The organism is Streptomyces sp. NPDC037301, from assembly GCF_055602785.1.
This window is the reverse complement of record NZ_JBVJWD010000023.1, coordinates 57186-113720: the sequence shown is the minus strand read 5'-3', so window position 1 is coordinate 113720 and position 56535 is coordinate 57186. Positions and strand designations below refer to the sequence as shown.

48 protein-coding genes, 1 tRNA gene and 10 pseudogenes (1 of these 59 cut by a window edge) are annotated in these 56535 nt (G+C 67.8%); 45 read left to right on the top strand and 14 right to left on the bottom strand.

The window, feature by feature from the left end; translation table 11 throughout:
* On the bottom strand, positions 1-87 hold the 5' portion of the coding sequence (locus ACZ7IB_RS30680; RefSeq protein ID WP_470917029.1) for a hypothetical protein. Its footprint begins 72 nt before the window's first position; 87 of the gene's 159 nt are visible here — the first part of the coding sequence; its start codon is at positions 85-87; the stop codon falls past the left edge of the window.
* Between the two features lie 198 nt (positions 88-285).
* Between ACZ7IB_RS30680 and ACZ7IB_RS30675 the strand changes: the two genes are divergently transcribed.
* From ACZ7IB_RS30675 to ACZ7IB_RS30665, 3 genes and pseudogenes are all read left to right on the top strand, one after another.
* Positions 286-1770, top strand: a complete 1485-nt coding sequence (locus ACZ7IB_RS30675; RefSeq protein WP_470917028.1) for a peptidoglycan D,D-transpeptidase FtsI family protein — start codon at positions 286-288, stop codon at positions 1768-1770.
* Positions 1771-3314: 1544 nt separating this feature from the next.
* Positions 3315-4148, top strand: a pseudogene (locus ACZ7IB_RS30670) (aldo/keto reductase); the annotation flags it as partial.
* 37 nt (positions 4149-4185) lie between these two features.
* Positions 4186-4611 (top strand): SRPBCC family protein, encoded by a 426-nt coding sequence (locus ACZ7IB_RS30665; RefSeq protein ID WP_470917027.1) that lies wholly within the window; start codon positions 4186-4188, stop codon positions 4609-4611.
* 130 nt (positions 4612-4741) lie between these two features.
* Here ACZ7IB_RS30665 and ACZ7IB_RS30660 read toward each other — a convergent pair whose 3' ends face one another.
* The gene (locus ACZ7IB_RS30660; protein WP_470917054.1) at positions 4742-5569 is read right to left on the bottom strand and encodes an EamA family transporter; all 828 of its coding nucleotides are present in this window, start codon (positions 5567-5569) and stop codon (positions 4742-4744) included.
* 149 nt (positions 5570-5718) lie between these two features.
* On the opposite strand from ACZ7IB_RS30660, the gene ACZ7IB_RS30655 reads away from it, so the two are divergent.
* A complete protein-coding gene (locus ACZ7IB_RS30655) occupies positions 5719-6588 on the top strand; it encodes a LysR family transcriptional regulator (RefSeq protein ID WP_470917026.1) in 870 nt (289 codons plus the stop codon).
* 57 nt (positions 6589-6645) lie between these two features.
* Here ACZ7IB_RS30655 and ACZ7IB_RS30650 read toward each other — a convergent pair whose 3' ends face one another.
* On the bottom strand, positions 6646-6945 hold the full coding sequence (locus tag ACZ7IB_RS30650) for an oxidoreductase C-terminal domain-containing protein (RefSeq protein WP_470917053.1): 300 nt from the start codon (positions 6943-6945) through the stop codon (positions 6646-6648).
* A 283-nt stretch (positions 6946-7228) separates the two neighbouring features.
* Here ACZ7IB_RS30650 and ACZ7IB_RS30645 point away from each other — a divergent pair.
* Positions 7229-8645, top strand: a pseudogene (locus ACZ7IB_RS30645) (amino acid permease).
* 785 nt (positions 8646-9430) lie between these two features.
* Positions 9431-11071, top strand: a complete 1641-nt coding sequence (gene qcrB, locus ACZ7IB_RS30640) for a cytochrome bc1 complex cytochrome b subunit (protein ID WP_470917025.1) — start codon at positions 9431-9433, stop codon at positions 11069-11071.
* Positions 11072-11080: 9 nt separating this feature from the next.
* Here the strand turns inward: qcrB and ACZ7IB_RS30635 are convergent, their stop codons facing one another.
* A complete protein-coding gene (locus ACZ7IB_RS30635) occupies positions 11081-11470 on the bottom strand; it encodes a cytochrome c oxidase subunit 4 (protein WP_470917024.1) in 390 nt (129 codons plus the stop codon).
* A complete protein-coding gene (gene ctaD / locus ACZ7IB_RS30630; RefSeq protein WP_470917052.1) occupies positions 11467-13110 on the bottom strand; it encodes an aa3-type cytochrome oxidase subunit I in 1644 nt (547 codons plus the stop codon). Before ctaD ends, ACZ7IB_RS30635 begins: the two co-directional genes overlap by 4 nt.
* A gap of 213 nt (positions 13111-13323) precedes the next feature.
* Between ctaD and ACZ7IB_RS30625 the strand changes: the two genes are divergently transcribed.
* The 5 genes and pseudogenes from ACZ7IB_RS30625 to ACZ7IB_RS30605 all read left to right on the top strand — a co-directional run bounded on the left by ACZ7IB_RS30625 (position 13324) and on the right by ACZ7IB_RS30605 (position 15232).
* Positions 13324-13515: a hypothetical protein gene (locus tag ACZ7IB_RS30625; protein ID WP_470917023.1), complete on the top strand. Its 192-nt coding sequence runs from the start codon at positions 13324-13326 to the stop codon at positions 13513-13515.
* Positions 13516-13527: 12 nt separating this feature from the next.
* Positions 13528-13692: pseudogene (locus ACZ7IB_RS30620) on the top strand (hypothetical protein); the annotation flags it as partial.
* Entirely contained in the window at positions 13684-13839 is a 156-nt protein-coding gene (locus ACZ7IB_RS30615) for a M4 family metallopeptidase (RefSeq protein WP_470917051.1), read from the top strand. The pseudogene ACZ7IB_RS30620 and the gene ACZ7IB_RS30615, both read left to right, overlap by 9 nt.
* A gap of 150 nt (positions 13840-13989) precedes the next feature.
* On the top strand, positions 13990-14667 hold the full coding sequence (locus tag ACZ7IB_RS30610) for a M4 family metallopeptidase (RefSeq protein ID WP_470917022.1): 678 nt from the start codon (positions 13990-13992) through the stop codon (positions 14665-14667).
* Positions 14624-15232: a DDE-type integrase/transposase/recombinase gene (locus tag ACZ7IB_RS30605; RefSeq protein ID WP_470917021.1), complete on the top strand. Its 609-nt coding sequence runs from the start codon at positions 14624-14626 to the stop codon at positions 15230-15232. Before ACZ7IB_RS30610 ends, ACZ7IB_RS30605 begins: the two co-directional genes overlap by 44 nt.
* Before the next feature lie 411 nt (positions 15233-15643).
* On the opposite strand, the gene ACZ7IB_RS30600 is transcribed toward ACZ7IB_RS30605, so the two are convergent.
* A complete protein-coding gene (locus ACZ7IB_RS30600; RefSeq protein WP_470917020.1) occupies positions 15644-15829 on the bottom strand; it encodes a DUF6381 family protein in 186 nt (61 codons plus the stop codon).
* 863 nt (positions 15830-16692) lie between these two features.
* Here ACZ7IB_RS30600 and ACZ7IB_RS30595 point away from each other — a divergent pair.
* From ACZ7IB_RS30595 to ACZ7IB_RS30580, 4 genes and pseudogenes are all read left to right on the top strand, one after another.
* Positions 16693-16845, top strand: a pseudogene (locus ACZ7IB_RS30595) (transcriptional regulator); the annotation flags it as partial.
* Between the two features lie 420 nt (positions 16846-17265).
* Positions 17266-18024 (top strand): GntR family transcriptional regulator, encoded by a 759-nt coding sequence (locus ACZ7IB_RS30590; protein ID WP_470917019.1) that lies wholly within the window; start codon positions 17266-17268, stop codon positions 18022-18024.
* A 50-nt stretch (positions 18025-18074) separates the two neighbouring features.
* Positions 18075-19334 (top strand): MFS transporter, encoded by a 1260-nt coding sequence (locus ACZ7IB_RS30585; protein ID WP_470917018.1) that lies wholly within the window; start codon positions 18075-18077, stop codon positions 19332-19334.
* Between the two features lie 49 nt (positions 19335-19383).
* Positions 19384-19560: pseudogene (locus ACZ7IB_RS30580) on the top strand (transposase); the annotation flags it as partial.
* Here the strand turns inward: ACZ7IB_RS30580 and ACZ7IB_RS30575 are convergent.
* Positions 19559-19742: pseudogene (locus ACZ7IB_RS30575) on the bottom strand (IS701 family transposase); the annotation flags it as partial. The pseudogenes ACZ7IB_RS30580 and ACZ7IB_RS30575 overlap by 2 nt on opposite strands.
* Positions 19743-19893: 151 nt before the next feature.
* Here ACZ7IB_RS30575 and ACZ7IB_RS30570 point away from each other — a divergent pair.
* Positions 19894-20286 (top strand): helix-turn-helix domain-containing protein, encoded by a 393-nt coding sequence (locus ACZ7IB_RS30570; protein ID WP_189280449.1) that lies wholly within the window; start codon positions 19894-19896, stop codon positions 20284-20286.
* A gap of 81 nt (positions 20287-20367) precedes the next feature.
* On the top strand, positions 20368-20778 hold the full coding sequence (locus ACZ7IB_RS30565; RefSeq protein ID WP_470917017.1) for a VOC family protein: 411 nt from the start codon (positions 20368-20370) through the stop codon (positions 20776-20778).
* Positions 20779-20786: 8 nt separating this feature from the next.
* On the opposite strand, the gene ACZ7IB_RS30560 is transcribed toward ACZ7IB_RS30565, so the two are convergent.
* Entirely contained in the window at positions 20787-20969 is a 183-nt protein-coding gene (locus ACZ7IB_RS30560; protein ID WP_470917016.1) for a hypothetical protein, read from the bottom strand.
* Between ACZ7IB_RS30560 and ACZ7IB_RS30555 the strand changes: the two genes are divergently transcribed.
* From ACZ7IB_RS30555 to ACZ7IB_RS30545, 3 genes are all read left to right on the top strand, one after another.
* The gene (locus ACZ7IB_RS30555) at positions 20913-21425 is read left to right on the top strand and encodes a TetR/AcrR family transcriptional regulator (RefSeq protein ID WP_470917050.1); all 513 of its coding nucleotides are present in this window, start codon (positions 20913-20915) and stop codon (positions 21423-21425) included. The genes ACZ7IB_RS30560 and ACZ7IB_RS30555 overlap by 57 nt on opposite strands.
* Positions 21426-21651: 226 nt before the next feature.
* Entirely contained in the window at positions 21652-21840 is a 189-nt protein-coding gene (locus tag ACZ7IB_RS30550; RefSeq protein WP_470917015.1) for a DUF1349 domain-containing protein, read from the top strand.
* A gap of 323 nt (positions 21841-22163) precedes the next feature.
* Positions 22164-22367, top strand: a complete 204-nt coding sequence (locus tag ACZ7IB_RS30545) for a cold-shock protein (protein ID WP_015613078.1) — start codon at positions 22164-22166, stop codon at positions 22365-22367.
* Positions 22368-22427: 60 nt separating this feature from the next.
* Here ACZ7IB_RS30545 and ACZ7IB_RS30540 read toward each other — a convergent pair.
* A pseudogene (locus ACZ7IB_RS30540) lies at positions 22428-24100 on the bottom strand (IS1182 family transposase).
* A 374-nt stretch (positions 24101-24474) separates the two neighbouring features.
* Between ACZ7IB_RS30540 and ACZ7IB_RS30535 the strand changes: the two are divergent.
* The 3 genes from ACZ7IB_RS30535 (at position 24475) to ACZ7IB_RS30525 (ending at position 29564) form a co-directional block, all read left to right on the top strand.
* Positions 24475-24547, top strand: a tRNA-Ala gene (locus tag ACZ7IB_RS30535).
* A 355-nt stretch (positions 24548-24902) separates the two neighbouring features.
* Entirely contained in the window at positions 24903-28268 is a 3366-nt protein-coding gene (locus ACZ7IB_RS30530) for an outer membrane protein assembly factor BamB family protein (protein ID WP_470917014.1), read from the top strand.
* A gap of 15 nt (positions 28269-28283) precedes the next feature.
* Entirely contained in the window at positions 28284-29564 is a 1281-nt protein-coding gene (locus ACZ7IB_RS30525) for a hypothetical protein (RefSeq protein ID WP_470917013.1), read from the top strand.
* 362 nt (positions 29565-29926) lie between these two features.
* Here the strand turns inward: ACZ7IB_RS30525 and ACZ7IB_RS30520 are convergent, their stop codons facing one another.
* Positions 29927-30163 carry an alpha-L-fucosidase gene (locus tag ACZ7IB_RS30520; protein ID WP_470917012.1) on the bottom strand — a complete coding sequence of 79 codons (237 nt, stop codon included), beginning with the start codon at positions 30161-30163 and terminating at the stop codon, positions 29927-29929.
* A 5-nt stretch (positions 30164-30168) separates the two neighbouring features.
* Between ACZ7IB_RS30520 and ACZ7IB_RS30515 the strand changes: the two are divergent.
* Positions 30169-30327: pseudogene (locus ACZ7IB_RS30515) on the top strand (sugar ABC transporter substrate-binding protein); the annotation flags it as partial.
* Positions 30328-30340: 13 nt separating this feature from the next.
* Here the strand turns inward: ACZ7IB_RS30515 and ACZ7IB_RS30510 are convergent.
* Positions 30341-33193, bottom strand: coding sequence for a glycosyl hydrolase family 95 catalytic domain-containing protein (locus ACZ7IB_RS30510; RefSeq protein WP_470917011.1), 2853 nt, complete (start codon positions 33191-33193; stop codon positions 30341-30343).
* 397 nt (positions 33194-33590) lie between these two features.
* On the opposite strand from ACZ7IB_RS30510, the gene ACZ7IB_RS30505 reads away from it, so the two are divergent.
* The 18 genes and pseudogenes from ACZ7IB_RS30505 to ACZ7IB_RS30420 all read left to right on the top strand — a co-directional run bounded on the left by ACZ7IB_RS30505 (position 33591) and on the right by ACZ7IB_RS30420 (position 51546).
* Entirely contained in the window at positions 33591-34685 is a 1095-nt protein-coding gene (locus ACZ7IB_RS30505; RefSeq protein WP_470917049.1) for a substrate-binding domain-containing protein, read from the top strand.
* A gap of 38 nt (positions 34686-34723) precedes the next feature.
* Complete coding sequence (locus ACZ7IB_RS30500) at positions 34724-35812, top strand: mandelate racemase/muconate lactonizing enzyme family protein (protein WP_470917010.1); 1089 nt, start codon at positions 34724-34726, stop codon at positions 35810-35812.
* Positions 35813-35820: 8 nt separating this feature from the next.
* Positions 35821-36879 (top strand): ABC transporter permease, encoded by a 1059-nt coding sequence (locus tag ACZ7IB_RS30495; RefSeq protein ID WP_470917009.1) that lies wholly within the window; start codon positions 35821-35823, stop codon positions 36877-36879.
* Complete coding sequence (locus tag ACZ7IB_RS30490; protein WP_470917008.1) at positions 36876-37973, top strand: ABC transporter permease; 1098 nt, start codon at positions 36876-36878, stop codon at positions 37971-37973. Before ACZ7IB_RS30495 ends, ACZ7IB_RS30490 begins: the two co-directional genes overlap by 4 nt.
* Positions 37970-39514: a sugar ABC transporter ATP-binding protein gene (locus tag ACZ7IB_RS30485; protein ID WP_470917007.1), complete on the top strand. Its 1545-nt coding sequence runs from the start codon at positions 37970-37972 to the stop codon at positions 39512-39514. The genes ACZ7IB_RS30490 and ACZ7IB_RS30485 overlap by 4 nt, the downstream gene beginning before the upstream one ends.
* On the top strand, positions 39511-39834 hold the full coding sequence (locus ACZ7IB_RS30480; protein WP_470917006.1) for an L-rhamnose mutarotase: 324 nt from the start codon (positions 39511-39513) through the stop codon (positions 39832-39834). Before ACZ7IB_RS30485 ends, ACZ7IB_RS30480 begins: the two co-directional genes overlap by 4 nt.
* A 52-nt stretch (positions 39835-39886) precedes the next feature.
* Positions 39887-40210, top strand: a complete 324-nt coding sequence (locus ACZ7IB_RS30475; protein ID WP_470917005.1) for a hypothetical protein — start codon at positions 39887-39889, stop codon at positions 40208-40210.
* Positions 40207-40356: pseudogene (locus ACZ7IB_RS30470) on the top strand (short-chain dehydrogenase); the annotation flags it as partial. The gene ACZ7IB_RS30475 and the pseudogene ACZ7IB_RS30470, both read left to right, overlap by 4 nt.
* 32 nt (positions 40357-40388) lie before the next feature.
* Positions 40389-41435 (top strand): aldo/keto reductase, encoded by a 1047-nt coding sequence (locus tag ACZ7IB_RS30465; protein WP_470917004.1) that lies wholly within the window; start codon positions 40389-40391, stop codon positions 41433-41435.
* Complete coding sequence (locus ACZ7IB_RS30460; RefSeq protein ID WP_470917003.1) at positions 41432-42292, top strand: amidohydrolase family protein; 861 nt, start codon at positions 41432-41434, stop codon at positions 42290-42292. Before ACZ7IB_RS30465 ends, ACZ7IB_RS30460 begins: the two co-directional genes overlap by 4 nt.
* Positions 42293-42359: 67 nt before the next feature.
* The gene (locus ACZ7IB_RS30455; RefSeq protein WP_470917002.1) at positions 42360-42674 is read left to right on the top strand and encodes a fumarylacetoacetate hydrolase family protein; all 315 of its coding nucleotides are present in this window, start codon (positions 42360-42362) and stop codon (positions 42672-42674) included.
* 141 nt (positions 42675-42815) lie between these two features.
* Positions 42816-43535, top strand: coding sequence for a GntR family transcriptional regulator (locus ACZ7IB_RS30450; RefSeq protein ID WP_470917001.1), 720 nt, complete (start codon positions 42816-42818; stop codon positions 43533-43535).
* A gap of 187 nt (positions 43536-43722) precedes the next feature.
* Entirely contained in the window at positions 43723-46242 is a 2520-nt protein-coding gene (locus ACZ7IB_RS30445; RefSeq protein WP_470917000.1) for a sensor histidine kinase, read from the top strand.
* A 250-nt stretch (positions 46243-46492) separates the two neighbouring features.
* Positions 46493-46582 carry a K(+)-transporting ATPase subunit F gene (gene kdpF, locus ACZ7IB_RS30440; RefSeq protein WP_093898595.1) on the top strand — a complete coding sequence of 30 codons (90 nt, stop codon included), beginning with the start codon at positions 46493-46495 and terminating at the stop codon, positions 46580-46582.
* 12 nt (positions 46583-46594) lie between these two features.
* Positions 46595-48259, top strand: coding sequence for a potassium-transporting ATPase subunit KdpA (gene kdpA / locus ACZ7IB_RS30435; protein WP_470916999.1), 1665 nt, complete (start codon positions 46595-46597; stop codon positions 48257-48259).
* Entirely contained in the window at positions 48259-50388 is a 2130-nt protein-coding gene (gene kdpB, locus ACZ7IB_RS30430; RefSeq protein ID WP_470916998.1) for a potassium-transporting ATPase subunit KdpB, read from the top strand. The genes kdpA and kdpB overlap by 1 nt, the downstream gene beginning before the upstream one ends.
* 35 nt (positions 50389-50423) lie before the next feature.
* Positions 50424-51053 (top strand): potassium-transporting ATPase subunit KdpC, encoded by a 630-nt coding sequence (gene kdpC, locus ACZ7IB_RS30425; protein WP_470916997.1) that lies wholly within the window; start codon positions 50424-50426, stop codon positions 51051-51053.
* A 67-nt stretch (positions 51054-51120) separates the two neighbouring features.
* The gene (locus ACZ7IB_RS30420; RefSeq protein WP_470916996.1) at positions 51121-51546 is read left to right on the top strand and encodes a DUF3592 domain-containing protein; all 426 of its coding nucleotides are present in this window, start codon (positions 51121-51123) and stop codon (positions 51544-51546) included.
* 45 nt (positions 51547-51591) lie between these two features.
* Here ACZ7IB_RS30420 and ACZ7IB_RS30415 read toward each other — a convergent pair whose 3' ends face one another.
* Positions 51592-52341 carry a DUF4118 domain-containing protein gene (locus ACZ7IB_RS30415; RefSeq protein ID WP_470916995.1) on the bottom strand — a complete coding sequence of 250 codons (750 nt, stop codon included), beginning with the start codon at positions 52339-52341 and terminating at the stop codon, positions 51592-51594.
* Here ACZ7IB_RS30415 and ACZ7IB_RS30410 point away from each other — a divergent pair.
* The 3 genes and pseudogenes from ACZ7IB_RS30410 to lysA form a co-directional block, all read left to right on the top strand.
* Positions 52319-52640 (top strand): annotated as a pseudogene (locus ACZ7IB_RS30410) (SPFH domain-containing protein); the annotation flags it as partial. The gene ACZ7IB_RS30415 and the pseudogene ACZ7IB_RS30410 sit on opposite strands and share 23 nt — an antisense overlap.
* Before the next feature lie 176 nt (positions 52641-52816).
* The gene (locus ACZ7IB_RS30405) at positions 52817-53257 is read left to right on the top strand and encodes an SAV_915 family protein (protein ID WP_470917048.1); all 441 of its coding nucleotides are present in this window, start codon (positions 52817-52819) and stop codon (positions 53255-53257) included.
* A 65-nt stretch (positions 53258-53322) separates the two neighbouring features.
* Entirely contained in the window at positions 53323-54654 is a 1332-nt protein-coding gene (lysA, locus tag ACZ7IB_RS30400; protein WP_470917047.1) for a diaminopimelate decarboxylase, read from the top strand.
* On the opposite strand, the gene ACZ7IB_RS30395 is transcribed toward lysA, so the two are convergent.
* Together ACZ7IB_RS30395 and ACZ7IB_RS30390 are read right to left on the bottom strand one after the other, a co-directional pair.
* Entirely contained in the window at positions 54629-55189 is a 561-nt protein-coding gene (locus tag ACZ7IB_RS30395) for a hypothetical protein (protein ID WP_470916994.1), read from the bottom strand. The two genes, lysA and ACZ7IB_RS30395, sit on opposite strands and share 26 nt — an antisense overlap.
* Before the next feature lie 182 nt (positions 55190-55371).
* The gene (locus ACZ7IB_RS30390; RefSeq protein WP_470916993.1) at positions 55372-56124 is read right to left on the bottom strand and encodes a DUF4118 domain-containing protein; all 753 of its coding nucleotides are present in this window, start codon (positions 56122-56124) and stop codon (positions 55372-55374) included.
* Between the last annotated feature and the right edge of the window lie 411 nt (positions 56125-56535).

Here is a 56535-nt window from a genome sequence, read left to right as displayed (position 1 = left end):
GAAACGGTAGATGCGGCTGTCCTCTGCGATGACCTGCCCGAACGCCTGTCGGAGCCGTCTGGGAAGACCGGCCCTCGACCCGGTCACGGTCACTTCTCGCTCATCGGTATGGACGCCCTCGGCCGGCCAGAATCACTGTCACCTCGACGAACAGGGTTTCCGCCCGGAGAACTCCCAGTAGTTCGGTCCACGGGCAGGAGCAGCGAAGGCGCCTTGGTGCAACCATGCGGTCCGCAGGTGCATCTCCATTGTTGAAGATCGAATGGTTCGAGAAGCGGGAGAACGATGAACAGGCCGTTGCGGCACATAGCCGTCTTCTGTGGACTGCTGGTACTGGCTTTGCTGCTCCGGGCGAACTGGCTCCAGTATTTCCAGAGCGATGCTCTTGCCACTGATGAGCACAATCGCCGGGTGAAGATCGCTCAGTTCGCCACCCCGCGTGGCGACATCATCGTGGGTGGTGACCCGATCACCGGTTCGAAGGCGGTCTCCGGCACGGACTTCAAGTACCAGCGGACCTTCAAACAGGGCGCGATGTACGCTCCGGTAACCGGGTACGCCTCGCAGGCACAGGGCATGTCCCTGCTGGAGAAGACGTACGACAGCGTGCTCAGCGGCCAGGACGACCGGTTCGCCTTCCGGCACGCCAAAGACATTCTCACCGGCGAGCAGCGCCGCGGCGGCGAAGTGATCACCACGATCGACCCGAAGGCGCAGAAGGCGGGCTACAAGGGGCTGACCGACCTCGGTGCCCGCGGCGCGGTCGTCGCCCTTGACCCGCGCACCGGAAAGGTACTCGCGCTGGTCTCCACCCCTTCCTATGACCCGGCCGTCTTCGCCGGGAATTCGTTCAAGGAGGGCGACAGGTTCCAGGACCTCGTCGACGACAAGAGCAAGCCCCTGGCCAACCGCCCGCTGCGTGAGACCTTCCCGCCCGGCTCGACGTTCAAGATCCTCACGGCGGCCGCCGCTCTGGAGAACGGTGTGGTCACCGACGTCGACGCGGCGTCCGATGCCGTTTCCCCGTACCCTCTGCCACTCTCCTCGAACAAGATCAGCAGTGAAGCCGGCGACGCGGTCTGCAACAAGGCGTCCATGAAGACCGCCATGCAGTACTCCTGCAACAACGTCTTCCTCGCCGCGGCCTCCAGGGTCGGCGCGGACAAAATGCGCGAAACAGCGGAGAAATTCGGCTTCAACGCCGACGTCTACTCCGACGAGTTCGGCGACATGCTCGCCACCAAAAGCCTCTACCCGAGCCAACTGGACAAGCCGGGGACCGCGCTGACGGGCATGGGCCAGGGCAGCCTCACCAGCACCCCGATGCAGATGGCCATGGTGACCGCTGCTCTCGCCAACGACGGCAAGCTGATGCAGCCGTACATCGTCGAAGAGCTGCGCGGCCCCGACCTGTCGACCCTGGAGAAGCACGAACCGAAACTCAAGAGCCAGGCCGTCTCTGAGGAGACGGCGAAGAAGGTCCAGGAAATGATGGAGTTCACCGCCAAGGAGGGCAGCGCCCAACGGGCCCTGATCGACGGCGTCACGGTCGGTGGCAAGACCGGCACGGCGCAGCGCGGTGTGAATGTGAATGACGAGGTGCCGTACGGCTGGTTCGTCTCGTACGGCAAGAAGGCCGACGGCGCGTCGGTGGCGGTTGCGGTCTTCATCGACCCGACGGACATGGACATCTCCCGCTCGGACGTCTCGGGCGGACGGCTGGGCGGACCGATCGCGAAGCGCGTGATGCAAGCAGCGCTGGGAAGCTGAGGGATCAGCTCATTTGATGAGTCTGCGGCCTGATCCGCAGGACAGAACCAGGGCTTTGTCAGGTGTATGCCCGGGTTGTGATTCCGGTGGTTCGCTGCGGGTATGAGGGCGTATGAACTAGCCTCATGGATGGTCGGCGGAAGCCGACGCGGCCGATGGCCGAACGGCCTGAGACTGATCATCAGCGATGGCAGCAGTTCATGACCACCGCCGTTGTCGGGCGGAACGGCTGGGGCAAGTCCACGCTCCTCGGCGTGATGGCTGGTGTGGGCGGTGATGCGGCACCAATACGGGCCTCACGTACATCGATGCCCGTGAATGCGACCCTGAAGACCGGCCGGTTCATCAGCGCCGCCCCATCGCTTCGCTGTCACCGACGCAGGATCCGTGGAGGCCCGGATCAGGTCCGCCACCGGCTGATGTGAAAGCTGAACCCACCCACGCATGTCCGCGCCGTGGGCACACGGGGCCGGAACGGATCAACCCGGGCAAGCTATACCCGGCCAAGTCCGGGACCGGGGTGCGCGAGACCTCACGGTCATCCTTCGCGCACCCCCAGGGGGCGGGCTGGACCGGCAGACCGCCCACATGCTCATCGGTCGTCCCTTGCATACCCGGGGCATGCCACGCCAGCCGTCTCGTCCGGGCATGTGCGTCCCGGCCCGGACCACGCGCTTCGTGACCTGGTGGCGCGCTACTCCCGGGGTGCGGGCTCGCCCTCTGGGCGCGGGCAACGGGTGCGCAGGATGCAGGCGCAGCACACCGTCCCTGCCGGGGATCTCGTGGATGACGTCGGCCGCTGCCAAGAGCGTGATCACGTCGTCGTTGGTTTGGAGTGGAGGCAGTCCGTAATGGGTGGCATATCGGGCTGTGTCGGCCATCTGCCGGCGCACTTCGGCCTGCTCGTCCTCGTCCCAAGTCGAGGGGTTCTCCCAACAGGAGAGGCTCAGATCCTGTCCGGGCTTGACGAGCTGCGTACAACCCGCGTCATGTCCTTCCTGGCGAGCGGGGTCTCTTCCGTTACCAGGCCGTGTGTGTCACGGGAGCAGCGATCCCATGACCTTGAAGCTTACGAGGCCAGAGTGCGTGGCGGCCCGTGCTTTGTGTGCGAGTTTCGTGGCGGGTGCCCCTGGTTCTGCGCATGTCACGGTGTATGAGGAAGACCACCGATTCTCCTCAACCGTTCTTGTGCCTCACAACTCCCACGGCCATGCGTGAGGCACGGCTATGAGGGCACCTGTGACACACGTGACTCGGTCCCTGTAGCAATCCAGATATCCCGAACGGAGGTCCTGAAGGAGGAGACATCATGACGCCCACCGTCGGACCGGAGTGCAGCATCTCGGGCGGCGTTGGTACAGCTTGTACGGCGACACCTACGTCGATGACACCAAGGCCCTTGCTTCCCTCCGCTCACGTGGCACCTCGCTCCGCGAGGACTGTTTCGCGGAACGAGGCCACCACGGGCCGAAGATCGACCCGGTGCCAGGCCACCCACAGATGCACCGACCCCCCGTACCAGGGAAGTTCACGCACCACGATGCCTTCGCGACGTACTGTCACAGCACCCGCGCGACGAGTTCGTCCTCAGCACGAAGGTAGGCCGCGTCATCCTCGACGAGATCGAGGACCCTGCTGCCCGGGACCTCGGCGAGAAGGGCGGACTCTTCGAGCACGGCCGTCCGAACAAGATGGTCAACGACTACACCGCCGAAGCCACCCTGCGCTCCATCGAGGACAGCCTCAAGCGCCTCAGGACCGACCGCCTCGACATCGTGTGGGTGCACGATGTTGCGCAGGACTTCTACGGAGACGAGTGGCGGGCCGCCTACGAGTCGGCCCGCACGGGCGCCTTCCGCGTCCTGCAGACGCTGCGCGAGGAGGGCGTCATCAAGGCCTGGGGCCTGGGCGTCAACCGCGTAGAACCGTTGGAACTCACCCTCGATCTCGACGAGCCGAAGCCCGACGCCTTCCTCCTCGCCGGCCGCTACACGTTCCTCGACCACGACCGGGCCCTGCAGCGCCTGCTGCCGGACGCCGCAGCCCAGGATGTGGACATCGTCGTCGGCGGTCCGTACAGCTCGGGAATCCTCGCCGGAGGAACACACTTCGAGTACCAGAAGGCGCCCGCGGCCGTCATCGACAAGGTGGAGCGGATCAAGGCACTCGCCGAGCGGCACGGGATCGGCGTCAAGGCCGCCGCACTGCAGTTCTCCCTTGCCCACCCGGCGACGGTTGCTGCGGTCCCCGGTGCCACGAAGCCCAGCCGCATCGCGGAAGACCTCGCCGCTCTCGACGAGACTGTCCCGGCCGCCTTCTGGACGGCGCTGCGCGAGGAGAAGCTGATCGCCGACTCCGCGCCCGTACCCGCCGCCTAAACCTTTCCTCCCTGACTCAGATCCCCAGGAGAATCCCGTGGCCACAACCACCGCATCCATCGACATTCCCGTATCGCCCGACCGCATCTGGCAGCTCATCGGCGGCTTCGACTCGCTTCCCGACTGGCTGCCCTACATCCCCACCAGCGAACTCAGCGAGGGCGGACGTGTCCGCGTCCTCGCCAACGAGGACGGCGGCGTCATCGTCGAGCGTCTCGAATCCTTCGACGACAAGGCCCGCACCTACAGCTACTCAATCCTCCGGGCCCCCTTCCCTGTCATCGATTACCTCTCCACCCTTACCGTGCACGACGTGCCCGGACAGGACACGGCCCGCGTGGAGTGGTCCGGCACATTCATTCCAAACGCCATCAGCGACGACGAGGTCATCGCCCTGTTCCACGGCATCTACACCGAGGGCCTCGCCGCACTGCAGCAGACACTCACCGTCGAAGCCGACTGACACGCGGCCGAGACCCAGTTGCCCACGGACGCCGGAGCCCGTCGAAGCCACGGCCGGTCATCGGATGGTGTGCCCTTGAGGGCGGCGTTGAACGAGGCGGGCTCCGGGTGGGTGTGATCGGTGAGTACCTTTATGGGGCCGTCTTCTCCTTGAGGTGCTGAGCGACTGTGCCCACGGCGAGGGCGTTGGCGGTTACGATCACGGCGATGGCCAGCCACGACGCCATCCCGATGTGCTGGCCCAGCACGAGCAGGCCGACCAGGGCGGCGAACACCGGGTTGACGCTCATGAAGATCCCGAAAAAGTGGGCCGGGATCCGGCGCAGCGCGAGCAGGTCAGCCAGGAACGGCACGGCGGAGGACAGCACTCCGGCGGCCAGCGCACACAGCAGAGCGGGGGCCGTGGGGCGGTGGAGCCACAGGACCGCGATGCCTACGGGCAGGTAGAGCAGGCCGGAGACGGCCGCGGCCGCGGCCGAGCCCTGCAGACCTGGCAGACGCTCGCCCACGGTGCGGTTGAGCAGGATGTAACAGCCCCAGCAGACGGCGGCGAGAAGGGCCAGAGCTATGCCGAGGTAGTCGGTGCTCGGTCGGGGGCGCGTGAGGACCACCACGGCCGCGGCGACGGCGAGGGCGCAGACCAGATTGGTACGGCGGCGGGAACTGACCAGGGCCACGGTGAGCGGGCCGAGGAACTCCAGGGTGACCGCGAGACCGAGACCGATCCGGTCGATCGCCATGTACAGCGTGAGGTTCATGGCGGCGAACACCGCCGCCAGGCCCAGCACAGGCCGCCATTGCGCGGTGGTGAATGACCGCAGCTTCGGCCGGCCCGCGCCCAGCAGCACTGCGGCGGCCACCCACTGGCGCACCGCCACAACGCCTACCGGTCCGAGGACCGGGAAGGCTAGGGCTGCCACCGACGCTCCGACCTGATTGGACAGACCGCTGCCCAGCATCAGGGCGATCCCGGACAGCCGGGGCGGGGCCGTCGGCGGTGCGGCCCCGGCAGTTATTTCCGTACGAGCATCGGTTGTCATGACACGACCATCTGCCACGACGATGCATACGCAAAATGCATTGGATGCACCATCTATACACTTGGCGCATGGATGGTCGTTCGGAGCTTGAGCTGCGGCACCTGCGCTGCCTGGTCACCATCGTCGACACAGGCGGCTTCACCGACGCAGCGATCGAGCTCGGTGTCTCCCAGGCCGCGGTCTCCCGCACCCTGATCGCGTTGGAGCGAATCCTCGGCGTACGGCTGCTGCACCGCACCAGCCGTACCGTCACCCCCACCACCGCCGGCGTACAGGTACTCGCCGGCGCCCGCCACCTGCTCGCCGACGCCGATGAACTGGTGCGCCTGGCCACCACTGGCCACACCCGCCTGCGCGTCGGCCACGCATGGTCGGCAATGGGCCGCCACACCACCGAGTTCCAGCGGCGCTGGCACGACCGCCGCCCCGATGTCGAACTGCACCTGATCCGCCACAACACCCCCACCGGTGGCCTGGCCGAGGGCCTGTGCGACCTGGCCGTCGTCCGCACCGCCATCGACACCCGCCGTTGTGCCCACGCCCTTGTCGGCCAGGAGCGTCGCTGTGTGGCCCTGGCCTCAGACGACCCATGGGCCAAGCGTCGCAGTGTCCGGCTGGAGGAAATCCGCGAGCGCACCCTCGTCGTCGACCGCCGCACCGGCACAACCACCCTGGACCTGTGGCCCGAAGGTTTCCGCCCCGCCGTGGAGTACACCCAGGACATCGACGACTGGCTGGCCGCCATCGCCACCGGCCGCTGCGTCGGCGTCACTCCACAGGCCACCGCCACCCAGTACCGCCGTGACGGCATTGCCTACCGGCCCCTGCGTGACGCCGACCCCGTTCCGGTCCACCTCATCTGGCGCCGGCACGACCCCCACCCTGCTACTCACGCCGCCGTCGCCCTGCTCTCCGACCTCTACCGTGAAGACGCCTGACACCGATCTCTCGACACGGAGTCTCGAAACGGTTCTGCCGGCGCGGCACGTCCCAAGTCACCGCCGGAGGCCCGAGAGCCGACTGCCGGCCGTCCCCAGGGGCTGGAACGCTGCAGGCGCCTTGCTCAGGGAACGCAGGCCGGTGGCAGGTGACGCCAGCGCCTCGGCGGCTACGGGAATACGGCGCTCGATCAGCGTGCGCGCCGATCGCAGCTCCCTGGGGCGGTTCATTCCGGCGGCGGTCACGAGCACATCCCTACCGTGTCCAGAAGCCGAGGAAGCCGCTGTCCGATTCCTCGTCTCGCCGGACGAACTCGTCGTCGGCGCAGGGCCTTCCGGGCCCGTCGGGAGGGTGATCGCCAGCCACAGTGGGCGTTGGAGCCTTTGAGCCCATGGAGAAGGATGCGCGGTCGCGCGGGCTCAGTTCCGTCCGATTTCCGGTCGCGGCCAGTACCTCGGTGAACATTCACCCGTGATTTGTTGTGCGGTGTCCGATAACCGAGCATGGAAGCTTCCCCCGACGGTTCCCGCAGCAGGCGTGCGCCCGCACGCTGGGCCGCCGCTGCACGGACAGGGGGCCGTGGCACTGCCTCGCGGGGCAGGCGACGGTACCCAGCACGATGAAAGGCGCACGATCCCCATGCACGACACCGGAACCGTCTCACAATCGGCTCCGGCTCCGGACCCGACCCAAGGCCCCGACTCCGCCCGGACGGGACACCTTCCGTCCCCGGAGCGGGAAGGGGGCAGCCGGCACTCCCGGCGCTTCGGGCTTCCGGTCGCCACCGCACTGGTCATGGGCAACATCATCGGCGGCGGCATCTTCCTGCTCCCCGCGTCCGTCGCCCCGTACGGCACCATCAGCCTCGTCGCCTTCGGCGTGCTCACCGTCGGCGCCATCGCGCTCGCGCTCGTCTTCGGGCGTCTCGCGCAGCGCGACCCGCGCACCGGCGGGCCGTACGTCTACGTGCGCGAGGCCTTCGGCGATTTCGCGGGTTTCCTGGCCGCCTGGTCGTACTGGATCACCTCCTGGGTGAGCAACGCGGCGCTCGCCGTCACCGCCGTGGGCTACCTGGACGTGCTGCTGCCCCTGCACGACTCGCCGTGGCTGATGATGACCGCCGCACTCGTCGTGCAGTGGCTGCCGGCTCTCGCCAATCTCGCGGGGACCCGTTACGTCGGCGCGGTGCAGCTCGTCTCCACCGTGCTGAAGTTCGTGCCTTTGCTGCTGGTCGCGATCGGCGGGCTGTTCTTCTTCGACCCGGACAACCTCGGTCCTTTCCAGGCCACGGAAGGTGGCGCTCTCGGCGCGGTCTCCGCGTCCGCCGCGATCCTGCTCTTCAGCTATCTCGGCGTCGAGTCGGCGGCGGTCAGTGCGGGCGAGGTGCGCAATCCGCGGCGCAACGTCGGACGGGCGACCGTCCTCGGCACTCTCGGTGCGGCGCTGGTGTACCTGCTGGGTACCCTCGCCGTCTTCGGTACGGTCGCGCACGACAAGCTGCTCACCTCGAGCGCCCCCTTCACCGACGCCGTCAACGCCATGTTCGGCGGCACATGGGGCGGCGCGGCGGTCGCCTGCGCGGCGCTGGTGTCGATCGTGGGCGCGCTCAACGGCTGGACGCTGCTCAGCCGCCCAGACCGGGTACGCCGCCGCCCGTGACGGGCTGTTCCCGGCGCGCTTCGCGGTGAAGCGGCGGGGTGTGCCCACCTTCGGTGTGATCGTCACGGTCGTCCTCGCCTCGTTGCTGACTGTCTACAACTACATGGCCGGGACGGCCCAGGTGTTCGAGATCCTGGTGCTGGTGACGACCTTCACCGCGACCGTCCCTTACCTCCTGGCGACGGCGGCCCAGCTGCACTTCCTCGTCTCGGGACAGCGCGACCGGGTTCGCCCGGCTCGCCTCGCCCGTGACGCCGTGCTCGCGCTGGCCGCCTTCGGCTTCTCCATGTGGCTCCTGGCGGGCTCCGGCTACGCAGCCGTCTATCAGGGCGTGCTGTTTCTCTTCGTGGGTGTCCTGGTCTACGCATGGATGTCGGCCCGCAAGGCGCGCGCCTGACGCCTCGGCGAGGGACTGGTCAGCCGACCGGCCAGGTGTGGACGGGCGCGTTCAACGGACACGGGGCAGGGGGACAGCCGTCCCCCTGCCCTGCGTGTCCCAGGCCGGCTGACGGAGGCCACGCCGACGGCTCGGGCCAGGCCGCCGGCTTGCTTGCGTATGGCGCGCGGTTCGCTGCGCCGCAGGTCCGCGGCGACGAAGCGGGCCGATGGCGGATACGCGGCGTCGATCTCGTGGGCCGTCTTCGTCACGTGTGGGGCGGCCGTGCCGTCGCCGCGCCGCCGGACCGCGGCCCGGCGCCCGGTACGGGCGATCAGAGTCGGACGGACTGCGGGTCACTGCACGCCGGTGGCGCACACCTCGCATCCCACTCGCGGAAGACCGGCGGTGGGGCGGCCACGGGCTCCGGGGTTCTGAGAGTTCCCGTCGTGGAAGGTCTGACGCGGACCGGATGCGCGCGGAGACGGCCGGCTGAGGAGGAAGTCGTCGATGCTCAGAGTTCCGTCAACTGCCCATGGAGATCCCCGGTTGGGCGAACGGAGTCATGCAGTCGAGGGCGACGGGGCGACGCGCATCACCCCTTGCGGCGGCGGGGCCCCGCACATCGCTCGCGGGTGGGCCCGACATACCAGCCCGGTCCCACTCTGCACGTCAGGACCAAGTCGGCCGATCAGGTGCCGATCCCGCGATTCTGCGTAGTCCCTTCGAGTAATGCGTTACCCATAAAGGGCGAACCGTAACAATAGGGGATGGGGGGTGGAGGAAGATCGACGGGAGAGTGGTGCATGCCCCTGCGGAGGCGTAAGGCGCAGCTGAAGGCCCGGGCCGGGCAGGCGACGGTCAGTGGATACGGTGCGGTGGATGCGCGCCTGCCCATCAGCGAGCTGGCCAGGCAGTTGCTGCGCAAGGCCTTTCCCGATCACTGGTCTTTTCTCCTCGGCGAGATCGCCCTCTACTCCTTCGTGGTCCTGCTCCTCACCGGCGTGTACCTCACCCTGTTCTTCGACCCGAGCATGATGGAGAGCGTCTACACCGGTTCCTATGCGCCCCTTCAGGGCGTGAGGATGACGCAGGCCTACACCACCACCCTCGACATCAGCTTCGCCGTTCGTGGGGGCCTGCTGATCCGTCAGATCCACCACTGGGCGGCACTGGTATTCGTCGCCGCGATCGCCGTCCATATGCTGCGGATCTTCTTCACCGGCGCCTTCCGTAAACCGCGGGAGGCCAACTGGATCGTCGGCGTGACACTGTTCGTACTCGCGCTCCTCGAAGGATTCGCGGGCTACTCGCTGCCCGACGACCTGCTGTCCGGTACGGGCCTGAGGACGGCGGCCACCATCGTGGGGTCGATCCCTGTCGTGGGAACGTACTTGGAGCTGTTCGTCTTCGGCGGACAGTTCCCGGGCAATGATGTGATCCCCCGTCTGTATCCCGTGCATGTCCTGCTTGTGCCCGGCCTGATCGTGGCGCTGATCACCGCTCATCTCATCCTGGTGGTCTACCTCAAACACACCCACTGGGCGGGTCAGGGGAAGACCAATGAGAACGCCGTCGGCTCACCGGCGTTCCCTCACTTCACCGCGAAGACCGCAGGTTTCTTCCTCATGGTGTTCGGCGTACTGACCTTGCTGGGCGCGCTCGCCCAGATCAACCCCGTATGGAACTACGGCCCCTACCGCGCCAGCCAGGTTTCCGGTAACGCACAGCCGGACTGGTATGTCGGGTTCCTGGAGGGCGCGCTCCGGCTGATGCCGCCATGGGAGACCGACATTGCGGGCCACACCATCATGTGGAATGTGTTCATTCCGGCGATCGTGCTGCCAGGCGTGGTCTTCACAGTGCTGTTCCTCTATCCCTTCTTCGAGAAATGGGTGACGGGCGACCGCAGGGAACACCATCTGTGCGACCGGCCGCGCAACCGGCCGACCCGTACGGGGCTCGGCGTGGCGGCTATCGTCTTCTACGCCGTTCTCCTGGTCGCCGGCGGCAACGACGTCGTCGCCCTCTCGTTCAGGGTTTCGGTCGAGGCCATGACCTGGATCCTCAGAACCGCGCTGATCGCCGCCCCGCTCCTGGCCTTCGCGCTGACCAAGCGCCTCTGCCTCGCCCTTCAGATGCGGGACCGCCGCCGGCTGACCGAGGGTGAGGAGACCGGCCAGGTGACCCAGTCGCTGAACGGCGACCTCTCGGAGAGCCACCGCGGCCTGAGCCCGACAGCCCGCTACCGCATCCTGATGCGTGATGTCCCGACGCCCCTGGAGCTCCCCGCGGAGGGCCCGATCTCGCGTCGGCGACGGCTTCGGTCCGTATTGAGCGGCTGGTACTACGGGGATCGCGTGGAACTGCCCGCCACGGACGAGCAACGGTCCCGGATCGCCGAGCGGACCGCGCCGCCGGAGCCGGTCCGCGAGCCCGAGGGCTGAGAACCGTCCTCAGCCCTGGGCGCGCGCGTATTGGAAGACCATTCCGAACACCCCTGCCAGGACCACGCCCAGCCCGATCAGGAAGAGCCACAGACCGAACACCACACCGAGAGCGAGCAGGGCCATCCCCGCGGCTGTCAGCGACGGCCAGATGCTGTGCGGAGGAAAGAAGTCCACCGGACCGGACCGCTCATGGATGTGTCCGTCCCCGCGGTCCTCGGGGCGCAGTCCCTTCCTCCGGTAGTTGGTGGCGAAGAAGAACGTGACCAGCGACGCCATGAGGAACGAGATGGTAAGAGCCGCCGTGCCTGTCGGATCCCGGGACCACACGGCGTAGAGAACATCGGTCACGAGAAAGAACCCCGCGACTCCGGCGAAGAGAACGGCCTCGGTCTTCATTCGCCCGACTCCTCTTCGGCGCCCGATGCGGAGTGGTACTCGCCTCGGCCGAGGCCCGGCTTCTGCTTCTCCGGCGTGAGGGGGTGGTGCAGGTCGAAGGCCGGTGAGTCGGAACGTACGCGAGGCAAAGCCCGGAAATTGTGCCTCGGGGGCGGACAGGAGGTCGCCCACTCCAGGGAGCGGCCGAACCCCCACGGGTCGTCCACCTCGACCTTCGGCGCGTAACGGCTGGTGTGCCACACGTTGTACAGGAATGGCAGTGTCGACAGGCCCAGCAGAAAGGAGCCGACGGACGAGATCGTATTGAGCAAGGTGAAGCCGTCCGCCGCGAGATAGTCGGCGTAACGCCGGGGCATTCCGGCCTCACCCAGCCAGTGCTGGACCAGGAAGGTCAGCTGAAAGCCGACGAACAAGGTCCAGAAATGGATACGCCCGATGCGTTCATCCAGCATGCGTCCGGTCAACTTGGGCCACCAGAAGTAGAAGCCGCCGAACATCGCGAAGACCACTGTTCCGAAGAGCACGTAATGGAGGTGGGCGACGATGAAGTACGAATCGGTGAGATGGAAGTCCAGCGGGGGTGAGGCGATCAGCGCTCCACTGAGGCCGCCGAGGAGAAAAGTCACGAGGAAGCCAATCGCCCAGAGCATGGGTGTCTCGAACGAGATGCTGCCGTGCCACATGGTGCCGATCCAGTTGAAGAACTTGACACCGGTGGGCACGGCGATGATGAACGACATGGCGGAGAAGAAGGGCAGGAGGACGGCCCCCGTCGCGAACATGTGGTGGGCCCAGACAACCGCCGAGAGCATGGTGATGCTGATCGTGGCCATCACCATTCCGAAATACCCGAACATCGGCTTCCGGCTGAACGCGGGAATGATCTCGCTGACCACTCCGAAGAAGGGCAACGCGACAATGTAGACCTCGGGATGGCCGAAGAACCAGAACAGGTGCTGCCACAGCAGCGCCCCGCCGTTCGCGGAGTCGAAAACCTGCGCCCCGAACTTCCGGTCGGCTTCGAGGGCGAGCAGCGTGGCCGCGAGCACCGGAAAAGCGAGCAGCGCGAGGATCGAGGTGAACAGAACGTTCCAGGTGAAGATCGGCATCCGGAACATGGTCATACCCGGGGCGCGCAGACAGACGATCGTAGTGATGAAATTGACCGATGCCAGGGTCGTACTGATCCCCGACAGCACCAGGCCCATGGTCCAGAGGTCTCCGCCGGCGCCGGGCGAGAAGACGGCACTGTTCAGCGGAGCGTAGGCGAACCAGCCGAAGTGTGCCGCACCGCCGGGCACCACGAATCCGGACACCACGATGATTCCGCCGAAGAGGAAGAGCCAGTAGGTGAGCGCGTTGAGGCGGGGGAAGGCGACGTCGGGCGCGCCGATCTGAAGCGGCATGATGGCGTTCGCGAAGCCGCCGAACATCGGCGTGGCGAACAGCAGCATCATGATGGTGCCGTGGATGGTGAACAGCTGGTTGTATTGTTCTGGGCTGGCGATCTGAAGTCCTGGCCGGGCCAGCTCCGCTCGCATGAGCATGGCCATCACTCCGGCCAGCAGGAAGAACCCGAACGCGGTGACCATGTAGAGATTGCCGATGACCTTGTGGTCCGTGGTCGTCAGCCAGCCCATGAGCCTCACGCCGGCATTGATGCGCTTGTTGGCCACCCGCTCGGCCGACGCGGCTTCCTGCAGGTTCTGCGCCATCGGTTCTCCGTCCCTCCCGGTTGACTCGATGGTGGAGCCTGCCACCGTAGACGGCCCGCACGACTGGCGGTGACACCTCGAATTTCACCAGTTCACCGGTGCTCCGATCGGGTGTCCCAGGGGCCCGCAGCGTCCAGGGTGCCCGGTCATGAGTCAGACCGCCGTCACGTCTGGTGCGAGTGCCGCTCGCTTGCGGCGGGCGGCCCGGTCACCGAGGACATTCCCCTGGCGACCTCCGCGAGCGACCGGTTCGAAGCCTCCAACACGTCCTCCGGCGCGGTCGACGCACACCTGAACGCGGCGAAGGTCTACGAATACCTCAAGGACTAGCTCGGCCGTGATGGTGTCGACGGCAAGGGCGGCACGATCTATTCCGTCGTCAACGTCGCGAACAACGGCAAGGACTACGCCAACGCCTTCTGGGACGGCTCCAAGATGGTCTACGGCCACATGGACGGCGTGCCGCTGTCCGTGGGCCTGGACGTGGTCGGCCACGAGATGACCCACGACGTCACCGAGCATTCCGCCGGGCTCGTCTACCTGAACCAGTCGGGCGCCCTCAACGAGGCGATCTCCGACTACTTCGGCAACGCCATGGAGACCGGCCGACAAAGGCGTCGCGATGAGCGACCCGACGTCCGGCCTCATCGGTGAATACCTCTGCAACGGCACGAAGCCGCTTCGGGAGTGCGCGCTGCGCGACCTCGACGACGGCCGCAACGCGCGGACGGACTGCAAGCCCATCACGCTCGACATCGACAACGGCGGCGTGCACTCCAACTCCACCATCGTCGGTGGCGCGCTGTGGACATCTGCAAGAACATCGACGCCGGCCTCGCTGACCGCATCATGTACCGGGCGGCCCAGAACTACCTCACCCCGCTGTCCGGCTTCACCGACATACGCAACGCGGTCACCCTGGCCGCGAAGTCCCTGAAGGTCTCAGCGGCCGACCTCGACGCCATCGGCCGGGCCTTCGACGACCACGGCATCGAGCGGGGCTGGGAGCAGAAGTCCGGCACACACGACGGCACCACCATCGGCGCCGACGTCCTGCCCGCCTACGAGGTCTACAGCGGCATCGACGAGCAGGCCGCCCAGATCAGTGGCGATGTCTACGCCATTGGTCACGGTGACGCGATCGCCTGGGACCTGGGCGGCGCCGCCTTCGGCATCACGGTCGGCCGCTTCGGCAAGAAGCCCCAGCACGAGCTGACGCAGTCGGACGCCTACCTGATGGACCCGTCCCTCGACGACGAGCGTGTCGTCTTCACCCGGGTCTCCGCCGTCGGCGTCGGCATCTACCGGGCCGGAGACAAGGGTCAGGGCGCGCGATCAAGAAGCTGGTCGACACCCAGACGCCGACGAGACCGAGCCGGTCACCGAGAACGGCGCCCTCGCCTGCATCAGCACCACTGCCGACGGCGAGCAGGACGTCATGCTCCTGAAGGCCGATGGCACCACGGTCAACGTGACGCCTGAAGCCGGCACCAAGGCCTCGCGCCTCGCCATGAAGAACGGCACCATCGCCTGGGCCGGCGGCGACGGGACGTACCTGTACGTCTACGACATCGCCACGGGGACGACCCAGAACAAGCGGATCCCCGGCTTCCTGTTCAACAGCCTCTCGGACATCCAGCTCACCTCGGACCGCGCCTTCTACCGCATCAGCGGCGGGTTCCTGATCCCGAGCACCACCATCGGATCGACACCGGCTGCCGACGTGAGCCGGATGGCCCCGTCACCGGATCTTGTCGGGCGGGACTTCACCGCTACCGGGCCCGGCACGAAGCTGGTCTCCGATATCACCTGCCTGCCCACGCCGGCCGGCTGGTGGTATCTCGCCACGGTGATCGACCTGGCCACCCGCGAGGTGGCTGGCTACGCGATGGCCGACCACCATTGGGCCGGGCTCGTCGTGGACGCGCTGAAGATGGCTGCCGGTCGGGGCGGGCTGAAGCAGGGCTGCATCGCGCACTTGGACCGCGGATCGGATTGCACCTCACGCGAATATCGCACGCTGATAAGGGAGTTGGGTCTTCGGTAGAGCATGGGCAGAACAGGCTCATGTTGCGATAACGCCGCAGCTGAGAGTTTTTCGGGCTGTTGAAAGCGGAGATCGGGACCACGATCTGGGCATCCCGATGAGGCGGCTCGCGCCGACGTCTTCCGCTTCATCGAGGTCGAGTACAACCGAACCCGTCTGCGGAAGCACCCCGTCTACGGATACGTCACCCCGGTCGAAACCAGGGCCCTGGCAGCGCAGGACCTCGCCCCCGCAGCGTAATCACTCGCTGTCCACGATCGCGGGGGAACTTCATGCCGCTCGTGCACTGCCTTTCGACGAACCGCAGCGCTCCGGCAGGTCACGTCGTTCACAGTGACACATGGTCCAGCCGGTGTTCTCCGGCGCTCTGAGCGCCGGAGAACACCGGCCGGCGTGTTCAGCGGGGGCCGGCTACATGGGGTCCATGTTCTGGTTGCCGCCGCGACTCTCCTGCTCGCTCTGCTCCTGCAATCGGCGGGCCCGGTCCGTCAGCCGCTTACGCTCCTTCGGGTCCGAGGTGCGCGCGGCCTCGTCCTTCATCTCCTGCGCCTTGGCACGCATCTGCTGGGCACGGCCGGATTCACCTGCAACGCTCATGATCACTCCTGGATCTGTCGGGAAGAGCGGGCCTCATCAGCGAAACAGCGCCCCGGCACCCACGCATCTCGAACAGTCACCCACCGCTATCCCCACAGCTCAAGCCCGCCCCGCGTGGGCCGGGGGCGTGTCTGCCCGTTGCATTCTTTGCCGGAGTCTCCCGACCGAACCCTCTGCAGGTGGCTTACCCGGTCGCGGTCCGGCCGCCATCGTCGTGGACAGGAAGACATGAGCGAGGACAGGGTGCCGCGGGATCCGCCCGAGGTGGTCCCGGACATGGAATCTACGAGTGTGACTGCGGTGGATGAGTACCACTGGAGTACGGACGTGAAGGGGCACCTCTTCCCACCACTGCCGTCCGACTGCACGGGGTCGCCTGACTAAGTGTCACCCGACGGTCGAGCAGAGGCAAAAGCCGTTGTCAGTGGTGATCACGGCCGGTCAGCGAGGCCACCGCGGGGGCCCGCCGGGAGACGCGGTCGGTTCGCAGTCGTGTCTGTGGCGGTGGGGCGCCGCCGCGGTCGTCGACCTGACCGGAGTGTGGCTGGCCCCGCCCACTGCCGGGCAGGGTGCTCCGGTGCTGCCGCGTCACGTTCGACGCCGACGACCTGCTCGAACGGCTCCGCCTCTTCCTCCTCTTATTGCTGGGGGAGACCGTGCTCACCATCGGCAGAGCGATGTCGGACGCCCCCGTCGATCCGGCGATCGTCCTGGCGTCCGTCGGCGTGTTCACGCGCTGGCGTGTCTGTGGGCCGCGTACTTCGGTGACGGCGAGGACGTCGTCGCCGTGTACGTCGCGACCACGAGCGACCCGACCCGGGCGGTGGAGTGGGGAGTCAACGTCACCTACTGCTTGCTCGATCCTCGACCGGGACGCCCTCTCCTGCGCCACCGACCCCGACCAGCAACTCGTCGTCCGGACCGCCGAACCCGGCACCCCCTCCCACGACGGCCTACGCATCCTCGACTCCTGGGCTGCGGAGCGCCCCCAGCCCATCTCCCGGTCAACCGATTGACAACGAGCACGCCGCCCGGCGCGCGTCAAAAGGGGCATTGGCCTGGGGCGCGGGCATAGGCGATGCAGTAGGCGATCTCGTGGGGGCGGGTGCTGCTCCGGCGGGCCAGGACCCGGTGCGCTCGGTCGGGCCCGTGCCAGCGCGGTGCTCCGTGCGGGCCCAGTCGTAGAGACCCGCAGGCCGTGGGCTCACCAGAAACCGGAGTGGAAGCGCCGCTCGTGCGGCGCCGCGATGCCCGACCCGGCCGCGACCCGGCGGGATCGCGTCGAGCAGCGGCAGCAACTGGGTTCACTCGAACCCCCGCAGCCGCTTGAGCACCGAGCGTATTTCTACTCCAGTAGCTTTCACCTGGTGCAGTAGCTTGCCAACACCGCCTGGAATCACCAGCTGCCGCGCAGCAGAGCAACCGGAGGGTCACAAATGCCCCGAGAGGCGCCGTACCTTGCAGTAGCCGACGCGCTGCGCGCACGGATTCTCGCGGGAGAGTGGGAGATCGGGCAGCGCCTGCCGTCCCGGGCGCAGCTCGCCGAGGAGTACGGGGTCGGGCGTAACGTCACGCAGAGGGCCATGGATCGCTTGATCATCAAGGGCCTCCTCGAAGGACGCGCGGGCTCGGGCACCTACGTCCGCATGCCGTGCGAGCGCCTGCGGATGGTCCGCTCGCGGCAACGCGAACGCCGGGACGGCTCCCCCTCCCTCGCCGGTATGAAGGAGCGGGGCAAGGCCAGCGCCTGGGATTCGCACAGCCAGACACGAGTCCCCGCTCCTGAGGCAATCGCCGAGCGGCTCGCCATCAGCCCCGGAGACCTCTGCGTCAACACGCACTACGAGTTCCTTGCCGACGGGCAACCCGTCCAGCTCTCCGAATCCTGGGAGCCGATGGCCATCACGGACGGAACGCCGATCGTACTGCCCGAGACGGGCCCCCTCGCGGGAAAGGGGGTGGTTGAGCGCATGCGCTCCATCGGCGTGGACATCGAGACCGTGGTCGAGCTGCCGCGCCCGGCTCGTGCCACCCAGGCACAGGCGAACCTGCTGGGGGTCAGCGTCGAGGACCTGGTGCTCCAGATCGAGCGGACCATCTATGACACCGATGGACGTCCGGTGGAAACCGCCGACATCGTCATTCCGGACGTGCGCCGGGAAGTGGCCTACGAGTTCGTGGTCGACCAGCCGTAGCCGTTGAAGCCAGTAGACCAAAATTTCAAATCCGACAGTAGGTAACTCGAATGTCGATACCCTCCCGACTCGGACTCCTGCGCGATCCGGACTTCGGGCGGCTGTTTGCCGCCACCGCGCTCGGTCAGCTGGGCGATCGCATCATTTTTCTCGCGTTGCCTCTGGTTGCGATCGTGGAATTGAATGCTGACGAGTTCCACGTTGGATTACTGGCCGCGATGACCACGGCAGGCTCACTCCTGGTCGGGCTGCCGGCAGGCGCGTGGGTGGACCGCATGCGGAAGCGATCAGTGATGATCAGCACTGATCTCGCGAGGGCGGTGGCCCTCTTGACGATACCTGTGGCGTGGTGTTCGGAGCTTCTGACGATCTGGTGGCTCTACGCAGTCGCGTTGGTTCATGGAGTGCTGACAGTCTTCTTCGATGTCGCGTACGTGAGTTATCTGCCGCACCTGGTGGGACGCGGCAATCTCATTGAAGGAAACTCAAAACTCTCGGCGATACGCTCGGTAACCAGTATCAGCGGACCAGGGATGGCAGGGCCGCTTGTCGGCTGGCTCGGAGCCCCTGTAACGCTTTTGGTGAGTTCGGTCGGGATGGCGATGTCAGGTTTGCTCGCGACTGGTATCCGCAAACGCGAACAGAAGCCGGAGTCGAGTGAGCGCCCTCAACTGTTTCGAGACATCAAAGAGGGGTTGAAGTTTGTTCTCAAGCATCCTGTCCTGCGTGCAATCATCCTGGGGGATGCGATATTCAACCTCTTCCTGGTCATGTATCAGACCATGTTGCTGGTCTTCTTGGAGAGGGAGATAGAGCTCGAGTCCTTCGGTATCGGCCTCATTCTTTCGGGAATGGGCTGCGGTGCCCTGCTGGGCGCGCTGTCGGCAACCAGCGTCTCGAAGCGGCTCGGGCAGGGTCCGGTCATCTGGCTCGCGCCACTTGTCACCTGTCCGCTGACAGTCCTGATGCCGTTGGCGCATCCGGGTTGGAGCGTGTATGTGGCTGCGCTCGGACTCGCGTCCCTTTCCCTGGGCGGAGTCATCCGCTTTGTGGCTCAATCCAGCTTCCAGCAGACCCTCACACCAGATCGGCTCTTGGGCCGGATGAGCGCGACAGCCCGATTCGTGTCCTGGGGCGGTATTCCGCTCGGCGGGCTTTTGGGGGGAGCCTCGGGCTCTGCGTTCGGAGCAAAAGCTACATTGTGGATCGGCGCCGCCGGCATGACGTCGAGCATTATCCCGTACCTCCTGTCACCGCTTCGAAGCATGCGCGAATTGCCCAAGGGAGAAGATCCCGAGCTCGTGCGTTGAGGCGTACAACGGCTGACACCATGAGGTGCATCGGCCATGATGGTCATGTCTGGCAGGGGAGTCGAGCGCTCCGTCCGGTGTGGCGTCGCCGTGGATCGTGTCGGATGAGCCGTGGGACCGCCTTGAGCCGCTGCTGGCGCAGCGCGACCGGCGCTCCCGGTATCCGGGCCGCAGGCCGTTGCCGGACCGGGAGGTGCTGTGCGCGATTCTGTACATGCTGCACACCTGACCGGCCTCAGTCAGAGTCCAGCCGTTATTGCGCTCCAGCGGCGCAAGCAAACCTCGTATATACGCCAACGCAGATTTCCGCGGCTCGGCCCGGGAGAATCGGTGAACGAACCGGCCGTGCACCTCGGCCAGACCCGCTGACCAACGCCGGGCATCCTCCGGCGTCGCATCCCACCCCAATGACAAGCCCAACGAAACTTCGCACAAAGGCAGTTGCAGTACTTCGGCAGTACTGCTGCGCGCGGTTCGTCGTGGTGCGCCACCTTGTGGTAGGGGCGGATGGGTCGCTGGATCTGCCACGGACGGCGGTGAGCCGTGATGTGATGGCGCCGTGAGCCGCGCTGCAGAAGAGACCAACCGCCGCATGCTTCGGGCACGGGATGCGATGGACCGCGCCTACGCGCAGCCGCTGGACGTCCCGGCCCTGGCCCGGATCGCCCATGTGTCCCAGGCGCACTTCACGCGCACCTTCCGGGCCACGTTCGGCGAGACGCCACACCGCTACCTGCAGCGCCGCCGTGTCGAGCGTGCGATGTTCCTGTTGCGGGAGACCGACCGGAGTGTGACGGACATCTGCTTCCAAGTCGGCTTCGGCAGTCCAGGAACCTTCAGCCGCACTTTCCGCGACATCGTCGGCCGGTCACCGAGGACGTACCGCAAGGAAGCGGCGGCCACGAGCGTACCGACATGCTTCACGATGGCGTGGATGCGGCCGAGCGCCTGAGCGTCCGCACTGCCCGTACCATCCGTCTATTGAGCAGTTTTGGATAAGTTTTCGTCCGGCTTGCCCGGTAGCGTGATGCACATGTTCAACGCCATCACGCACTCGCAGATCTACGTCCTCGACCAGGACGAGGCCCTTGACTTCTACGTCGGAAAACTTGGTCTGGAGGTCAACGCCGATGTCGATCTGGGCTTCATGCGCTGGCTGACCGTCAGCGTCCCGGGGCACCCGGAGCGCCAGATCCTGCTGGAGAGGCCGGGCGCTCCGGCGATGTCCGAGGAGACGGCGCAGCAGGTCCGCGAGCTGGTGACAAAGGGAGTGATGGGTGGCTCGCTCATCTTCAGCACGGACGACTGCCGCAAGACGTACGAGACGCTGCTGGGCCGGGGCGTCGAGTTCACCGAGGAGCCCACCGATCGTCCGTACGGAACCGACTGCGGCCTTCGCGACCCCTTCGGCAACAGCATCCGCTTCACCCAGCCGAGGGCCTGAGGGCTGTCCTACGGGTTACGAGCGGAGCCAGAGCCGAATCGCGGCAACGGTAACGGTGCCGTGAAAGGCATGGGTGGCCGGTCCGCGACGGTGGTGCGGTGCCTGCGCCGCAGCCGCAGACCGGCCAGGCCGACCTGGCGCATGGCCCGGGCAGTCTTCTTGTGGTTGACGCGCTTGCCGTACTCGCGCACTTCGGCGGTGATCCTCGGGACGCCGTAGTGCCGTCCGGGTCCTGGCGAATCCAGCGTATCCGGGCGGCGAGCTCCGCGTCGGCCGTCCGGCGGGCCGCCGGTCGGCTGCCACGACATGTCCGTTCTCAGATTCTCAAGATCCACGTCTCAGGTGTCCAGGATCCGGGGCCAAGGCCTGAACTCGTCCTCACCCACGAGCTGTACACCCTCGCGGCACGCAAGCCCACCTACCGGGAACTGACCCGGGAATGGATGCGTCGCAGCCGCCGCGCCCCGGAACGGCACTTCGACCCGGCCACGGCCCGTCAGCTCGACGCCCTCATCGAAGGACTGTCCATTCACCGTGCCCTCGATACCGAACCCCACGAACGCGCCCTCACCATCGAGGCCATCATCCGTATCACCAGCGGAGGCAGCGGCCCTGGCGGGCAGGCGGACGCGCGGCCGGACGCCTGACCACCCTGCCCCTCAGACGCCTGACCGGTGCCACACCTGACGGCGGTGCCGGTGCTCCTCACCGCCCCAGAACACTGGCTGACCGCCTCGCCCGCACAACGGAGCAGACACATGAGCAACCAGCACACCATTGGCTGGGACGACGCGACCTGGCTCAACCCTCCCCTGGACGCTGTCAGCGACAGCTCCATACATCACCGTCCGGGCCAGCCGTGACGGCGACGCCGTGACGATCCGCGCCCGCCGCGACCACGACCCATGGCGCATGATCCGGCTCGCTCCACTCCCACCCGAGGCACCAGCATCAGCCGGCCCCTTCTGCTGCTCCCCACAGCGAGAGGGCCTGAAAGTGCGGTTCACCGGCTTCTGTCAGGGGTCGGCCGACGCATCACTCCACGACCCGGCCGCATCGTAGAGCAGGGGGCGACACGCCCTTGGCGCCAGAAGCACCTCCGCTCGGAGTAAGCCCGTTCCTGCCGCGCGACTTTCATGTGCGCACGGGCAGGGCCCGGACTACTTCGTGACCGGCGGCGGACATTCTGAACTCAGGATCGCTGATGACTCATTGCTCTCTGGTGATGGGCGGTCTCGCCATGTAGTGTCACCGGCAGATGTCGTGGTTCGCAGTACCTGCCCGCGCTCCGGCGCGGGCACTTTGCTGTGCAGTGCCTGAGAACCAGGGCGATCACCTCCGGGTCCGCGCGGTGCGGATCCGACTATCGACTGAGAGGCACCGGCATGGCCAGCGGAACCGTCAAGTGGTTCAACTCGGAAAAGGGCTTCGGCTTCATCGCTCAGGACGGCGGCGGCCCCGACGTCTTCGCGCACTACTCCAACATCAACTCCACAGGCTTCCGTGAGCTCCAGGAAGGCCAGGCCGTCACCTTCGACATCACACAGGGCCAGAAGGGCCCGCAGGCGGAGAACATCACCGCGGCCTGATCCGGCGACAGGCACCGCCGGGCCCCGGAGCATCCAGATGCTGTTGGTTAATCCGGGGTCCTACGCCTTCTTCGCCCCGTCGATCGTTTGGTCGGCGGGGCGAAGTGCTGCGAAGTGGCTGGTGCGGGTGCGGGCTCGTGGTGTGTCGGTGAGGTGGGCGTCGATGCGGGCGAGGTTGATCGCGGCGCCGGTGAGCTGGTGCTGGAGGCTGGTCTTCGCGAGGCCGCGGTAGCGGGATCTGCGCAGGCCGCAGCGCTGGACGCCTTGGGAGATGGTGCCCTCGACTCCGGCCCGGATCTTGTAGCGGTCTTTCCAGGCATCGGTTTGCTGCTCGGCTCGGGCCGCCTGGACGACTTCGTGTTCGTCCCGGTGCCGCAGGTTGAGCTCGCGGCGTTCGGCTTTGGGTGAGTTCACGCATGCGCGCAGGTGGGGCAGTCACGGCAGTCGGCGGGGCTGAAGCGGACCCGGATGACAGGCAGTCCCTGTTGTGAGTGCCGGTGGTGCCACTGGGTACTGGTGGTCCCGTTCGGGCAGGTCACCTGCTCGCGGTCCCAGTCGATGGTGAACGCGTCCTGTCCGAAGGGGCCGCCGGCCGAAGCGGCGGTGTTGGGGGCCATCGGCCCGTGCAGAACGATCCCGTGGTCCCGGCGGGCGGCGACGACCTGGCCGGCGGTGGGGTATCCGGCGTCGACCCAGTGTTCACCGGGCAGGCAGTCCCGTGCGGCCAGCGCGTCATGGATTTCGGGGACCGTCACGCTGTCGTGGACGGTGGCGACGGTGGTGGCCATGTTCGTGATCAAATTCGGCGTGTCCGGCTCGCAGGTCTCGGTCAGGTGGACCTTGTATCCGTCCCACAGGGTGTCGCGTTTGACGCTGCCGCGGGCCTCGGTGTCATAGGGGGTGACCAGGCGCGTCGCGCCCGGCGGGCGGTCTTTTGGGTCCCGCCGCCTCACCTCGCCCTCGGCCAGGTGGAAGTGCTGGACCCACATCTGCCGCAAGGTCTCCACCTCCGGGAGGGTGCGCAGGCCGGCCGGTGTGTCCGTGGCGAAGACCGCCTCAATCAGGCGCATCCCGTCGCGGCCGATCCGCAGCCCCACCTCGTCGCGTCTGGCGCGGGCCTTGGGGAACCGGGAGTCCTCGGCCCTGGTGGCGTAGTGCTTGAACCACTCTGGCTCCGCGATGTCCGACAGCCAGCCGGGGGCGGCCTGGGCGAGCGCGTTGAGCGCCGATCGCAGGGTCTCGGCGATCATCTCCAGCCAGGACAGCTCACGTGCCGAGGACAGCACATGCGTGGCATCGGTGCGGGCCCGGCCCGCTGTCTTGAGCAGGCCCTTCTCCCGGGCCGCGATCAGGATGCCGTCCAGCACCCGACGCCCGGCGTCAGCCTCCACCAAGCGGTCCCGGAACTCCGACAGCACCGAGAAGTCGAACCCCGGATCATCCAGCGACAGGCCGAGGGCGTACTTGAAGTCGATCCGTGCCCGCACCGCTTCCGCGGCCTGCCGGTCGGTCAGCCCCTCGACGAACTGCAGCACCAGCACCAGGGCCAGCCGCCCCGGCGACCAGGCGAGTTTCCCCCGCACCGGGAACAAGTCCGCGAACTCCTCGTCCGTGAACATCGGCCCCAGCTCGTCCCGGACCCGGATCGCAAAACTCCCCTTCGGGAACGCGGCCCGTGCCACCCGCACCGTCTCTGCCGGAACCTCGCCCGGACCCTTCGGCTGCATCGACATCCGCACCCACCCCATACGACAACATCGGCCTTCAAGACCACAACCGGGTCTTGAAGGCCGACGTCACGCCAGGCCCCGGATTAACCAACAGCATCCATCCACTCCGGGGCCCGGCATTTCCCGCTCGGCCCATTCAGAGGGGCCCGGGCCGCGGCGTGCAGACCACCAGCAGGACTCCGGGCACAGAAGACGTGGGACCCGGAGCCGCCATATGTTGCCCTGCTCACTCGCGCGCTGAGCGCACAGGCGCCAGCCGCCAATCCTCAGCGCCATGCCGGTCTGCGCCTGGCGCGCCAAGCAGCTGGTCAGATGACACCCCCTCGGATAATCCGGAAGCACGGAGCGCAGATGGCTTCTGGGAACACGAGCAGGGTGGGGCTGTAGCGCGGTGGTCGTCGCGCCTTCACGGCATGTAGGAAGACGCCGGTTCGAATCCGGTCGGCCCCACCCAACGCTTCGTGGTCGAACCCGCGTCTGCTCGCATGCGGTCGGGTGTTTGAGTCTGAGGCTGGTCGTTATTACGTAGCGCCGGGCGCTTCGCTGGTTCTCGTACAAGGTGGCGGCCTGACGGCCCAGGTGAGCGCTGTACGGACGGTCCGGCAGTTCCTTGTTGAGGATGCCGAGGCCACGGAAGTAGGCGCCCTTGAACGAGTCGCCGTTGGATGGGTACCCGGCTCCGTCGGGCTCAAGCGCCCCGCGTGACCCAACAGTCGTGAACGGGACGCTGAACACTTCCGGGCGGCTCCGTGAAGTCGCTCAGGACCGACCGGTAACCGAACAGCGGATCATTAACGTCCGCTTTATGAAACACATATGCAGAGCAGCCGGGCTCGCCCTCGCGCTGCTGTTTCTCGTGCTGGGCATCGGCGCCCAGGCCGCGTCCGCGCATGTCACGCGCGAGCATGCGGAACTCGTGGTCGCGCCCGGTGACAACGTCACCAGCGGCCGCCTCATCGTGCACAACGCCGTCGTGGCTCCCGAGCAGGCCGGTGCGTGGGCGGCCGGGCTGCTCTCGGCCCCCTGCCCGGCCACCGGCTCGGGCGTGCCCGGTGACAACGGTGGCGTGCCCGGCGGCGTCGTCATCGAGCTGGCGTGGAGCTGCCACGTCGACGCGCTCGACCTGAGCCCGCTCATCGACAAGGGCGGACTGACCCAGGTCGTCGTCGAGTTCGACGGCACGGCGGTCGACGCCTCCGCAGCCACCCCGCTCGTCGACGTCCACGGCGCACACGCCCTGCCGTCGTTCCCCTGGCTGACCGTCGCGCTCGTCACGGCCGCCGGTGTCGTACTGCTGCTCGTCGTCTACCGACTGCCGTTCCTCGTCCGCGGACTGGGCCGTACCCGGCGGCGCTGGCAGCTGGCGACCGCCGGAGCGGTCGCGCTGTCCTTCCTCGCGCCTCAGGCGGCCTTCGCCGACGACAGCGCGGATCCGGTCGACACCGTCACCGTCGAGGGCACCGTCTTCAAGGACCGCAACGGCAACGGCGAGCGCGACAAGGGCGAGCAGCCCATGCCCGGCATCGACGTCACCGACGGCGCCGTGTGGACCACGACCGGCGCGGACGGCTCGTACAGCCTGCAGATCGACCCGAAGCGGCGCGAGACCGACCTTGTCAGCATCGTCTCGCCCGACGGATACACGCCGGCGCTGCGCAAGGACTACATCCCGCAGTTCTTCCACAAGGTTCCCGAGACCGGCGGCAGGGACGTCGACTTCGCGCTCGTACCCGACCGCAACGCCTCGAACCCCACCGAGAAGTGGGTCATGAACTCCGACCCCGAGGTGAGCAACACCTCCGACGCCCAGGCCCGGAGCGCCCTGCCCCAGTGGACCGGCCAGGTCCAGGCGATGTCCGAAGTCGACGGCGCGACGATGCAGATCGCGACCGGTGACCTGACCGTGACGGACTACGCGGAAGAGCCGCGCCGCCAGCGCGGGTACGACCTGTTCAGCAAGGGCCTCGAGGAGGGGCGGCTCGGTCACCCCTTCTATCCGGTGATGGGCAACCACGACTTCGGCGGCACGGCGACCTCCCAGGGATACGCCGGCAGCATGGAGTACTACCGCCGCAACCTCGCCCCCGAGTGGTACAGCTTCGACCGCGACGGTCGCCACATCGTCGTCCTCGAGGACAACTACGACGCGAGCGGGCTGAAGCCGCAGCTCGAGTGGCTGCGCCGGGACCTCGCCCGGCACGCGGTCGGCAAGCAGGTGTTCGTCTTCGCCCACCGCTCTCTGTTCACCCAGTGGGGCCCGGGCGCCGGCATGCAGCCGACGATCGACGAGCTCGCCAAGTACGACGTACGGATGGTCGCTGCCGGTCACAACCAGCAGGCCGAGTTCCGGCGTGGCGCCTTCAAACGGTCCGTCGAGATCAACAACCAGGGCACGTACGGCATCGACGGCGCTCACCCCGACTACAAGGTGCTCGACTTCAGCGCGATCACGGACGATCCGCGCACGCCCCGCAACGAGGACACCGGCCATGTGACCGGCATCCACCGGCAGTTCGACATCGACGACGACGTCGCGCTGGTCAGCCCCGCGCAGGGCAGCGTGCACGGCGCCAAGGCCGCAGTGCCCGTCGAGGTCTACGCGGAGGACGACGGCCGCACGCCCGCCAAGGCGGTGCTGACCGTCCGCGACAGCCGGGGGCACCTGGTGAAGCGTCAGGACGTGCGCTTCGGCAAGGGGGCGTCCCGCCCCGGCATCGAGAACTGCTACACCCCGCCCGGCGGCACGCCGGAGCCCTGCCCCGACACACGCGGCGCCTGGACACGGGCGAGCGGCACACTGCACGGGCTGCGGCCCGGCACGTACACCGTCGAGTCGGTCGCGTACGACACCCGGGGCAAGCGGTTCCCCGCCATGAAGAACACCTTCGAGATCGTGCGCGACTCCGAGCTCGCGAAGCCCAGGACCGGGCAGGAATGGCTGCGGCAGGGCGGCGACGAGGCCGGGCGGTCCGCGAGCGGCGACGAGCCCGGCGCGAAGCTCGACCTCAGGTGGGCCCGCCACACCGGCGAGCAGTTCAACCTCAACGGCTCGGTGGTCGCGGACGGCAAGCTCATCGTCTCGTCCCGCGCCTTCGACTCGCCGTACAGCATGATGCTCGCGTACGACATCGCCTCCGGGCGTGAGCTGTGGCGTACGTACCTGGACGGCGATGCCGAGTCGGCGCCGACGCTCCACGGCGGCATGGTCTATCTGACCACCGGCGTCGGCCGGATCTACGCGCTCGACGCGGCGAGCGGCCGGATCGTCTGGCAGTCGATCGACCGAGAGGAGACCCACGGGGACACCGTGCGCCGCTACGGCCGCGCGGGCGGACCTGTCAGCGTCTTCGCGCTGGCGGGCGCGGAGCGCCGCTCCGTCGCCGTCTACCAGGACGCCTACACGGTCCGCTGCCGTGACGCCAAGACCGGCGGCGTGCTGCCCGGTGGTTTCGATGCCGCGTTCTCCTGGGGACAGGCACACAGCACGGTGATCCGCGAGCCCGGCTCCAACACCGCCTACCTGCACTCCATGTCGAGCAACACCGTCATCGCCATGGACCTCGCGACCTGCACCCAGCTGTGGGTGAAGGACACCGCGGGCGACATCGACAGCCACTCCTCGCCCGTCCTGACCGACCCGGCCACGGGCGAGGCGAAGCTGGTGACGTTCACGACGTACGGCGTTCGCGGGCACGACCCGAAGACGGGCGCGGTGACCTGGGAGTCCAAGCTGGGCGGCGGCAGCACCTGCGAGCCGGGGCGCGCTCCGCTCACCAGCCCGGCCGTGTGGGGCGACATCGCCTATGTCGCGGGCCGGGACGGTGTCGTACGCGCCTACGACACGAGCGCGACCGATCCGTCGAAGCCGGTGTGGGAGGCCAAGTCCGGCTATCTGGCGGGGGAGAGCCCGCTGGACGACAAGTGGCGGGTCGCCATGGGCTGTTCGGCCGGTGCCGGTTCGCCGACGATGCACCCGCTGGTGACGAAGTCCCATGTGTATGTCGGGACGTGGGACGGTCGCCTGCTCGTCCTGGACCGGGCAAGCGGGACGCAGGTCGCCTCGTACAACCTCGGCGCGGGAGTGGCCTCGGCCCTCTCCGTGAGCGGTGACTGGGTCTTCGCCCTCACGGACGACGGCACAGTCCACGCTCTCGCCGCACGCCGGAAGTAGAGGGGAAGCACCACCGTGCGATCACCTCGCAACGGGGTGCTGCTCCTGCTGGCTGCCGTCCTCGCGCTGCTCCTGGGCAGCGCGGGGACGGCGCAGGCGCACCCCTTCGGAACCCCTCCCGTCGTGAAGATCGAGGCGGCGGGCACCGCCGTCGACGCGACCTGGTCCGCGCAGCGCGACGACATCGCCATCCTGAAGAACGAGTCCGGCGGTGACGAGGCGGGCTATCTGCGCTCGCACATCGTCGTACGACAGGACGGCCGCCCGTGCCGTGTGGACCGGGCGGACGGAGTGAAGCTCCACTTCGTCTGCCCGCGGCCGGTGGACCGCATAGAACTGACTGTCACGGCGCTGACAGACGTCGATCCGGCGTACCGGACACTGTCGGTGACGGACACGGGCTCCGGCGGGCTGCACACGGCACAGGAGCCGACGCGGACGCTGACCCTGAAACCGGTGGCTGCGGGGACCGCCGCGGCCTCACCGGCCGCTTCGGGGTGGGGGGCCTGGACAACCGACCTGACCTCACTGCTGGACCACGGCGCGGCCCTCCCGCTGGCTCTGCTCGTGGCCGCGGCCGTGGGTGCGCTCCACGCCTGCGCGCCGGGGCACGGGAAGTCGCTGGCCGCCGGGTATCTGGTGGGCGCCAGGGGCAGGCCGCGCGACGCGGTGTGGCTGGGCGGGATCGTCGCCGTGATGCACACGTTGTCGGTCGCCGCCCTGGCGGTCGGCTGGTGGCTGGCGGCGAACAGCACGCCGGACATCGCGGCGCTGACGGGGTGGCTCCAGCTGATCGCGGCGCTGGTGGTGGTCGGGGTGGGGGTGAGCCTGCTGCGGCGGCATCTGCGCCACCGAAGGCACCACCATTCCCATCACGGGCCTGATCACGATCACGGGCATGACCACGGGCATGACCACGGGCACGATGACGGGCACAGCCATCACATCCCGGATGCCCCGTCCCTCCTCACCTGGCGAGGCCTCGTGCTTCTCGGCGCGTCGGGCGGCCTGCTGCCCTCGCCGTCCGCCTTCCTCGTCCTGCTCACCGGCCTGCTGACCGACAAGGTGGGTATCGCCCTCGCGATGGTCGCGGCCTTCGGCCTCGGCATGGCGCTGACGCTCACCGGCGTCGGCCTGATCGTGCTGCGCGGCCGGGACGCGCTGCTGGACCGTGTCTCCCGCTCCCGGACGCTGCGGACGTGGACGCCGAGGGTTCCGCTGTTCGCGGCCTCGGCGGTGGTGGCCGGAGGGACGGTGGCCTCGGCGGTTGCCGCAGGCCACCTCCTCGCTCCGTGATCTCCGTAGCTCAGTGAGTTCTGTGACCTCCGCGTACGACAAAGGCGCCCCCGTCCGGCCTGAAACCAGGCGGGGGCGACCTGCTCCGGCAGGCCGGATGGTGCGAGACCGGTAACCAGGACGGCCTTGTCTCACCGGACGGACACGTTGACGTCGAACTCCTCACCGGATTGCCCTTGCGACGACCGCTTTTTGGAGCCTGCCCGCCTGAACCGGCCGCATACCGCGGGCCGAGGCGCCCTCAGCCGTTACCTCGGCCGTACGCCTGGCAATGCGCCGTGGGCCCGGAGTTGCGGACTCCAAGCCCACGGCCGACGGCTCTCCCGGGCATTGAGCACAGAGGGAGTCCCCGGCGGCATCGGCTACTGCAGTCTGCCGATCTCCGTCAGCCGGTCGACGTAGGTCTGGGGTATCCGACCGCTGAGGTCGGGACCGACGTTCAGCAGGAAGAGGGAGTTGCCGGCATTGGCCTTGTGGAGGTTGTCGACGATCTCCTGGGCCGAACGCGGTCGCCCTGTGGACGTGGTGTGGAACCAGGTGCGGTTCGTGTCCAGAGTGTCGCTGCTGTCGGTGGGACGCGCATTGGTGGCCGGAGGCATGCCTTCAATCCGCTGAATGGGATCAGTAGAAGCAGAACAACCTGCTGTCGCCTCTCGCGGCCCGCTGCTTCAACGCGTTCGGCGTCTCGCCGACCGACATCAACACCACGTTCTTCGACCTCAAGAGCCGTGACCATCCCGTGGCGATCGGTGGTCACCAGCCCTGTTCCCTGCGGGTCACCTGCCGATACGGCGCCACTGCTGTCCCTTTCCCCCATTGGCCGCCTGTTGCTCGACCGTCGTGCCGTCGGCCGTGGAATCCCCGGTGACGCCGAGAACCAGGCCGCTGCGGGAGCAGGTGACGGTGACACAGCCGTCGCCGGCTTCGGTGATCTTCCACTGCTGACTGGTGCCGTGTTCGGGCGTCCATTGGACGATCTTTGCGCCGGCGGCTGTGGCGCCGTCAGAGACGGACCAGACCAGGGGCGTGCTGCCGTGGACGGTGTTGATCTCGTACAGGCCCTCGCCGACGGGGATGAACCGGAACTGCTGGTTCACGGCCGAGTTGCGGGTGTATTGGATCAGGCCGGTGCCCTTGGCGGTGGAGGCACCCGGGACGTCGACTGCCTTGCCCGTCTTGCGGTTGACCAGTTGGAAGACGGTGTGCTGGGCAGGCGGCACGACCGCCACGGATCCGGCGGAGGGTATCGTGATCCGGCTGCTCCAGTCGCCGAAGACGACCACGGTGGACCTGCCCGCGGCCCCCCGCAGCGTCGCGCGGGTGACCTGGCCGTTCTTCCACTTCATGTCGAGCGTGAAGCCGCCGCGCACCCCGATTCCCGTGACGGACCCGGCGGCGGCCCAGGCCCGCGGCAGGGCCGGCAGCAGCTCCACCCGTCCGGGACGGGACTGCACCAGCATCTGGATCATTGCCACCGGAGTGCCGTAGTTTCCATCGATCTGGAAGACCGAACTGCTGCCGAAGCTGTACATGTTGAACATGTTGATCGCGCTGCCGTGGCTGAAGTTCACCGACGGCTTCAGCACGTCGAGGACGAGCTGGTATGCCTTGTCCGGATTCTTCAGCTTCGCCCAGCACGTGGCCCGCCATGCACTGCCCCAGCCGAAGCTGGCCATGCCGCGTGCCTCGAGCAGCTTGGTGGCGCCCGAGACGAGGGCCGTCGGTGAGTGCTCGACGGCGATGCGGTCACCGGGGAAGAGGCCGATGAGCGGTGACAGGTGGCGATGGGTGGTCTCGCCGAGGTTGTCGTCACTCATCCACTCCTCGAGCCAGCCGCTGGTGGCGCTGACCTCGGGCATGTACAGCCGGTCCTGAAGCGCGGAGACGGTGGAGGCATAGGCGGAGTCCTTGCCCAGCGCAGCCGCGGTGGACCGGTAGTTCTGGAACAGCTGCCGGACCAGCTCCTGGGCGTAGGTGATGCCCCGGGCGTTCTGGGGTCCGTGCTCGGGAGACCAGTCGTGGTCGTCGACGAGGACCTGTCGCGTGCCGCCCCTCGTGGGGTCGGACACGGTCATGGTGATCAATCGCGACTCCCAGAACTCACAGGCGCCCTTGAGTAGGGGGTAGATCTTGGCCAGGTGGGCCGTGTCCTGGGTGTACTCGTAGTGCTCGTAGAGGGAGTTGCATATCCACGCGTTGCCGGCCGGGTGCCACCACCAGCCGTTTCCGCCCCAGATATTCGTGGAAATCGCCAGGGTCCAGCCGGCCACCTTGCCGGAGGTGTTGCGGAACCGGTTGCGGGGGTCCTGGAAGAGGCTCTTGGTCGTGGCCTGCCAGCCGGGCAGCTGAGCAACGCAGTAGTCGGTGAACGCCTCGAAGCATTCGGGCAGGCCCGCCCGGTCCGGCAGCCAGTAGTTCATCTGGACGTTGATGTCGCTGTGGTAGTCGCTCATCCAGGACGGAGTGTTGCTGTCGATCCACAAGCCCTGAAGGTTGGTGGGAAGACTGCTGCGGGAGCCGCAGATCGTCAGATAGCGGCCGAACTGCAGGTAGGCCGCCTCCAGCTCCGGGTCCGGTGCGGAACCGGCCGCCGCACGGGCAGCAAGCCGAGCGGGCGTGTCCATCGCTCGCTGCGCGGCGGACGACGTGCCCAGGTTCACCGTCATGTGCTGTTGGAGGCGCCGAAAATCGGATACATGCGTGGCCAGCAACGCCGTACCGGCGACCGCCGCCGCCGACGCCTTGGCCCGTGCCGTGTCCAGGGGCACGAGCGAGGTGTCCTTGTACAACTGGGACGCGTCGGCCTTGTAGTTGGTGCCACCCGAAATGATCAGCAGCACCTCGGTGCAGTTGCTGAACGTCACCTCCGTACCGGCCGCCGAGACGGTGCCGTCCTTGCCGGCAGCCTTCACGACCGTCGCGTACCTCAGGCCGTTCGGCAGCGCCGCCGAGAACGACGCCTCCGCGGCACCCGCATCCACCGTCACCGTCTCGCCGCGGGTCCCCGACAGTGTCATGGACCCGGTGTAGGAGCCGCCGCCGCTCTGCGACAGCCGCACAACGATCACGTCGTCCGGATGGCTGGAGAACACCTCACGCCGGTACGTCACACCGCCGAGCCGGTAGGAAGCGGTCACCAGGCCGTTGCTCATGTCCAGCGTGCGGCGGTAGCCGTTGACGGCGCCGACCGTGTGTGCCGGAATCTCGAGAAAGGCCTTGGCCAGCATCCCGAACGTACCGAAGTCCCCCGTGTCGTAAGGGAACTGCCCGTCCGACTGGAGTGCGGCGTTGGCATGGCCGGTCCACAGCGTCGCATCCGCCAGGACCATCACATCACGGGACGGGTCGCCGGTGACGAGAGCACCCAGCCGGCCGTTCCCGACCGGCAGCCCCTCTTCGATGATCCTGTTCTCCGCGCCCGGATTGGTGTACCAGAGCATCATCGCGTCGCGCTTCGGCACCAGCGACAGCGTTGCCGGCCGCGTCACAGCGGCAGCGTTCGTGGTGAACTCCGGCAGCGAGGACAGCGCGAGAAGCGCACCCAGCGATGCCGCCGTGCGCAGTACGCCGCGACGTGACATGCCGCCCTCGTTTTCGGCGGGGGGCTGGGAAGGTGTACGACGGGACATGGGCGTGCGGCTCCTTCTGGGCAGGCGGTACCAGGTACGGGGCGTCCGACGGCCCTGAGGCGGCGTCTGGGCAGAAGTGCAGTGGCATGGACGCGTCCTGTCAATGACTTCGACAAGATTTCCTATATGGTTTGTCGTCTGCTCAATCAAGCGATGCGTCTGACTTGCAAGCCCCCTGCAGGCAACACCGAGCCGCGGTCGCGCACCGCGATCACTCTAGAAAATCAGCCTTGGACCTGGGGTTTTGCCGCTCAGGGGTTCCTGGCCCCAGCTTCCCTCCGGTGGCGTCATGGCTCATCAGGGAGATGAATCGCGCCACGGGTCTTGACTGGGAACCATCGCTGGTCAACCATCACCCTCATCAATTTCCTATTTGATTATCAGGGGGGTGGTGGAGATGCGGCTCCGGACCAGAACTGTTCTGCGGGGCGTACTCGCCGTCGTTGTTCTGGCGGCGGGCTCCGTTGCATGCACCGTGAAGACCTCGGACGAGCCCACCGGCGACGGGACCCGAGCCTCTGTCAGGGCCGGCGCCGGTACAGCCGAGCTCGCCGACGGATCCGGTACCAAGGTGGCACTCGTGCCCGGAGGCGCCCACCCGTACTTCCAGCCATGGAAGACGGCAGGGGCCATCGCCCGGAAGACGTACGGCCTCGCAGGCGTGACCTTCGACGAGACCGCCGAGTGGGACCAGCAGAAGCAGAACAACCTGCTGTCCACCCTCGCAGCGCGCGGTTACAACGCTTTCGGCGTGTTCGGGGTCTCGCCGACCGACATCAACACCACCTTCGCTGACCTCAAGTCGCAGGGTCTCACGGTGGCCTCGCTGGGCTCATGCCCGGCCGGTGGCAAGAACGAGGCCGACTTCTGCCTGTCGACGGACGTCGAGCTCGCCGCGTACAAGGCGGCCCGCGCTGCCGTCGATGCCATGGGCGGCAAGGGAACGCTGGTGCACCTCACCGGCAACAACGTCGATGCGAACACACAGTTGCGGATCAAGGGCGTCGCCAAGGCGGTGACCGAGTCGGGCGGCAAGATCAAACTGCTCCAGACCATCACCGACATCGACAAGGACCTCCAGACCGCGCAGAAGGCGGTCTCGGACCTGCTCGCGGCCAAGGGCAACCAGATCCAGGGCATTGTCGCCACCGCCTACAACCCGGCGGTAGCCGCCGCCGACGCGGTCAAGAGCACGGGGTCGGCGGCGAAGGTCGTCGCCATAGACGACGATGCCAAGATCCTCAACTCGATCGGGCAGGGCTCGGTCGCCGCGACCGTGGTGCAGAACCCGGTGGGGCAGGCCGATGTCGGAGCGTGGGCGCTGGCACTGCTGCAGACCAAACAGTGCACCATGCGCAACCCCGGGCAGATCGTGGACTCCGGCTCCTTCGTCGTCACCAAGGCCAATGCCGGCGACTACGACAAGGACCGGAAGGCGAAGACCGAGCAGCTCAAAAAGCAGTTCGCCGAAGAACTCCTCGACTGCAACTGACAACTGCCGCGCGCACTACAGAAATCGGACCTCGCACAATGAGCATCATCACGACCGCCACGGCCCTGCTGGCCGATATCGCCGTGGAGAAGGACCGCACCGACGCTGTGCAGGCCTTCGTCAAGCAAGAGACGATCCTGGTCGAGATCACAACGACGGATGGTCTCCAGGGAACCGGCTACGCCTACACGATCGGCACCGGGGGAACATCCGTCCTGAACCTGCTGCGGGAGCATTTGCTGCCCCTCCTCGCCGGCGAGGACGCCCGCAACGTCGAGGCGCTGTGGCAACGGCTGTTCGCCACGACCAGAGCGACCGCCACCGGAGCCATTACCTCCCTGGCACTCGCCGCCGTGGACACGGCCCTGTGGGATCTGCGCTGCAAGCGCGCGGGCGAACCGCTGTGGCGGCTGGCGGGCGGCCATCGCCGCGAAGTGCCGGTATACGACACCGAGGGCGGCTGGCTCCACCTGAGCACCGACGACCTGGTCAAGTCGGCGCTTCAGGCACAGCAGGCCGGATGGGCGGGCGTCAAGATCAAGGTGGGCAAGCCGCACGTCTCCGAGGACGCAGAGCGACTGCGCGCCGTGCGCGAGGCCGTGGGCCCGTCGTTGCACATCATGACCGATGCCAACCAGTCACAGACCATCTCCTCGGCCCACCAATTGGCAGCCGCTCTGGAGCCCTACGACCCGTACTGGCTCGAGGAGCCCATGCCGGCCGACGACATCAGCGGTCACGCCCGCCTGGCGCGCGCAACGAGGATTCCGATAGCCGTCGGTGAATCCATGTACTCGATCATGCAGTTCCGCAACTACCTCGAGACCGGGGCCGCGTCCATCGTGCAGGTGGACGCCGCTCGAATCGGCGGGATCACGCCGTGGCTGAAGGTCGCTCACATGTCGGAAAGTCACAACGTCATGGTATGCCCGCACTTCCTGATGGAACTGCACGTGAGTCTCGTTGCCGCGGTGCCCAACGGGAAGTTCGTCGAGTACATCCCGCAGCTGCGCGCCGTGACGCGGACCGAACTGACGGTCCGCGACGGCATGGCCGTCGCACCCGACGAGCCGGGCATCGGCATCGACTGGGACATGGACTCCATCGACAACCGGAGGGTGTCGTGAGGACCCCCATGGCTCCGCCCGATGACGACGTGGACACCACCGCGCCGCGCTCGGCGCACAAGCCGCCGTTCTGGGTGAACCAACGGCTTGGTCTGCTCGTGCTCATCCTCGTCCTGTGCGCTCTGTTCGGCGTGCTGCGCCCCGCCTTCCTGGACGAGCGGCTCGTCCTCTTCCCACTGCTGCGGGACATCGCGACCCTGACCGTGGTCGCCCTGGCCCAGATGGTGGTCCTGTCCGTCGGGCACATGAACCTCGCCGTCGGCCGTATGGCCGCTTTCGGAGCCCTGTTCGCGGGGTTCGGCTACGACCGGCTGGGTCTCTCGCTGCCGCTGGGCCTGCTGCTGTGCCTCTTCGCCGGAGCCGCCATCGGCGCCCTGACCGGCTGGATCATCGCCCGCACCGGTGTGAGCTCTTTCGTGGTGACCCTGGCCATGGACTTCGCGTTGCTGGGTCTGGTCTCGCTGCTGTACTCGGCTCTCACGGAGAACGCGGCGTTCACCACCAGGCCGTCGGGGCTGGCCGAACTGCGCTCCTACTCACTGGCCGACATCTGCGTCGGCCCGGTGTGCGGCTCCCCCGCCGTGCCGCAGATGATTCAGTTCACCGTGCTGGCGCTGGCCGGCCTCGGCTTCCTGTACGGCTGCACCCGTCTCGGCCGGGAACTGCTGCTCACCGGTGCCAACCCGGCGGCGGCCGAACTGTCCGGCATTCCCACGAGCCGTCGCGTCATCGTCGCGCACGCCATGTCGGGACTGCTCGCCGCGCTCGCCGGCTTCATGGCCGCCGTCGGCACCGGAACGTTCCGCGCGTCCATCGGTGACGACTTCATGCTGCCGTCGTTCCTCGGCGCGGTGCTCGGCGGGACCCTGCTCACCGGCGGCGTCGTCTCGGTGATCGGCGCTCTGCTGGGAACCTCTCTGGTCGGCGTGATCCGCAAGGGCCTCGACCTGCTCGGTGTTGGCCTCGAGAGCCTGAACATCTACCTCGGCTGCGTTCTGCTGCTGGCCCTGTCGGCCGACCGCGTGCGCACTGTCGTGTCCTATCGCAAGGTGGTGCGCTCCACATGATCACGACCAATGATCGGGGAGCCCGGACCGGCGCGGCCCTGCGTCAGTTCTCCCGCTCGACGACGATGACTCTGCTCTGCGTCGTGCTGGCCGGGTACATCGCCCTGGGTGTGGCCTCCTCGGGTTCCTTCTTCGACGGCCCTTCCGTACGTACCTTCCTGCAGTACCTGGCCACGCCGATCCTGATCGGTCTCGCCCAGATGGTCGCGTTGTGTGTGGGACAACTCAATCTCGCGATCGGTGCCCTGGGCGGCTTCAGCGCCTGTCTGATGGGCGTGCTGATGGCCGACAGTGGTGTTCCGGCGCCGATCGCCACGACGGTGGGCGTGCTGACGGCGACGGTCATCGGCCTGGTGACCGGCCTGTTCATCGTGGCGACGCGGATCAACGGTTTCATTGTCACGCTCGGCACGATGACGATTCTGCTGGGAGCCCAGTACCGACTGGCCGGCACCCGTACGGTCGACGGCTATTCCGAGACCCTCAAGGACCTCGGCAGAGCAGCGCCGTCGAACACTCCGCTGGTGTTTCTCGTCGCGCTGGCCTCGGCTGCCCTGCTCGCAGCGTTCATGTACCGCACCACTGCGGGACGTCGCCTGCTTGCTGCCGGCGGCAACCCGCTGGCGGCCAGGCTGTCCGGCATCTCCACCGACCGGCAGATCGTGCTCGCCCACACGGTGTCGGGTCTGCTGGTCGGCGTGGCCGCGCTGACTGCGACAGCCTCACTGCCGGGTGTCAACCGCAGCGTCGGCGGCGACTGGCTGCTGCCGAGTTTCGCCGCGCCCATCATCGGGGGTGTCGCTCTCAACGGCGGCTCCGTCGCGGTGTTCGGCACGGTGCTTGCGGCGTTTGTGATGCGGCTGATCGACGCCGCGCGGGCCCAGTTCTCGCTCGACCCGAGCTGGGTGAACTTCCTCATCGGCCTGGTCGTGCTGGGCACCGTGGTCGGTGGGCGCATGCACCAGACGCATCTTGAGAAGAAGGGCAAGGCGCAAGGACGTATCCCACCGGCGCCCGTTGACATCCCACCGTCTCCCGTGGATACCGGCCGCGAGACGGACGGCGCCCTGCCGACCGCGGGAGGTGCGCGATGAGCAACGTCCTTCTCGAATGCCAGGACGTCGTCAAGGTCTTCCCCGGAGTACGGGCTCTGGACGGCGTCGGACTACGTCTGACGGCGGGCTCGGTACACGCCCTGCTGGGTGAGAACGGCGCAGGCAAGTCCACCCTGATCAAGGTGCTGACCGGTGTGCACACCCCCGACGGCGGCCGTCTGACCTGGCTCGGCAAGGAGGTCCACCTGCGCTCTCCGCTGGAGGCAACCCGTACCGGCATCGGTGTCGTCCACCAGGAACGCAACCTCATCCCCGGCTTCTCGGTCGCGGAGAACATCACGCTGCAGAGCCCTCCCTCACGCCGCGGGCTCGTCGACCGTGACGCGATGACGGCCCCCGCACTGGGCTGCCTGGCGGAACTGGGCCTGGAAATCGATCCGCACCGGCCTGTCCGAGAACTGTCGGTGGCACAACAGCAGCTGGTGGAGATCGCGAAGGCGCTCTACACCGAGAGCAAGGTGCTGCTCCTCGACGAGCCGACCGCTTCGCTCTCCCCGCAGGAGGCGGAGCGGCTGTTCGACGTGATTCGGCGGCTGACGGACAAGGGCACCTGCGTCGTCTTCGTGAGCCACAAACTCGAAGAGGTCTTCGCGGTCTGCGACACCGTCACCGTGCTTCGCGACGGCAGGTCCGTGCTCGAGTCCTCGCCGCTCCCGGATCACACGCACGACGACGTGGTCGGCCTGATGGTGGGCCGGGCCCACGCCGCGACGGACATGGAGCCCCGTGCCGTCGATACCACCGCCGCCCCGGTGCTCTCGCTCGACCGGCTCTCCACCGCCGACGGACACGAGGACATCTCATTGGACGTGCGTCCCGGTGAGATCGTCGGTCTGTACGGTCTGGTCGGCGCCGGACGCAGCGAACTCGTGAAGGCGGTGCTGGGACTGGACCGGTGCACCGGCGGTGAGATCAGGGTGCACGGCAAGCCGGCCCGGATCAGGTCACCGCGCCAGGCGCTCCACCGGTTCGGCATCGGCTACCTGACCGAGAACCGCAAAGAGGAGGGCGTCTTCCTGGAGCAGCCCATCCAGCGGAACATCACTGTGACGGTGTGGACGAGACTTGCCAAGGCCCTCGGATTCGTCTCCGCCCGCGAGGAGCGGGACGTGGCGCAGGCTCTGGTCGAGCGCCTGGGCATCCGCATTTCCGGGCTCGGGCAGAACGCCGGCGAACTGTCCGGAGGCAACCAGCAGAAGGTGAGTCTGGCGAAGTGGCTCGCGGCCGACACCCGCCTGCTCATTGTCGACGAGCCGACCGTGGGTGTCGACGTCCGTACCAAGCACTCCTTTCACGAGCTCCTGTGGGAGCTCGCTCGCGATGGCCTGCCCATCCTGCTGATCAGCAGCGACCTGGCGGAGATGATCACACTGGCGGACCGTGTCATCGTGATGGCCGATCACCGCATCCGCGGGGAGGTCGCCAACGACCGCGACTACGAAGGGATGAGCGGCAGGATCATCCGCATCATCCACGACCGCGCGATCTCCGCCGTGACAGCGACGGCGGATGCCGGATGAAGCGTGTGGCACAGGTGATCCGGGTCCGCCCGGAGAAGCTCGACGAGTACCGCGAGCTGCACCGCGATGTTCCGCAGCCGGTGCTGGACCGGCTGCGGGCCTGTCACATCGCGAACTACTCGATCCACTTTCTCGGCGACCGGCTGTTCAGCTACTTCGAGTACCACGGAGACGATCTGGCCGCCGACCTCGCCCTCATGGCCGCGGACAGGGCGACGCAAGCCTGGTGGCGGCTCACCGACCCATGCCAGGAGCCCGTCGAGGAGGCGGCGCCCGGAGAGCGGTGGGCATCGATGGAGCAGGTGTTCTTCATGGAGTGATCCGACCGGACTCTGCATTTTCTCACGCACGCCCTGTCGAACAGGAATCTCCTTGCCTTCAGACACCACCGCGCGGGTCGTCGCTCCGGACACCTGCGGCATCCGCTTCCCAACCTCCCGGAGGTTGGACTGCTCGGACGCGGTGAACCCCGCCCCCGATTTCTCCGCTGCATGCCTCCACCTTCATGAGCGCTTCGGCGACCCCGTGGTGATCCGGGACGGCCACTTCCTCAAGGCCGGCGCGCCGGGTCTCTCGGCGACGAGACTCGCCGACTCCCTCCCGACGTACGCATATCCCCATGCGGCGTTCTGGCCCGCCGTCGGCGCGGCGCGGCACGCCGGCCTCGGCGCCACCACCACGGAGGTGTCCGCATGACCGCCGAACTCACCGGACTGCACGCTGTCGTCACCCGCGGTGCCTCAGGAATCGGGTTAGCCACATTCCGGCTTCCCGTGGAACGGGGTGCCCGCGTTGCCGTCCTCGATCTCGATCCGTCCAGCTGCGAGCCGCCCCTGACAGGGCTGCACGGTCTGCGCCTGAGGCCGGTCGGCATATGAACAAGCTTCTCAGAAGGGAACCACTCGGCAGCAGCACCGCGTGGACATCGCCCCTTTCCTTCGGCGCGGCGGCCCTTGGCAACCTCTTCACCGAGATGATCGACGAGCAGGCGGCCGCCGCCCTCGACTCGGCCTGGAACCACGGCATCCGGTCGTTCGACACGGCACCGCACTACGGTCTGGGACTGTCCGAACGCCGCCTCGGAACCGCGCTGGGCGTCCGGCCACGAAACGAGTACACCGTCTCCACCAAGGTCGGCCGCCTGCTCGAACCCGCCTCCGGCGTAGTGGGAGGCGACCTTGCCAATGGCTTCGCAGTGCCGGCAACCCACCGGCGGGTGTGGGACTTCAGCGCCGACGGCGTGCGCCGCAGCCTGGACGACAGTCTGACCCGCCTCGGCCTGGACCACGTGGACATCGTGTACCTGCACGATCCGGACGACCACGGGCAGCAAGCTCTCGACGAGGCCTGTCCCGCCCTCGAACGGCTGCGCGCGGAGGGCATGGTGAAGGCCATCGGGCTGGGGATGAACCAGCCCTCCATGCCGGCCCGCTTCGTACGGGAGACCGACATCGACGTCGTGCTGCTTGCCGGTTGTTACACACTCCTGGAGCAGAGCGGTCTCCAGGAATTGCTGCCGCTCGCCGCAGAGCGAGGTGTCTCGGTGGTGGCAGGAGGCGTCTTCAATTCAGGGCTGCTCGCAGCGCCCGGACGGGGAGCGACCTACGGCTACCGGACGGCCGCGCCGGACATGCTGGAGCGTGCGCTGTCCCTGCAGCGGGTCTGCGAGAAGCACGGAGTACCCCTTCGGGCGGTCGCGGCACGCTTTCCCCTGGGCCACCGCGCCGTCGCGTCCGTGCTGCTCGGTCTGCGCAGCGCACAGGAGGCGGAGGATGCGGTGAGGCAGTTCCAGCGCCCCCTGCCGGCCCCTCTGTGGGAGGACCTTCGCGCCGATGGGCTGCTCCCCGCGAACGTACCGCTCCCGCTGAGCCCGTCGCCCGGCCGGAGCGGCGGCGAACCGCGTACAGGGAGTGCCGTATGACCGCACCGATCGTCGTTGACGCCCACCACCATGTGTGGGACCTGGCCGTACGCGACCAGGGCTGGATCACCGGCCCGGCCCTGGCGCCGCTTCGCCGCAGTTTCTCGCTGTCGGAACTGCGCCCGGCGGCAGAAAAGGCCGGAGTCGTCGCGAGCGTCCTCGTGCAGACGGTGACGGTCGCTGAGGAGACACCGGAGATGCTGGCCCAGGCGGCATCGGAGACGCTGGTCGCCGGGGTCGTCGGATGGACCGACCTCACCGCTCCGGGTGTGGCGGACAGGCTCGTCGAGCTGCGTGGGATGCCCGGAGGCGAACATCTGGTGGGCGTGCGTCACCAGGTCCAGGCCGAAGCCGACCCTCAGTGGCTGGTACGCGAGGATGTGCTGCGGGGGCTGGCCGCGGTCGCCGACGCGGGCCTCGCGTACGACCTTGTCGTCCTGCCGCACCAATTGCCGGCGGCCACTGCTGCGGCACGCCGTCTGCCCGGTCTCAGGTTCGTACTGGACCACGCCGGCAAGCCCGGCATCGCGGCTGCGATGCTTGAACCGTGGGCGTCGCACCTGCGCGACCTCGCGGCGGAACCCAACACGTTCTGCAAGCTGTCGGGCTTCGTCACGGAGGCCGACTGGATGCGCTGGAGCGTCGAGGACCTTCGCCCCTTCGCCGCCAGGGTCCTCGACGCCTTCGGGCCGGATCGCGTGATGTTCGGCTCCGACTGGCCCATGTGCACCCTGGCCGCCGACTACGCCACGGTATTCGACACAGCACATGCCCTGATCCACGAACTCGCCGCTCACGAACAGGCCGACGTCCTCGGCGGCACAGCCCTCAGCGCCTATCGGCTGCACCTCCCGTAGTCGCCGTCCCATCGACGCTCGCCCCCCAGGCCCATCCACCAGGAGGCCTCCCCAGAAGGGAATACCCATGAAGTTCCTGCGCCTCGGTCCCGACCCCTCGCACGCCAGCCGGCTGTCCGACCTCTCCGGGGCTGAGCGTCAACGGCCGGGAGCGACAGAACTGCACCACCAAGAACATGACCTTCAATGTGGGCCCATCGTCCGGTACATCAGCCAGTACACGGTCCTCGAGCCCGGTGACGCGGTGGAAACGGTGAACACGGGTACTCCGGCCGGGGCGGCCTCGGGACTCCCCGGCACGCCTCACCTGCGGGCCGGGGACACGGTGGAACTCGAGATCGACGGCCCCGGGTCGCAGCGGCAGATGTCCGGCCAGGGGTGATCACCGATGCCGAGCGTTCGACGGGGCCGGCCCCGGCCCGACGGCACTCGGGGCCGTCTCACGTCCGAGGCCGTCCTGGGCCCTGTCGTCACCTCGCTAAACTGCGAGTGTCCCGACAAGCCCCGAGCAGCAGGAGAACGGATGCCGCCGCCCGACCGTTCCGCAGGCAGCGCGGGGGAGCCGAACGGGAAGCCACAGGGCTCGCCTCCTGCCCGGCAGGTGCTCTCGGACAGCGTCTACGAGGACATCAAGGCCAGGGTCATGGACCATGAGATCGCACCAGGTGCCCGGGTCGGCATCGAAGCCCTCTCGCGTACCCTCGGCGTGTCGCCGACCCCGGTGCGCGAAGCCCTGGCCCGGCTCGAGGCCGACGGTCTGGTGGTGAAGCGATCTCTTTCGGGATACCGCGCGACCGAGTTGCTGACCCGCCAGGGGCTCGAGGAACTCTTCGAGATGCGTCTGCTGCTGGAACCGAGGGCCACAGCGCTGGCCGCGACCAACGCGACCGAGGAACAGCTCGACGCCATCGAGCGGATCGTGGAGGAGATGCGGGCGCATCCGGGGCCGACCGGTCGGTACGCGGACTACCGTGACTTCGCCGCTCTGGACCAGCGCTTCCACGACGCAATCGCCCAGGCATCGCATCGGCCGCTGCTCGCAGACGCGGTGGAGCGGCTCCACTCGCATCTGCACGTCTTCCGGCTCACCAGTGTCAAGGTGACCGAGGACCCGACGCTGACGGAACACGAACGAGTCGTACGCGCCATACTGCGCAGAAAGGCCGATCGCGCCGCGGAAGCCATGGCGGAGCACCTGACACACAGCCTGGAGCGCCAGCTCAGCCACGAGTCGAATTCCTGACCCACGCACAGGACTGGCTCTCGCCTACGCGGCCTGCACGAGTCACCGCAGTCCGCCGAGGACGCGATACGCCCCGAGGGTGCCCTTGAGGGCTCCGGGCCGGTGTCGTCGAGTGGAACGGCTTTGAGGGGCGCACCATGGAAGGGCGCGAGCACGACATGGGGGTGACCTGGGCAGGAGTCCGCCGGTGGCACGTGGACGGTTGCGGATCTACCTCGGGGCCGCCCCCGGGGTCGGGAAGACGTACACCATGCTTGCCGAGGGGCAGCGGCTGCGTTCACGGGGCGCGGATGTGGCCGTCGGCTTCGTCGAGCCGCATGGGCGTCGGCCGACCGCGGCGATGGCCGATGGTCTGGAGACGATCGCCCGCCGTACGTTGAGCCACCGCGGTGCGCTCTTCACCGAGATGGATCTCGACGCGGTGCTGGCCCGCAGTCCCCAGGTCGCGCTGGTCGACGAGCTGGCCCACTCCAACGTTCCGGGGGCCCGCAACGCCAAGCGATGGCAGGACGTGGAGGAGATCCTGGCCGCCGGCATCGATGTCGTCACCACGCTCAACGTCCAGCACCTGGAATCCCTCAACGACGTGGTACGGCAGATCACGGGGGTCGCGCAGCGGGAGACCCTGCCCGACGAGGTGGCCCGCCGGGCCGACCAGATCGAACTGGTCGACCTGCCACCGGAGGTGCTGCGCCGCCGCATGGTCCATGGCGACATCTATCCGCCGGACCGCATCGAGTCCGCCCTCACTCACTACTTCCGGGTCGGCAACCTCAGCGCCCTGCGCGAAATCGCCCTGCTGTGGCTCGCCGACCGGGTGGAGGAGGGGCTGCAGCGCTACCGAGCGGAACACGGCATCGTCGCTCCCTGGGAGACCCGGGAGCGCATCCTGGTGTCCCTGAGCGGCGGGCCGGAGGGCGAGACCCTCATCCGCCGTGCCGCGCGGATCAGCGCTCGTACCCCCGGCACCGAGTTGCTGGGGCTCCACGTGGTCCCGGAGGACGGGTTCACCGGCGTCGACCCGGCGGTCCTGAACACCCAGCGCACCCTTCTGGAGTCGCTCGGCGGCACGTACCACCAGACCACTGGCGAGGACGTTGTCGATGCCTTGCTCCAGTTCGCCGAGGCGGAGAACGTCACCCAGATCGTGCTGGGCGCGAGTCGGCACGGCCGTCTCGCCTCTCTTCTGAGAGCAGGTGTGGGAGAGCGGACGATCAAGGGGTCCGGCCCCATTGACGTGCACATCGTCACCCATAGGGAGGCAGCAGGGTCTGCTGTGGTGAGGATTCCGCATCCGATCCGTGGCACGGGCCCAAGACGGTACTGGGCCGCGCTGGCCGGCGCCGTGATGCTGTTGCCCGTACTGACGCTCCTGTTGACCGCGCTGCGTGGCCATCTCGACCTCTCCAGCGACCTGGTGATCTATCTGCTCGCCGTTGTCGTGGTCGCCCTGGTAGGCGGGCTCTACCCGGCGCTGTTCGCCGCGGTCGCCGCAGCACTGCTCGCCGATTACTACTTCACCGCACCGGTGCACTCGCTGGCCATTGAGCGCCCGGACGAGATCACCGCGCTCGTGGTCTTCATCGCCACAGCCGCTCTCGTCGGCACGGCAGCGGGAACGGCTGCGCAGCGTACGTACCAGGCCGTACGCGCGACATCGGAGGCGAGGGCGTTGGGCCGCCTGGCCGCCGCCATGATGCGTGGCCAGGATCTGACGGCACTGGTGGAGCAGATCCGGGAGAACTTCGGCCTCAGTGCGATCAGCCTGCTCGAAAGGGATCCGGAAGCATCCCCCGTGCCCAGCTGGTACGTGGTCGCCAGCGCCGGGGAGCGGCCGCCGGAAAAGCCCTACGAGGCGGATGTGGAAAGCCCCGTCGACGACAATCTCACGCTGGCTGCCCGCGGCTCGGGACTGAGGACGGAGGACCAGCGCGTCCTCGCCGCATGCGCCGCCGAATTGGGGCTGGCCCATGCCCGAGGGCGGATCGCCGGGCGTTCCGGCGGTACGGACACCTTCGCCGACGCCGAACGCACCCGGGCATCCCTGCTTCTCGCGGCAGGCCGCGATCTGCGTGCTCCGCTGCACACCGCTGAAGCAGCGCTCGTGCGCTTGCGGCGTCGACGCGCCGACGCGCCTGCCCCGGAGGAGGCACAGTTGTTGGACGCTGCTCGCGCGGCGGTGCACCGTGCGGCGCAGTTGGTCACCGATCTCGACGATGTGAGTCGTCTGCACGGCGGGGCACTCGATCTCTACCTCCGCCCGGTCGACCTCAACGAGGTGCTGGGCGCTGCCTTGGACGACCTCGGGCCCGGCGGCCATTCGATCGTTCTGCACCTGCCGGAACAGCTGCCCGACGTGATCGCGGACGCTGCTCTCCTCACCCGCGCCCTGACCGCACTGGGGGCCGACGCATTGCGTCACAGTCCGCCGGACCAGCCCCCCGTCTTCACCGCCGAGGTCCGGGCCGGCCGCGTGAAGATTCGGGTGGAGGACGGCGTGCCCGTCAGAGGTCCGGAACCGGGCGCGGCGGCCTCCCGGGCTCCGGGTACCAGGGCCGACAGCCTGGCTCTGCGGCTGTCGCGCGACTTGGCCGAGGCCATGGACGGGACCCTGGAGACGACCACTGAGGGCCCCGCTTTCTCGGCGATGCTCACTCTTCCGAGTTCCGCGCCCGGCGGCAGCGCGACATCGGGCCACGCCGAGTGAATCCCCGCACTCCACCGTCATCCCATCGGAGCACAGGGCGGCAGGGCATTCTCGAAGTCAACTGATATAGCGTCAGAAATGAATCAACCTCGCATGCCAGATCAACCCCATATTCCAACCGGGAGGGCTGAAAAAGCCTGCCCCTGATGACTCTGCGGGGTGTCTCGCGCATGTCGGACGTCGCGTACATCGGCCTCACGGTAGTGGTGTTCGTCCTCATCGGCCTGGCCGCCAAGGGGGTCGGACGCCTGTGAGCGTGGAAAACATCGTCGGCTTGATCGTTGCCGCGTGCCTCGTGATCTACCTGGTCATCTGCCTGATCTTCCCCGAGAAGTTCTAGGAGAAAGCCCGGATGAACGACACCCTCGCGGGATGGCTCCAGGTGCTCGCCCTGGTGGTCGCGCTAGGTCTCTCGTTTCGCCCGCTGGGCGGCTACATGGCCCGCGTCCTGACCACCGATCGCCACTGTCGGGCCGAACGCCTGATCTACCGGGCAGGCGGAGTGAACGGCGACGCCGACCAGAAATGGTCGGTCTACCTGCGCAGCATCCTGGCCTTCTCCGCAGTGTCGGTACTGTTCCTGTACGCATTTCTGCGCCTGCAGAACCATCTCCTGCTGTCCCTGGGAATGAAGCCGGTCACGACGGACCAGTCGTTCAACACCGCGGCATCTTTTGTCACCAATACCAACTGGCAGTCGTATTCCGGCGAGTCGACCATGGGCCATCTGGTCCAGATGGCGGGCCTCGCGGTGCAGAACTTCGTCTCCGCGGCCGTGGGTATTGCCGTCGTGGCCGCGCTGATCCGGGGCTTCAGCAGGAAGAAGACCGATCGCGTCGGGAATTTCTGGGTGGACCTGACACGGATCGTGCTTCGCGTTCTGTTGCCCCTTGCGTTCGTCTTCGCGATCGTTCTGGTGGCCGCCGGTACCGTTCAGAATTTCCATGGAATCCACGACGTCACCACCATCGCAGGCGGGCACCAGGGCTTGACCGGAGGCCCCGTCGCCTCCCAGGAGTCCATCAAGGAACTGGGCACCAACGGCGGTGGTTTCTACAATGCGAATTCCGCGCACCCCTTCGAGAACCCCAACGCCTTCACCAACCTGATCGAGATCTACCTTCTGCTGGTCATCGCGTTCTCGCTGCCGCGGACTTTCGGGGCGATGGTCGGCGACAACCGACAGGGTTACGCGATTGTTGCCGTGATGGCATTGATCTGGGGTGCATCGGTCGCCATCGTGACCGCCAACGAGCTGCACAGCGTCAGCAGCACGGCCGGTCACGCGGCCGGCGGAATGATGGAGGGCAAGGAGACGCGGTTCGGGATCTGGGCCTCGGCTCTGTTCGCCGTGTCCACCACCCTTACGTCGTGCGGAGCGGTCAACTCCTTCCACGACTCGTACACGCCGGGCGGCGGCGGAATGACGATCTTCAACATGATGCTGGGGGAGATCGCGCCCGGCGGCACCGGCTCCGGGCTCTACGGGATCCTGATCCTGGCGATCGTCGCGGTCTTCGTCGCCGGACTGATGGTCGGCCGTACGCCCGAGTACCTGGGCAAGAAGCTCCGGGGCCGGGAGATGAAGTTCGCCTCGCTCTACATCCTGACCACGCCCGCACTCGTGCTGGTCGGTGCGGGGCTGGCGATGGCATTCCCGGGGGAGAGGGCGGCCATGCTCAATTCCGGTCCGCACGGCTTCTCCGAGGTCTTGTACGCCTTCGCGTCGGCTGCGAACAACAACGGCTCGGCGTTCGCGGGACTGAGCGTGAACACCGTCTGGTACAACACCACACTCGGCGTGGTCATGCTCGTCGGCCGGTTCCTGCCGATGGTGTTCGTCCTGGCGCTCGCCGGCTCGCTCGCCGGGCAGCAGTCCGTTCCGGTCACCGCGGGCACCCTGCCCACTCACCGGCCGCAGTTCGTCGGGCTGTTGACCGGAGTGATCCTCATCGTTGTCGGTCTGACGTACTTCCCCGCGCTCGCACTCGGCCCCCTTGCGGAGGGTCTGCACTGATGTCCACGACCACCACTCCCGCTCCCACCCCGCCGCGCGCCGGGCGTCAGCAGCACCGGGTCTCGGGCGGACTGCTCGATCCCAAGCAGCTTCTGACGTCCTTCCCCGACGCCCTGCGCAAGCTGGACCCGCGCTCGATGGTCCACAACCCCGTCATGTTCGTGGTGGAGGTCGGGGCGGTGCTGACCACGCTGTCGGCCATCAGGGCGCCCAGTGTCTTCGCCTGGGTGATCACGGCATGGCTCTGGCTGACGTCGGTCTTCGCCAATCTCGCCGAAGCTGTGGCCGAGGGACGTGGCAAGGCCCAGGCGGAGACTCTGCGCCGCACCAAGACGACGACAATGGCCCGCCGTCTCAGCGGCTGGCGACCTGGCGCGACCGACGCCGCAGAGGAGGAGGTTCCAGGCGTCGACCTCCGTCTGGGCGATCACGTCGTCGTCGAGGCCGGGCAGACCATCCCCGGCGACGGCGATGTGGTCGAGGGCATCGCGAGCGTCGACGAATCGGCCATCACGGGCGAGTCGGCGCCGGTGATCCGCGAGTCGGGCGGCGACCGGTCGGCGGTCACGGGCGGCACCAAGGTGCTCTCGGACCGGATCGTCGTGAAAATCACCTCGAAGCCGGGGGAGACCTTCATCGACCGGATGATCGCCCTCGTGGAGGGGGCCGCGCGGCAGAAGACGCCGAACGAGATCGCGCTCAACATCCTGCTGGCATCCCTCACGATCGTCTTTCTGGTCGCGGTGGCGACCCTGCAGCCCTTCGCCATCTTCGCGGGGGCCGAGCAGCCCATCGTCATCCTCGTTGCCCTCGTGGTGGCCTTGATCCCCACGACGATCGGCGCGCTGCTGTCGGCGATCGGCATCGCGGGCATGGACCGGCTCGTGCAGCGCAACGTGCTGGCGATGTCCGGGCGTGCGGTGGAGGCCGCGGGCGACGTCAATACCCTCCTGCTCGACAAGACCGGCACCATCACCCTCGGCAACCGCCAGGCCGCCGAGTTCCTGCCGGTGGACGGGGTGAGTGTCGAGGAGCTCGCGGACGCCTCCCAGCTGTCCTCGATCGCCGACGAGACGCCCGAGGGTCGCTCGATCGTCGTCCTCGCCAAGCAGCAGTACGCGCTGCGCGGACGCAGTGAAGGAGAACTGGCCCAGGCACAGTTCGTACCCTTCACCGCTCAGAGCCGGATGAGCGGTGTCGACCTCAACGAACCTCAGGAAACCCTGTCCTTGCGCAAGGGAGCGGCGACGGCAGTGATGCGCTGGGTCCGTGACAACGGCGGCCACCCCACGGCGGAGGTCGGCGGCATCGTCGACGGCATCTCCGCGAGCGGCGGCACCCCACTGGTCGTCGGCGAGGTGACCCGGCACGGTGACGCACCCGGCGCCCGCGTCCTCGGCGTCATCCACCTCAAGGACGTCGTCAAGGAAGGCATGCGCGAACGCTTCGACGAACTGCGCCGCATGGGCATCAAAACCGTCATGATCACCGGCGACAACCCGCTTACCGCGCGCGCCATCGCCCAGGAGGCAGGGGTGGACGACTTCCTGGCCGAGGCCACCCCCGAGGACAAGATGGCCCTGATCCGCCGCGAACAACAGGGCGGCAAGCTGGTCGCGATGACCGGCGACGGCACGAACGACGCGCCCGCGCTCGCCCAGGCGGACGTAGGCGTGGCGATGAACACCGGTACCTCGGCCGCGAAGGAGGCCGGGAACATGGTGGACCTGGACTCCAACCCGACCAAGCTCATCGAGATCGTCGAGATCGGCAAGCAGCTGCTGATGACCCGCGGCGCGCTGACGACCTTCTCGATCGCCAACGACGTGGCGAAGTACTTCGCGATCATCCCGGCGATGTTCGCGATGGTCTACCCGGGCCTGGACAAGCTCAACATCATGCGCCTGCACAGCCCGACCTCGGCGATCGCCTCCGCGATCGTCTTCAACGCGCTGATCATCATCGCGCTGATCCCGCTCGCGCTGCGCGGCGTGCGCTACCGGCCGTCCTCCGCCGCGACACTGCTCAGCCGCAACATCTGGATGTACGGGCTCGGCGGGCTGGTACTGCCCTTTGTGGGCATCAAACTGCTCGACCTCTTCATTCAGTTCATCCCCGGCCTGCGCTGACAGACGGCCCGACGAGAGAAGAAGGCGATCCCACGGTGCGCACCCACCTTCCCCCAGTACTCCAGCACCATCTGACCGCCTTGCGGATGCTGCTGGCGTTCACCGTGATCACCGGCATCGCCTACCCACTGCTCGTCACCGGCATCGCCCAGGCCGGTCTCTCTCACCAGGCCAACGGCTCCCTGCTGACGACGAACGGCACGCCTGTGGCCTCCAGCCTGATCGGCCAGAACTTCGCCCTGCCGAAGAAGAATCCCGAGGACGCGAAGGAGCCGCTGCGCCCAGACCCCAAGTGGTTCCAGCCCCGCCCGTCCGTCGGCGGCTATGACCCCACGATCTCCGGCGCCTCCAACCTGGGCCCGAACAACACCGACCTGATCAAGACGGTCAGGGACCGCCGTGTCGCCGTCGCCGCCTTCGACGGGGTCCCGCCCGCGTCCGTCCCCGCCGACGCCGTCACCGCCAGCGGCTCCGGGCTCGACCCGGCGATCTCCCCGGCGTACGCCTACGAACAGGTCGACCGCGTCGCGAAGGCTCGCCATCTCGACCCCGCCGAGGTCAAGAGGCTGGTCGCCCACCACGTCCAGGGACGTTTTCTCGGATTTCTGGGTCAGGAACGCGTCAATGTCGTCGAACTCAACCACGATCTGGCCAGGCTGATGTGACCAGAATGCGGGAGTGCCGATGCGAGGGCGGCCGAGGCGAGGACATACACCGGCGTGGGAGCGTGACGTGGACGTGGGGGCCGTGGCCGTGCTTACGGGGATCGCCGCGTTCGGCGGCCTGCTCGCCGTCCTTGTGGGGGCCTATGGCTTGCGTCAGGCACAGAGAGTGAGAGAGACCGGCGTGCGTGTCCAGGCGCTGGTCAAGCGACGCCCGGGAGGGGGCCGTGAGGAGTCGGCCCCACTGCACCCGCTCCTCCAGTTCGTGACGGAGGACGACAGGGTGATGGAAGTCGCCTGTCCCGTTCCCCCCACCCGGCGACACCCGTTCACCGACGGTGACAACGTACTTGTCTCCTACGATCCGGCCGACCCGCGAAACGTCGTCGTCCACGGGTGGGAACGCTTGGGTCCTGAACGGGCATTCATCGCCGGGGGCGCCCTCGTCGTGCTGCTCTCGGTGACGCTGCTCGTTGTCGCAATTGCGGGTCGGTGACAGATCTGGAGAGCCTTCTCGTCGTCGCCTCTTGCGTTTGGCGTCCTACGAGTTGTGGCCGGGCGCTCGGGTCACCGCGACCAGACGCGCGGCGAGTGGGGGTGCCGCCCCGGGCGCGGGCCGGAGCAGGAACCGGCCGTGGAAGCGTCCGTTGTGGAAGACCCGCAGTTCCAGCTCCTCGCGGGGCAGGCCGTCGCGGTCGGCGTCCCAGCGCCGGTGGTCCCAGGAAATGGTGCCGTCCTCCTCCAGACGGGGCGGGCGTCCGATGAGGGTGCCGTACTCGAAGCGGCAGCCACTCAACCTGAGCGGTCCCACGAGCTGCCGACACACATGGTCGATCACGGTGTGCGGGCTGGTGGCGGTCTCGGCCAGCCGGGCGGTGTGGTGGATCTGTGCCAGGTAGTCGTCGTCGGTGAGGGCGATCGCCTTCAGCTCGCGGGCCCGGGCCGCGAGCTGGGAGACGGCGATGCCGACGACGAGGAGCAGCACGGCGGTGATGACGCCGGCGGCATCGATGATGGTGAACTGTCCGTAGGGGCGGGTGAGGAAGAAGTCGAACCGCACCGCCGCGGACGGGGCCGTGAGCGCACCGGCGAGGCGATGGCCCAGGGCGGCCACGGCAGCCACGACGACGACGAGTGCCAGGGCTGCGTTGGTGTTGGACATGTCGGCCACGAAGGGCACCAGCACCGCGCACACGGTCGGCGGCAGCGCAAGGGCTGCCCCGACCTCCACCTGGCCCCGGGTGAGGTACCGAAGCATGAGGCTGGAGACGCCGGCGGTGGGCTGGGGCATCCACATCGACCGGGTGGAGATCAAGGACGTGGCGCTGCCCGAGTCCATGAAGCGGTCCATGGCCCGCCAGGCGGGGGCCGACCGCGAACGGCGCGCCCGCGTCATCACCGCGGACGGCGAGCTCCAGGCGTCACAGAAGCTGGCCGAGGCGGGTCGGGCTGTGCAGGAGAACCCATCGGCGCTGCAACTGCGGCTGCTCCAGACGGTGGTGGAGGTCGCCGCGGAGAAGAACTCGACCCTGGTCATGCCGTTCCCGGTGGAGATGCTCCGCTTCTTCGAACGCGCGGCCCGCCCGGCGAGCGAGCCCCACCGCGCCGAACGGGGCCGTACGAGTAGCCGTCGTCAATCGCGCGTCAAGGGTCGGGTGTGCGGGATCAAGGGGCCGCTAACGGAGACCTCCGGCCCGGTAGGAGCGGGCATAGCGTCACCGGTATGCCCCGGCTCGCCAGTAGTCCGGGGTGATGTACCCGTCTCCATGAGGAGTGCCATGAACGACAACCAGTGTGCCGAGGACCCCGACCCCCTTCGATCGAACCGGACCGGAGCGTTGTTCGTTCCCGTCCGGCCGGGGCCCGTGGGCTACTGTGCCCGCCTCTTCCGTACGCCCCTTGGCGTCCGCACCGCAGTCGCCTTCACCGACGAGCGACGATTGACCCTCACCCTGGGACAGCGGCAGACCTGGATCCGGCTCGCCGAGTCGGCGGTACGTGCCCTCGTCGCGCCCTTGGGGGTTGTCGACCTCGTCGTCGACCCGCTACTCGCTGCCCCCGGGCCCAGTGCCTCACCCGCTGTGACGTTCACCGGCCGTCCGGCCCCTGCGCCGCAGCGCGAGCACCGGCCGGACCGGGATCTGCGAGCGGTCGATGTTGTCCGCGTGACCGGCACACAGTCGTTGTCTCCTGCATCAACCTCTTGATCGGCTGAGGGAACACCATGACCACAACACTGCCAGGACTGTCCGTTCCTGCGCCGGCACCGACCATGCCGCACGTTGCCCCCGTGCCGCCGGGCAACGCCGCAAGTCTGTCCGTCTGGCCCGCGTCGGCGCGGCTCGGCTCCCGCGGTGATGTCGCGGTGGGAGGCGTCTCCCTGGTCGAGGTGGGCGAGCGGTTCGGTACCCCGGTCTATCTCCTCGACGAGGGCGAGGTGCGGGAGCGCTGCCGCACCTACCTGCGGGCCTTCCCGGACACCGATGTCGTCTACGCGGCGAAGGCCTTCCTGTGCCGCGCCCTCCTGCACTGGGTGCAGGAGGAGGGCCTCGGCCTGGACGTCTGTTCCGCGGGCGAGCTGGAACTCGCCGTCACCACCGGCTTCCAGCCCGAGCGCATCGTGCTGCACGGCAACGCCAAGAGTCCGGACGACCTGAGCGCCGCACTGCGCCTGGGCGTCGGACGGATCGTCATCGACAGCGCGTGGGAGATCGCCCGGCTGTCCGCGCTCATCCCGGCCAGCGGCCGCCAGAAGGTGCTGGTGCGCGTGGTTCCGGGCGTGAGCGCGGGCAGCCACGCCGCGATCCGCACAGGCACGGACGACCAGAAGTTCGGGCTGTCGATCACCGACGGGAGCGCTCAGCACGCCATCGCCCGGATACTCGACCAACAGCGACTGGAACTGGTCGGACTGCACTGCCACATCGGCTCGCAGATCACCACGGTCAAGCCCTACCTGACTGCGCTGCGACGGGTGGTCGGGCTGCTTGCCCAGATCCGCCACCAGCACGGAATCGTCCTGCCGGAGCTGGACCTGGGCGGCGGGCACGCGGTCGCCTACCGGCCGGGGGAGACCGCGCTCGACATACCGTCCCTCGGTGCCCGCATCCGCCGCGAACTGGTTACGAGCTGCGCCGCGGCCGGGATCCCCGTGCCCCGGCTCACCGTCGAGCCCGGCCGTGCGCTGGTCGGGCCCGCAGGTGTGGCGCTCTACCGGGTGCTTGCCGTCAAGAGGACCGGCGACCGGATCTTCGTCGCCGTGGACGGCGGAATGAGCGACAACCCGCGGCCCGCGCTGTACGGCGTCCGCTACGCACCCCGGCTCATCGGCCGTCGCTCGACGGCCGAGCCCTGCACGGCGACCGTCGTCGGCCGGCATTGCGAGGCGGGTGATGTGCTCGCCGCCGATGTGGCCATGCCGGGCGACATCCGCCCGGGCGACCTGGTCGCCATCCCGGTCGCCGGCGCCTACCACCTCTCCATGGCGTCCAGTTACAACGCGGTCGGCCGCCCGCCGGTGGTCGCCGTCCACGACGGCCGTGCGCGGCTACTGGTCCGCCGCGAATCCCTCGCCGACATCAACGGCCGCGACGTCGGTCTCTGAACCGCGCGCACCCATGCCCGTAACGCTCCCGACGACCGCCGACCGTGAAGGAGCTGATATGTCCTGCACCAGCCGTCCGTTCCGTGTCGGTGGGCGGGTGGCTGATCGAGGCGGTGCGGAAGGCGCCGGTGGCGTTGATCGTGGCGGCAACGACAAGGGGCAGTATTGCGAGGCCGGTGAAGCCCGCGATCAGCTGAAGGACCTTGCGCGCCCGGGATTCGTCGGTGGCCGGATCGCCCATGGTGAAGATGTCCAGCAGGGGCAGGTACACCGCCTTCCACAGCGGTACGTCGTCGACCGTGCAGTAGGTGGCGAGAGAAAGAAGCGCCACAACCGCTGCCAGCACACCGAAGACAGACATCATTTCGCGGGAGACGAACACCTTCCACGGCAGATGCGTGAACCGGTCGCGCAACCATCCGCCGACCGTACACGAGTCTGCGGGGGTCTCCGGGACACGGTCGTGGGTGACTTCCTCCAGCATCAGCCGGCCGTGTGTGAACTGGCTGTGGTACGAGGTGACGGTGTCCGGCAACAGCTGGGTACCGTCCTCGCCGGGCGTCTCCGCACCGTCCTCGCTGCGCGGATCGTCCCTGCCCGTGGCGGAGAAAACGGCCAGAGTGGCGAGGCCCGAGGTATGCGGTGGCGTTCCGGCCGGGCGAACAAGGCCTCGGAAGACCTTGCCCGCGACCTCGCATCGCCCGGCGCTGCGCCCCGTCAGCCGCGTTCCCTCGTGCCGATCGTGGCCATGGCCGCCCCCGCCTGGTCGGCCAGGGTCACCGCTACCAGTCTCGCCTGCAACGAGGCAGGCTCCGCGCCGGGCGTCGGCACGAGCATGAACCTGCCGTAGTAGTGGCCGTTGCCGGTCGCGCGCAGCTCGATCGCCTCCTCCGGCCAGCCCCTCCGCTCCATGTCCCACGTTCGCCGCCCGACGACCACGTCACCGTCCTGTTCCAGCCGCGGCGGGTGCCCGAGCAGCGTTCCGTACTCGAACCGGCAGCCCTTCAACCCGAGCAGCCGGGTCAGCTCGCCCCGGACATGGTCGACCACCGCGTCGGGGGAAGTCGTCGACTGCGCCAGCTGCGCAGTGTCATGGATGGCGGCCAGGTGGCCCGCGTCGGTGATAGTGACCACGTGGAGCCGCCGGGCCCGCGCAGCCAACTGCGAGACGATCAGGCCGACCACCAGGAGTAGCGCGGCCGTCTGGATGTCGTTGGGATCGTCGATGGTGAAGTGCTGGTACGGCTTGGTGAGGAAGAAGTCGAACCAGACGGCGGCCGAGAGCGCGGCGAGCGCGCCTGCCACCCGGTTTCCGATTGCGGCGACCGCCACGACGACCACGACGAGGATCAGCGCCGTGTTCGTACTCGTGAGGTCCGTACGGAAGGGCACGAGGATTCCGGCGACGGCGGGCGGGCAGGCCAGGGCCGCGGCCACAGCCACTCTGTCCCGCAGCGGGAAACCGGACATGAGCGCCTCCTGAGGTCTGACTCCCACGATGCTCCCTCACCGCCGGAAGCGGTAGCCGAGACCCGGTTCGGTGATCAAATGCTGAGGATGGGCGAGGATCGGCGGGTCGGTTTCCAGCTTCTGCCGCAGCGTGGCCATGTACACCCGCAGGAGTGGTAGTCCTCGCGGTGTTCATCACCCCAGACCTCGCTGAGCAGCGCTTCTTCCGCTGGCAGCCGCTCGGGACTGCGCAGCAGGCGAGCCAGCGGCCGTCGCGCATGAGGTCGCGTACTCGCAGCTCGTCCGCCTCCCGCCATGCCCGGATGCGCCGCGGCCGGATCAGGAAGTACTGGTAGGGCTCGTCGAGCTCGCGCGGGCCGAAACCGGGCTTGGTCGCGAACGCGTCGCCCGTCTCCGGGCCGAGGCCGGCGA

Bases quoted from the DNA above. Each gene is read 5' to 3' on its own strand.
- ACZ7IB_RS30495 (WP_470917009.1), top strand. From the start codon at position 35,821: ATGGCTCCGCCCGATGACGACGTGGACACCACCGCGCCGCGCTCGGCG.
- ACZ7IB_RS30520 (WP_470917012.1), bottom strand. From the start codon at position 30,163: ATGCCTCCGGCCACCAATGCGCGTCCCACCGACAGCAGCGACACTCTG.
- ACZ7IB_RS30390 (WP_470916993.1), bottom strand. From the start codon at position 56,124: ATGTCCGGTTTCCCGCTGCGGGACAGAGTGGCTGTGGCCGCGGCCCTG.
- qcrB (WP_470917025.1), top strand. From the start codon at position 9,431: ATGCCCCTGCGGAGGCGTAAGGCGCAGCTGAAGGCCCGGGCCGGGCAG.
- ACZ7IB_RS30415 (WP_470916995.1), bottom strand. From the start codon at position 52,341: ATGCCCCAGCCCACCGCCGGCGTCTCCAGCCTCATGCTTCGGTACCTC.
- ACZ7IB_RS30565 (WP_470917017.1), top strand. From the start codon at position 20,368: ATGTTCAACGCCATCACGCACTCGCAGATCTACGTCCTCGACCAGGAC.
- ACZ7IB_RS30450 (WP_470917001.1), top strand. From the start codon at position 42,816: ATGCCGCCGCCCGACCGTTCCGCAGGCAGCGCGGGGGAGCCGAACGGG.
- kdpB (WP_470916998.1), top strand. From the start codon at position 48,259: ATGTCCACGACCACCACTCCCGCTCCCACCCCGCCGCGCGCCGGGCGT.
- ACZ7IB_RS30660 (WP_470917054.1), bottom strand. From the start codon at position 5,569: ATGCTGGGCAGCGGTCTGTCCAATCAGGTCGGAGCGTCGGTGGCAGCC.
- ACZ7IB_RS30500 (WP_470917010.1), top strand. From the start codon at position 34,724: ATGAGCATCATCACGACCGCCACGGCCCTGCTGGCCGATATCGCCGTG.
- ACZ7IB_RS30655 (WP_470917026.1), top strand. From the start codon at position 5,719: ATGGATGGTCGTTCGGAGCTTGAGCTGCGGCACCTGCGCTGCCTGGTC.
- ACZ7IB_RS30590 (WP_470917019.1), top strand. From the start codon at position 17,266: ATGCCCCGAGAGGCGCCGTACCTTGCAGTAGCCGACGCGCTGCGCGCA.
- ACZ7IB_RS30480 (WP_470917006.1), top strand. From the start codon at position 39,511: ATGAAGCGTGTGGCACAGGTGATCCGGGTCCGCCCGGAGAAGCTCGAC.
- ACZ7IB_RS30490 (WP_470917008.1), top strand. From the start codon at position 36,876: ATGATCACGACCAATGATCGGGGAGCCCGGACCGGCGCGGCCCTGCGT.
- lysA (WP_470917047.1), top strand. From the start codon at position 53,323: ATGCCGCACGTTGCCCCCGTGCCGCCGGGCAACGCCGCAAGTCTGTCC.
- ACZ7IB_RS30605 (WP_470917021.1), top strand. From the start codon at position 14,624: ATGCTCCTGAAGGCCGATGGCACCACGGTCAACGTGACGCCTGAAGCC.
- ACZ7IB_RS30510 (WP_470917011.1), bottom strand. From the start codon at position 33,193: ATGTCCCGTCGTACACCTTCCCAGCCCCCCGCCGAAAACGAGGGCGGC.
- ACZ7IB_RS30585 (WP_470917018.1), top strand. From the start codon at position 18,075: ATGTCGATACCCTCCCGACTCGGACTCCTGCGCGATCCGGACTTCGGG.
- ACZ7IB_RS30615 (WP_470917051.1), top strand. From the start codon at position 13,684: ATGACCCACGACGTCACCGAGCATTCCGCCGGGCTCGTCTACCTGAAC.
- ACZ7IB_RS30455 (WP_470917002.1), top strand. From the start codon at position 42,360: ATGAAGTTCCTGCGCCTCGGTCCCGACCCCTCGCACGCCAGCCGGCTG.
- ACZ7IB_RS30465 (WP_470917004.1), top strand. From the start codon at position 40,389: ATGAACAAGCTTCTCAGAAGGGAACCACTCGGCAGCAGCACCGCGTGG.
- kdpA (WP_470916999.1), top strand. From the start codon at position 46,595: ATGAACGACACCCTCGCGGGATGGCTCCAGGTGCTCGCCCTGGTGGTC.
- ACZ7IB_RS30600 (WP_470917020.1), bottom strand. From the start codon at position 15,829: ATGAGCGTTGCAGGTGAATCCGGCCGTGCCCAGCAGATGCGTGCCAAG.
- ACZ7IB_RS30460 (WP_470917003.1), top strand. From the start codon at position 41,432: ATGACCGCACCGATCGTCGTTGACGCCCACCACCATGTGTGGGACCTG.
- ACZ7IB_RS30675 (WP_470917028.1), top strand. From the start codon at position 286: ATGAACAGGCCGTTGCGGCACATAGCCGTCTTCTGTGGACTGCTGGTA.
- ACZ7IB_RS30485 (WP_470917007.1), top strand. From the start codon at position 37,970: ATGAGCAACGTCCTTCTCGAATGCCAGGACGTCGTCAAGGTCTTCCCC.
- ACZ7IB_RS30635 (WP_470917024.1), bottom strand. From the start codon at position 11,470: ATGAAGACCGAGGCCGTTCTCTTCGCCGGAGTCGCGGGGTTCTTTCTC.
- ACZ7IB_RS30505 (WP_470917049.1), top strand. From the start codon at position 33,591: ATGCGGCTCCGGACCAGAACTGTTCTGCGGGGCGTACTCGCCGTCGTT.
- ACZ7IB_RS30530 (WP_470917014.1), top strand. From the start codon at position 24,903: ATGAAACACATATGCAGAGCAGCCGGGCTCGCCCTCGCGCTGCTGTTT.
- ACZ7IB_RS30545 (WP_015613078.1), top strand. From the start codon at position 22,164: ATGGCCAGCGGAACCGTCAAGTGGTTCAACTCGGAAAAGGGCTTCGGC.
- ctaD (WP_470917052.1), bottom strand. From the start codon at position 13,110: ATGGGCTGGCTGACGACCACGGACCACAAGGTCATCGGCAATCTCTAC.
- ACZ7IB_RS30405 (WP_470917048.1), top strand. From the start codon at position 52,817: ATGAGGAGTGCCATGAACGACAACCAGTGTGCCGAGGACCCCGACCCC.